Source organism: Brachybacterium muris, from assembly GCF_016907455.1.
Lineage (GTDB): Bacteria > Actinomycetota > Actinomycetes > Actinomycetales > Dermabacteraceae > Brachybacterium > Brachybacterium muris.
The window spans coordinates 2,285,963-2,343,633 of record NZ_JAFBCB010000001.1; the positions used below are offsets into that span (position 1 = coordinate 2,285,963).

Annotated in this window: 48 protein-coding genes and 1 pseudogene (2 of these 49 running past the window's edge); 16 read left to right on the forward strand and 33 right to left on the reverse strand. The window is 69.5% G+C overall.

Translation table 11 applies throughout. The features are described from left to right. The 3 genes from JOD52_RS10625 to JOD52_RS10635 form a co-directional block, all read right to left on the reverse strand. Positions 1–664, reverse strand: partial view of a DUF5719 family protein gene (locus tag JOD52_RS10625; protein ID WP_204409912.1) — the 5' portion only. 968 nt of this gene lie to the left of the window's left edge; only the first 664 of its 1,632 coding nucleotides appear in the window; the start codon lies at positions 662–664; the stop codon falls past the left edge of the window. Further along, positions 657–4,040 carry a glycosyltransferase family 2 protein gene (locus JOD52_RS10630; protein WP_204409914.1) on the reverse strand — a complete coding sequence of 1,128 codons (3,384 nt, stop codon included), beginning with the start codon at positions 4,038–4,040 and terminating at the stop codon, positions 657–659. Before JOD52_RS10630 ends, JOD52_RS10625 begins: the two co-directional genes overlap by 8 nt. A gap of 62 nt (positions 4,041–4,102) precedes the next feature. Further along, positions 4,103–4,399 carry a WhiB family transcriptional regulator gene (locus JOD52_RS10635; protein WP_017823752.1) on the reverse strand — a complete coding sequence of 99 codons (297 nt, stop codon included), beginning with the start codon at positions 4,397–4,399 and terminating at the stop codon, positions 4,103–4,105. A 132-nt stretch (positions 4,400–4,531) separates the two neighbouring features. On the opposite strand from JOD52_RS10635, the gene JOD52_RS10640 reads away from it, so the two are divergent. Both JOD52_RS10640 and JOD52_RS10645 read left to right on the forward strand, forming a co-directional pair. Then, positions 4,532–5,674 carry a coenzyme F420-0:L-glutamate ligase gene (locus JOD52_RS10640; protein ID WP_204409915.1) on the forward strand — a complete coding sequence of 381 codons (1,143 nt, stop codon included), beginning with the start codon at positions 4,532–4,534 and terminating at the stop codon, positions 5,672–5,674. After that, positions 5,671–6,141 carry a TIGR03089 family protein gene (locus JOD52_RS10645; protein WP_204409917.1) on the forward strand — a complete coding sequence of 157 codons (471 nt, stop codon included), beginning with the start codon at positions 5,671–5,673 and terminating at the stop codon, positions 6,139–6,141. Before JOD52_RS10640 ends, JOD52_RS10645 begins: the two co-directional genes overlap by 4 nt. Before the next feature lie 100 nt (positions 6,142–6,241). Here the strand turns inward: JOD52_RS10645 and JOD52_RS10650 are convergent, their stop codons facing one another. The 5 genes and pseudogenes from JOD52_RS10650 to JOD52_RS10670 all read right to left on the reverse strand — a co-directional run bounded on the left by JOD52_RS10650 (position 6,242) and on the right by JOD52_RS10670 (position 11,132). Then, positions 6,242–6,988 (reverse strand): ATP-binding protein, encoded by a 747-nt coding sequence (locus JOD52_RS10650; protein WP_338124028.1) that lies wholly within the window; start codon positions 6,986–6,988, stop codon positions 6,242–6,244. Further along, a pseudogene (istA, locus tag JOD52_RS10655) lies at positions 6,985–8,397 on the reverse strand (IS21 family transposase); the annotation flags it as partial. The gene JOD52_RS10650 and the pseudogene istA (JOD52_RS10655), both read right to left, overlap by 4 nt. Before the next feature lie 112 nt (positions 8,398–8,509). Further along, positions 8,510–9,256, reverse strand: a complete 747-nt coding sequence (locus JOD52_RS10660; RefSeq protein WP_338124028.1) for an ATP-binding protein — start codon at positions 9,254–9,256, stop codon at positions 8,510–8,512. After that, complete coding sequence (istA, locus tag JOD52_RS10665) at positions 9,253–10,815, reverse strand: IS21 family transposase (protein ID WP_204408388.1); 1,563 nt, start codon at positions 10,813–10,815, stop codon at positions 9,253–9,255. Before istA (JOD52_RS10665) ends, JOD52_RS10660 begins: the two co-directional genes overlap by 4 nt. A gap of 101 nt (positions 10,816–10,916) precedes the next feature. Further along, positions 10,917–11,132: a hypothetical protein gene (locus JOD52_RS10670; RefSeq protein ID WP_204411833.1), complete on the reverse strand. Its 216-nt coding sequence runs from the start codon at positions 11,130–11,132 to the stop codon at positions 10,917–10,919. 114 nt (positions 11,133–11,246) lie between these two features. Here JOD52_RS10670 and JOD52_RS10675 point away from each other — a divergent pair, with 114 nt between their 5' ends. Then, positions 11,247–11,552: a hypothetical protein gene (locus tag JOD52_RS10675; protein WP_204409919.1), complete on the forward strand. Its 306-nt coding sequence runs from the start codon at positions 11,247–11,249 to the stop codon at positions 11,550–11,552. 99 nt (positions 11,553–11,651) lie between these two features. Here the strand turns inward: JOD52_RS10675 and JOD52_RS10680 are convergent, their stop codons facing one another. The 6 genes from JOD52_RS10680 to JOD52_RS10705 all read right to left on the reverse strand — a co-directional run bounded on the left by JOD52_RS10680 (position 11,652) and on the right by JOD52_RS10705 (position 18,673). Next, positions 11,652–12,404, reverse strand: coding sequence for an ABC transporter ATP-binding protein (locus JOD52_RS10680; protein WP_017823755.1), 753 nt, complete (start codon positions 12,402–12,404; stop codon positions 11,652–11,654). Positions 12,405–12,431: 27 nt separating this feature from the next. Then, on the reverse strand, positions 12,432–13,358 hold the full coding sequence (locus JOD52_RS10685) for an ABC transporter permease (protein ID WP_204409921.1): 927 nt from the start codon (positions 13,356–13,358) through the stop codon (positions 12,432–12,434). Then, entirely contained in the window at positions 13,355–15,442 is a 2,088-nt protein-coding gene (locus JOD52_RS10690; RefSeq protein ID WP_204409922.1) for a glycosyltransferase, read from the reverse strand. Before JOD52_RS10690 ends, JOD52_RS10685 begins: the two co-directional genes overlap by 4 nt. Positions 15,443–15,495: 53 nt before the next feature. Next, positions 15,496–16,653 (reverse strand): UDP-galactopyranose mutase, encoded by a 1,158-nt coding sequence (gene glf, locus JOD52_RS10695; RefSeq protein ID WP_204409924.1) that lies wholly within the window; start codon positions 16,651–16,653, stop codon positions 15,496–15,498. 111 nt (positions 16,654–16,764) lie between these two features. Further along, positions 16,765–17,643, reverse strand: coding sequence for a glycosyltransferase (locus JOD52_RS10700; RefSeq protein WP_204409926.1), 879 nt, complete (start codon positions 17,641–17,643; stop codon positions 16,765–16,767). Positions 17,644–17,680: 37 nt separating this feature from the next. Continuing rightward, entirely contained in the window at positions 17,681–18,673 is a 993-nt protein-coding gene (locus JOD52_RS10705) for a glycosyltransferase (protein WP_017823760.1), read from the reverse strand. A 613-nt stretch (positions 18,674–19,286) separates the two neighbouring features. On the opposite strand from JOD52_RS10705, the gene JOD52_RS10710 reads away from it, so the two are divergent. Then, a complete protein-coding gene (locus JOD52_RS10710) occupies positions 19,287–20,270 on the forward strand; it encodes an LCP family protein (RefSeq protein WP_204409927.1) in 984 nt (327 codons plus the stop codon). A 12-nt stretch (positions 20,271–20,282) separates the two neighbouring features. On the opposite strand, the gene JOD52_RS10715 is transcribed toward JOD52_RS10710, so the two are convergent. Further along, positions 20,283–20,990 carry a glycosyltransferase family 2 protein gene (locus JOD52_RS10715; protein WP_204409929.1) on the reverse strand — a complete coding sequence of 236 codons (708 nt, stop codon included), beginning with the start codon at positions 20,988–20,990 and terminating at the stop codon, positions 20,283–20,285. A 107-nt stretch (positions 20,991–21,097) separates the two neighbouring features. On the opposite strand from JOD52_RS10715, the gene JOD52_RS10720 reads away from it, so the two are divergent. Together JOD52_RS10720 and JOD52_RS10725 are read left to right on the forward strand one after the other, a co-directional pair. Continuing rightward, complete coding sequence (locus JOD52_RS10720; protein ID WP_338124081.1) at positions 21,098–21,562, forward strand: DUF2304 domain-containing protein; 465 nt, start codon at positions 21,098–21,100, stop codon at positions 21,560–21,562. After that, on the forward strand, positions 21,559–23,532 hold the full coding sequence (locus tag JOD52_RS10725) for a DUF6541 family protein (protein WP_017823764.1): 1,974 nt from the start codon (positions 21,559–21,561) through the stop codon (positions 23,530–23,532). Before JOD52_RS10720 ends, JOD52_RS10725 begins: the two co-directional genes overlap by 4 nt. Before the next feature lie 14 nt (positions 23,533–23,546). On the opposite strand, the gene pseC is transcribed toward JOD52_RS10725, so the two are convergent. Both pseC and pseB read right to left on the reverse strand, forming a co-directional pair. Continuing rightward, positions 23,547–24,674 carry a UDP-4-amino-4,6-dideoxy-N-acetyl-beta-L-altrosamine transaminase gene (gene pseC / locus JOD52_RS10730; protein WP_204409930.1) on the reverse strand — a complete coding sequence of 376 codons (1,128 nt, stop codon included), beginning with the start codon at positions 24,672–24,674 and terminating at the stop codon, positions 23,547–23,549. Next, the gene (gene pseB, locus JOD52_RS10735; protein WP_017823766.1) at positions 24,675–25,664 is read right to left on the reverse strand and encodes a UDP-N-acetylglucosamine 4,6-dehydratase (inverting); all 990 of its coding nucleotides are present in this window, start codon (positions 25,662–25,664) and stop codon (positions 24,675–24,677) included. It lies immediately after the preceding gene. A gap of 71 nt (positions 25,665–25,735) precedes the next feature. Here pseB and JOD52_RS10740 point away from each other — a divergent pair, with 71 nt between their 5' ends. Beyond that, positions 25,736–26,473, forward strand: coding sequence for a glycosyltransferase family protein (locus tag JOD52_RS10740; protein WP_259783850.1), 738 nt, complete (start codon positions 25,736–25,738; stop codon positions 26,471–26,473). Then, complete coding sequence (locus JOD52_RS10745) at positions 26,470–27,969, forward strand: bifunctional UDP-2,4-diacetamido-2,4,6-trideoxy-beta-L-altropyranose hydrolase/GNAT family N-acetyltransferase (protein ID WP_204409932.1); 1,500 nt, start codon at positions 26,470–26,472, stop codon at positions 27,967–27,969. The genes JOD52_RS10740 and JOD52_RS10745 overlap by 4 nt, the downstream gene beginning before the upstream one ends. On the opposite strand, the gene pseI is transcribed toward JOD52_RS10745, so the two are convergent. The 9 genes from pseI to JOD52_RS10790 form a co-directional block, all read right to left on the reverse strand. Further along, a complete protein-coding gene (pseI, locus tag JOD52_RS10750) occupies positions 27,950–29,023 on the reverse strand; it encodes a pseudaminic acid synthase (RefSeq protein ID WP_204409934.1) in 1,074 nt (357 codons plus the stop codon). The two genes, JOD52_RS10745 and pseI, sit on opposite strands and share 20 nt — an antisense overlap. Positions 29,024–29,051: 28 nt before the next feature. Next, positions 29,052–31,193: a hypothetical protein gene (locus JOD52_RS10755; protein ID WP_204409936.1), complete on the reverse strand. Its 2,142-nt coding sequence runs from the start codon at positions 31,191–31,193 to the stop codon at positions 29,052–29,054. 189 nt (positions 31,194–31,382) lie between these two features. After that, positions 31,383–33,776, reverse strand: coding sequence for a hypothetical protein (locus tag JOD52_RS10760; protein WP_204409937.1), 2,394 nt, complete (start codon positions 33,774–33,776; stop codon positions 31,383–31,385). Between the two features lie 20 nt (positions 33,777–33,796). Then, positions 33,797–34,543 (reverse strand): ATP-binding protein, encoded by a 747-nt coding sequence (locus tag JOD52_RS10765; RefSeq protein WP_338124028.1) that lies wholly within the window; start codon positions 34,541–34,543, stop codon positions 33,797–33,799. Beyond that, the gene (gene istA / locus JOD52_RS10770) at positions 34,540–36,102 is read right to left on the reverse strand and encodes an IS21 family transposase (RefSeq protein WP_204408388.1); all 1,563 of its coding nucleotides are present in this window, start codon (positions 36,100–36,102) and stop codon (positions 34,540–34,542) included. Before istA (JOD52_RS10770) ends, JOD52_RS10765 begins: the two co-directional genes overlap by 4 nt. A 101-nt stretch (positions 36,103–36,203) precedes the next feature. Next, positions 36,204–37,388 carry a glycosyltransferase gene (locus tag JOD52_RS10775; RefSeq protein WP_239551869.1) on the reverse strand — a complete coding sequence of 395 codons (1,185 nt, stop codon included), beginning with the start codon at positions 37,386–37,388 and terminating at the stop codon, positions 36,204–36,206. 54 nt (positions 37,389–37,442) lie between these two features. Then, positions 37,443–38,453 (reverse strand): hypothetical protein, encoded by a 1,011-nt coding sequence (locus tag JOD52_RS10780; RefSeq protein WP_017823771.1) that lies wholly within the window; start codon positions 38,451–38,453, stop codon positions 37,443–37,445. Positions 38,454–38,459: 6 nt separating this feature from the next. Then, positions 38,460–41,852 (reverse strand): glycosyltransferase, encoded by a 3,393-nt coding sequence (locus tag JOD52_RS10785; RefSeq protein ID WP_204409939.1) that lies wholly within the window; start codon positions 41,850–41,852, stop codon positions 38,460–38,462. 180 nt (positions 41,853–42,032) lie between these two features. Further along, complete coding sequence (locus JOD52_RS10790; protein WP_259849520.1) at positions 42,033–42,827, reverse strand: glycosyltransferase; 795 nt, start codon at positions 42,825–42,827, stop codon at positions 42,033–42,035. A 160-nt stretch (positions 42,828–42,987) separates the two neighbouring features. Between JOD52_RS10790 and JOD52_RS10795 the strand changes: the two genes are divergently transcribed. Together JOD52_RS10795 and JOD52_RS10800 are read left to right on the forward strand one after the other, a co-directional pair. Next, a complete protein-coding gene (locus JOD52_RS10795) occupies positions 42,988–43,824 on the forward strand; it encodes an ABC transporter permease (RefSeq protein WP_017823774.1) in 837 nt (278 codons plus the stop codon). Beyond that, complete coding sequence (locus JOD52_RS10800; protein WP_017823775.1) at positions 43,817–44,677, forward strand: ABC transporter ATP-binding protein; 861 nt, start codon at positions 43,817–43,819, stop codon at positions 44,675–44,677. Before JOD52_RS10795 ends, JOD52_RS10800 begins: the two co-directional genes overlap by 8 nt. Positions 44,678–44,704: 27 nt before the next feature. On the opposite strand, the gene JOD52_RS10805 is transcribed toward JOD52_RS10800, so the two are convergent. Next, positions 44,705–45,316 (reverse strand): acyltransferase, encoded by a 612-nt coding sequence (locus JOD52_RS10805; RefSeq protein WP_338124133.1) that lies wholly within the window; start codon positions 45,314–45,316, stop codon positions 44,705–44,707. A 155-nt stretch (positions 45,317–45,471) separates the two neighbouring features. Here JOD52_RS10805 and istA (JOD52_RS10810) point away from each other — a divergent pair, with 155 nt between their 5' ends. After that, positions 45,472–47,034, forward strand: a complete 1,563-nt coding sequence (istA, locus tag JOD52_RS10810; RefSeq protein ID WP_204408388.1) for an IS21 family transposase — start codon at positions 45,472–45,474, stop codon at positions 47,032–47,034. Beyond that, positions 47,031–47,777 (forward strand): ATP-binding protein, encoded by a 747-nt coding sequence (locus JOD52_RS10815; protein ID WP_338124028.1) that lies wholly within the window; start codon positions 47,031–47,033, stop codon positions 47,775–47,777. Before istA (JOD52_RS10810) ends, JOD52_RS10815 begins: the two co-directional genes overlap by 4 nt. A gap of 233 nt (positions 47,778–48,010) precedes the next feature. Here the strand turns inward: JOD52_RS10815 and purE are convergent, their stop codons facing one another. The 6 genes from purE to JOD52_RS10850 form a co-directional block, all read right to left on the reverse strand. After that, positions 48,011–48,514, reverse strand: coding sequence for a 5-(carboxyamino)imidazole ribonucleotide mutase (gene purE / locus JOD52_RS10825; protein WP_204411657.1), 504 nt, complete (start codon positions 48,512–48,514; stop codon positions 48,011–48,013). A 50-nt stretch (positions 48,515–48,564) separates the two neighbouring features. Then, the gene (locus tag JOD52_RS10830; RefSeq protein WP_239552312.1) at positions 48,565–49,743 is read right to left on the reverse strand and encodes a 5-(carboxyamino)imidazole ribonucleotide synthase; all 1,179 of its coding nucleotides are present in this window, start codon (positions 49,741–49,743) and stop codon (positions 48,565–48,567) included. Between the two features lie 88 nt (positions 49,744–49,831). Next, a complete protein-coding gene (locus JOD52_RS10835; protein WP_338124082.1) occupies positions 49,832–51,295 on the reverse strand; it encodes an ATP-binding protein in 1,464 nt (487 codons plus the stop codon). Positions 51,296–51,298: 3 nt separating this feature from the next. Next, positions 51,299–51,994 (reverse strand): response regulator transcription factor, encoded by a 696-nt coding sequence (locus JOD52_RS10840; protein ID WP_202803942.1) that lies wholly within the window; start codon positions 51,992–51,994, stop codon positions 51,299–51,301. A 25-nt stretch (positions 51,995–52,019) separates the two neighbouring features. Then, on the reverse strand, positions 52,020–53,279 hold the full coding sequence (locus JOD52_RS10845) for an adenylate/guanylate cyclase domain-containing protein (RefSeq protein ID WP_204409941.1): 1,260 nt from the start codon (positions 53,277–53,279) through the stop codon (positions 52,020–52,022). Positions 53,280–53,349: 70 nt separating this feature from the next. Then, positions 53,350–54,225, reverse strand: a complete 876-nt coding sequence (locus tag JOD52_RS10850) for a biotin--[acetyl-CoA-carboxylase] ligase (protein WP_259879094.1) — start codon at positions 54,223–54,225, stop codon at positions 53,350–53,352. Between the two features lie 134 nt (positions 54,226–54,359). Here JOD52_RS10850 and JOD52_RS10855 point away from each other — a divergent pair, with 134 nt between their 5' ends. The 4 genes from JOD52_RS10855 to JOD52_RS10870 all read left to right on the forward strand — a co-directional run. Continuing rightward, positions 54,360–55,949: a carboxyl transferase domain-containing protein gene (locus tag JOD52_RS10855; protein ID WP_204409945.1), complete on the forward strand. Its 1,590-nt coding sequence runs from the start codon at positions 54,360–54,362 to the stop codon at positions 55,947–55,949. Next, positions 55,946–56,278, forward strand: coding sequence for an acyl-CoA carboxylase epsilon subunit (locus tag JOD52_RS10860; protein WP_239551870.1), 333 nt, complete (start codon positions 55,946–55,948; stop codon positions 56,276–56,278). The genes JOD52_RS10855 and JOD52_RS10860 overlap by 4 nt, the downstream gene beginning before the upstream one ends. Positions 56,279–56,611: 333 nt before the next feature. Continuing rightward, on the forward strand, positions 56,612–57,277 hold the full coding sequence (locus tag JOD52_RS10865) for a TenA family protein (RefSeq protein ID WP_017823785.1): 666 nt from the start codon (positions 56,612–56,614) through the stop codon (positions 57,275–57,277). Beyond that, a protein-coding gene (locus JOD52_RS10870) for a TenA family protein (RefSeq protein WP_204409946.1) crosses the window boundary here: on the forward strand, positions 57,277–57,671 show its 5' portion. The gene runs 262 nt beyond the window's last position; only the first 395 of its 657 coding nucleotides appear in the window; it begins with the start codon at positions 57,277–57,279; its stop codon lies beyond the right edge, outside the window. Before JOD52_RS10865 ends, JOD52_RS10870 begins: the two co-directional genes overlap by 1 nt.

Below are 57,671 nucleotides of genomic sequence, written 5' to 3' on the forward strand. Positions count from 1 at the left end.
AACTGGATCCGCGCTGGGTGGAGACCCCCAGGAACGAGGCCGAGGTGGCGGTCGGCAGGCAACGGCTCATGGACAGCGACCGGTAGTCGCCCTGGGTGGTCACGGTGGTCTGCACCGAGTCCGCGACGGGGCGGCCGCCCTCGGAGCCGGTGGCCTGGACCTGCAGGGTGTCCTCCGCGCCGGAGACGGTGTGCACGGAGGCTCCGAGGTCCCGGGAGACGGTGGGCACAACGAGCGGCTGCTCGTCCTCGCCGTAGGCGTTGACAGAGGGAGAGCGCACCGTCCCGTCCTCCTCGAGCCTGGTCTCGGACCCGCTGATGCGGCCGAACAGCAGCGATGAGGTGGGCTCGAGGGCGACAGTGCGCACGTCCACTGCAGGTGACGGGGGGACGACGGCGAGGTCGGCGTCCGAACCGGCGCCGAGTGCTTCCTGGGGTGGATCCAGCGGTCCGGGGCACCACAGTCTCGCTCCGCCGGCCTCAGCACTGGTCAGGGCCCTCTCGACGGTGGTCAGGGCGGGAGGGTCGATCGTCGCGAGAGCGCCTGCGCCCAGGGCCAGCGGCAGCAGCGAGGCGAGGGCCAGCAGGGGGCGCAGGCGCCCGGGATGACGGGAGGCTGCGGCGCTGCCTCCCGCAGGATCGACGGGACGATCAGGCTCAGACATGGGGCTCCTCCCCGAGACGGCTGCGCCCGCGCCAGGGGATCGCTATCAGGACGGTCAGGGCGGTCGCGGTGGCCAGCATCGCCTGCCACAGGGGCAGCCACGGCTGCTCCCGCTCGATCTCCAGGCGGCCCTCGCTGCCGGGGGGAACGGTGAACCCCTGGGCCCAGCCGTCCACCGTCACCGGCTCCAGGGCTTCCCCGCCCACGCTCGCCCTCCACTGGGAGTCCGCCCTCTCCGAGAGCACCACCGTGCGGGTCGAGTCCGCGGCCTCGATCGGGGCCGACGCCCCGATCACGTCGCTGGGAAGGGCCTGGGAGGTGTCCGGCCCGTCGATGCGGACCCGGGCGGTCGCGTCGATCACGCGCCACATGCCGCCCCCGGAGTTCTGGGTGACCTTCTCCACGGCGGTGGAGGCGTCCAGTGTCTCCACCAGTCCAGCACTCTCCTGCGGGTCACCCGGCACGATCACGTAGGCGAGGGCCAAGGAGTTCACGGCCCCTGCTTCCCCGGTCGGCGCGAGGATCCCGGTGACAGCCTGCCGCAGCGACTCGCTGCCGGGGTCGGCATCGACCGCCTCGCCGGCTCGCACCCGGTCCACATCGCGCAGCGAGGCGATCGCGGCGTGCTGGATCACCGAGTCCTCGCCGTGCACCACCACGTCGGCGCTCACCGCACCGTCCTGCTCGGGGCGCAGCACCAGGACGCGGGCCCGGGCATCGGTGCGCCCCTGATCCGCTGCGGCGGCGGGGACCTCTCCCCCCTCGACCCGCTCGATCCGCAGTGAGCCGGGCAGGACGACCGTCCATCCCGCCACGGCGACCAGGCAGATGGCGGCGACGACAGCCCCGGTGCCGGAGGTCAGGACCCTGCGGGTGCGGGACACTCCTCCTTCGCGGCGGGCCAGCGAGTCGAACACGGCAGAGGCCCCGATGCACAGGACCAGCAGCACCGCGCTGAGCAGGGCATGCAGCGGGGCGGTGGTGAGGGCGCCTCCCGCGACGGCGGTCATCGTGTGTGCTCCCAGCAGCACTGCGGCAGTCGCCGCAGCGGCCAGCAGTGCGGCGAACCGTCCCACGCGGCCGGCGTCGCCCGCCAGGAACGGGGCGATCACGGCGCCGACCAGTACCGGGATCAGCGGAAGCATCAGCAGCAGCTGGGCCCACCCCGGGCCTGTCAGCGTCTCGAGCGTCGAGCGCAGCCCCGGCGCCGTGGGCCACAGCGCGAGCAGGTCCCCCGTCGCAGCGGTGGGGGCCTGGGGGCGCACCCCGCCCACTCCCAGCAGCAGTCGTGGGTCGCCGATGTACACGGCCAGGTAGGGCACGTGGAGGGCCAGTGCTGGCACCATCACCCACAGCAGTCGCAGCCTCCGGCCCGGGACCGACGGCGCGATCAGCGCCAGTGCCACAGCGGCCAAGAGCACGAGGGCGGGTGTGACCGCACCGATCACCAGCAGCAGCAGCCCAGCGGCGGCTGCGGCGGGCACACTGGCCCAGCGCTCCTTGTGCGGCAGGCCGACGGCCCGGCCGATGCACAGGGCGACCAGCGGCAGCAGCATGTGCACCAGCAGCAGTGGCCAGGCCCCGTCGATGAGCGCGGCCAGCATCGGTGGAGCCACCGCCCAGGTGACGGCGAGCACGAGGCGGGCCCCGACGGCGCGGGTGATCGCACCGGCCGCCCACCAGGCGAGCAGTGCGGAGGCGGGCACCGCGATGAACACGATCGCCTCGACGAACATCGAGCCGTTCACGGGGAGATGACCGAGCAGGCGCACCAACGGGTCCGCCGGGCCACGCTCCCCCAGCCCACCGGGGATCCAGCTGGACCAGGCCGCCTCTCGCAGGGCTCCCCAGGACCCCGGCAGCGGGATCAGCGCGGGGCCGCTCAGCTCACCGCGCCCGAACAGACCCCGGAGCGTGACCATACCCAGTGCCGTGGCCAGCACGGCCACGGCGACCGTCCATGTGATGTGTCGGCCGTAGTCGGCGTCATCGATGCCGTGGCGGGTACCCGCGATCCCCCACGAGGTGAATCGCGCCCGTCGAGTGCGGTCGTCATCGGCGAACAGGTGGGTGAGGAAGCCCTCGAGGCCCTGGCGCACCCCCTCACCACGCGGGAGGTAGAGGGGCGCGAGGCGGCGCCCCGGGACACGAGAGCGTCGCCGCTCCTGGGCGCCCCGGCGCATCACGCGGGGCGCTCGGCGCAGGATCTCGATCGTGGCGCGCAGTTCACCGGGGATGCGCCGGGGCTGGGAGGCGGCTACCGCTACGGCCGTCCGCAGCAGCGTGGCCACCGGTGTGAAGAGCAGCGTCAGGATCGCGAGCAGAACGGGCCGGTGCTTGATCAGGAGCAGTACCTGTCCGGTGCGCCGGTCCTGGAGTCTCTGGGCCAGTGAGGCGTCGGGAGTGGGGGCCAGGGCCCGGGCGGCGGACTGCACCGCCACCCTCTCTCCACCGCGCCATACCCGGTGGCACAGGTCGATCTCCGCCCAGGGCGCCGGCAGGTCGGCGTCCAGGCCGCCCGCTTCCCTCAGGGTGCGTTCGCGGATCAGCATCCCCGGGAGCCCCACGGCGAGCACGTCCTGACGCCAGTCGGCCTGCCCCTGGTCGATCTCCCCGGGTTCCACTCCGGTCACGATCCGACCGCTGTGGGTGAGGGTCAGGCCCACGTCCACCAGAACGTCAGCATCGTCCGCCGTCCGAGCGTCAGGTTCGTCGGAATCGGCGGCGTCCTCCTGCAGCCGCAGGCGCTTGGGGCCGACGACGGCTGTGGTGGGTGAGGCGGTGACGGTGGCGAGCTGTTCGGCCAGCGCCTCGCGACCCGGCGCGGTCTGCTCGGTGAGGAACCACAGCCAGGAGTCGTCACCGCTGCTCATGCCGGCGCGACGACCGGTGCGTCGACGGGGGGTGCGCAACCGCTCCGGGACATGGGACAGGTTCGCGGCATCCTGGGTGCGGGAGCGCTCCAGGGCGGCCTGGTCGACCTTCCGGGCTCGGCGGCCGCCGGTGGACTCGTGCCCACCAGTGGACTCATGCCCTCCGGCGCGACCAGCCGTCCCCTCAGCCCCGCCGGGACCGGGGGATCCGCCCTCGTCCCGGGCGGGCGCGCTGCCCTCCGTGCTGTCCGTCGTACGGTCGATCCAGGTGAGGGCCTCGCGCACAGCCCCTGCCTGTCCGATGGAGTCGGAGAGTGATCGCACACCGTCGGCCCCGAAGCGATCAGCGAGGCGACGTGCGGCCTCCTGAAGCTCTGCAGGCAGGCCGGTCGGCACCAGGACCACTGTGCGGTCAGGGGTGCGGGTCTGTTCAGCGAGGGCGTGCGCGGTGGTCTCGAGGGATGCGAGCGTGGTCGACCTGCTGAGCAGGACGACTGCAGTCACCTGGCGTTGGCTCACCCGTTCAGGATGTCAGACGGCGAGGCGTATCGACGGGGTGCAGCACGTCAGACAGCGCGGCGCTTGAGCTTGCGACGCTCACGCTCGGAGAGGCCGCCCCAGATGCCGAAGCGCTCGTCGTTCTCCAGCGCATACTCGAGGCACTCCGCGCGGACCTCGCAGGAGACACACACCTTCTTCGCCTCGCGGGTGGAGCCCCCCTTCTCGGGGAAGAACGCTTCCGGATCCGTCTGCGCGCACAGGGCACGCTCCTGCCACGACAGCTCGGCCTCGTCCTGCTCCACAGTGAAGTCCAGCAGCGACAGCTCGGTACGCTGTGACTCCATGACGGCGTCCTCGTCCATCGGTGCGTCTCCTCCCTGTGCCGCGGCGATGCCGGTGCTCGATCCCCGGCCCCGGAGCCATCGGTGTGCTCCGGTCTGTTGCCCACCTAAACTACACCCGTGTAGTTCGTGGGCGTCAAGCGGGGAGGGACCATGATCGAGGCCACCAGCGAGATCCACGTCATCCCCGTCGCCGGAATCGGCGAGGTGCGGGAGGGCGATGACCTCGCCCAGCTCCTGGCCCCCGCCCTGATGGAGGCCGGGATCAGCGATGGCGACGTGCTGTGCGTGTCCACCAAGATCGTCTCCAAGGCCCTGGGCCTGGTGGTCGCGCCGGAGGACCGGGATGCGGCGGTGGAACGCAGCTCTGTGCGCATCGTCGCCCGCCGCCTGCACACCCACAGGGTGACCACCGTCGCGCAGATCCCCTCGGGGCCGGTGATGGCGGCGGCCGGGGTGGACTCCTCGAACGCCCCTGCCGGACCGCTGCTGCTGCCGGAGGACCCGGATGCGTGCGCCTCGTTCCTGCAGCGTGCGCTGCAGGAACGGCTGGGACTGCAGCTGGCGGTGGTGCTCACCGACACCTCCTCGCGCGTGTGGCGGGTGGGGGTGGGTGACATCGCCCTGGGGGCCGCGGGCCTGCGCTCCCTGGAGGACCTGCGGGGCAGCACCGACGGCTCCGGGAAGACGATGGCAGCGACGGTGCGCAACCTCGCCGATGAGATCGCTGCTGCTGCCGACCTGGTCAAGGGGAAGTCCACCCGGGTCCCCGCGGCCCTGGTGCGAGGTCTGGGACACCTGGTGATCGGGGAAGCGGAGCAGGTGCCGGCCTCCGCCCTCTCCCGTACGGGCCAGGACGACTGGTTCCGCCGTCCCAGCCTGGAGTCCGTGTGGCAGGCCCTGGGGCTGCCCATCAACCAGGAACCAGTGGCCCGGATGAGCCCCGAGCCCGACCCCGAGCGCATCGCGCGAGCCATCGCCATCGCCTCCCTCCCGCGCCGGCCCGATGACCGATCGACGGCACCGACCACATCCGGCGCTCGCGCCCACCTCATCGCCCCGGACCTGGTCGAGGTGGTGCCCGCCGGTACCGGCCCCCAGGAGTGGGCCCAGGCGGGGGCCCTCGCCGAGCGAATCCTCACCGCCCTCGGCGCCGAGTCCATCGCCTCGCCCCTGCCGCCCATCGAGGTGCGGATCGTCGCGCCGGGCAGCTCCCCCGGCTCCGCACCGCCCCGTCACCCGGGCCCCGACGCCGCTACGGCACCCGTCCAGTCCGACCAGGAGGACCTCCCGTGACCGATACCGCCCGCGACCTGCTCGCCGCACTCGAACGCACCGGTCCCCGGCCGGCCCTCGCCTGGTACGGGGAAGCCTCCCGGATCGAGCTGTCCGGGCACGTCCTGGCCAACTGGGTGATCAAGTCCGTGGGGCATCTTCACGACGAGATCGCCTTGACCCCCGGCGCAGCCGTGGTGATGGATGTGCCGCCGCACTGGAAGCGCCTGGTGCTGGCCCTGGCCGTGTGGTCGCTGGGCGGTGGGATCACCGCCGCGGAGGAGACCCGCAGCACCGCCTTCATCCCCCACCGGGATCAGGCGATGCCTGACCTGCTGATCACCGACCGTCCCGATGACAGCCCCGTCGAGAACGCGGACGAGGTGCTCGCGGTCGATGCCGTCTCCCTCGCCCCGCGATTCTCCGGCGCGCTCCCACCCCTGGTGCACGACTGGGCACAGGAGGTGCGGGCCAGTGAGTATTCGTAGTCGTGGGAGCCACCGAATCTTGCTCTTGGGGACCGCCGATCGTGCCGACGGGGGCCAGTAGCCGCCGCGGTGGGGACCACTGGCTCCCGCCGGCATCGGGTCACTGGGGCAGTGCGGTGTGTTCTCGCATGTTCCTGTCGCCGGTGTCGATCCAGATTGTGTTGTGCACGATGCGGTCCATGATCGCATCGGCGTGGACTGCTCCACCGAGCCGGGCGTGCCAGTCCTTCTTCGGGTACTGGGTGCAGAACACGGTCGAGCCGGTGTCATAGCGGCGCTCGAGCAGTTCCAGCAGCATCGAACGCATTCCCTCGTCAGGATGGTCCAGCAGCCACTCGTCGATCACCAGCAGCGAGAACGTGGAGTACTTCCGCAGGAACTTCGTCTGGCCCTGCGGCTTGTCCTTTGCCAGGGCCCAGGCCTCTTCGAGGTCGGGCATTCGGATGTAGTGGGCTCGGAGCCGGTGCTGGCAGGCCTGCTTCGCCAGCGCGCAGCCGAGGTAGGACTTCCCTGAGCCGGTGAAGCCCTGGAAGACCACGTTCTGTTGCCGCTGGATGAAGGAGCAGGTTGCCAGTTGCGCGATCACGTTCCGGTTCAGTCCCCGTTCCTCGACCAGATCCAGCCGCCGCAGGTCCGCTCCGGGATAACGCAGCCCCGCCCGGCGGATCAGACCCTCGACCTTTCCATGATTGAAGATGGAATGCGCCTCGTCCACGATCAGCTGGAGCCGTTCCTGGAACGACATCCCCAGCACGTGAGCCTCATCCTGGGCATCGATCGCGTCCAGCAGCGCGGTCGCGCCCATCTCGCGCAGCTTCCGCTTCGTGTCGTTATCGATCACGCTCACCGGACACCTCCGGCGTAGTAGTCGGCGCCACGGACGTATCCGCCGTCTTCCGCGGGTTCCTCGCGGGGTGGACGCAGGGCGGCGACCTTGTCCTGCCCGGTGGCCAAGATCGGGTGCAGATGCGCATAGCGCGGTGAACGGACCCGTCCCGTCAGCGCGAGTGCGCAGGCCGCCTCGACCCGATCTACGGAGAAGCGGCGAGAGAGCCGTAGCACCGCCAACGCGGGATCCAGGCCCTGTTCCACGATCGGCACGGACTCGAAGATCCGCTGGATCACGATCACCGTGGCCGGCCCGACCCGATCTGCCCACGCCCGCACCCTCTGCGCGTCCCAGGCCTGGAAACGCTCGCCCGCAGGTAGGTCCGCGTCGTTGGTGCGGTACTCATTGCTCGCGGTCTCCGGGAGCAGCAGGTGACTGGTCAGTCGCTGGCTGCCCTGATAGATCTCCAGCGTCCGGGCCGTGATGCGCAGATCGACCTTCGCGCCGATGTGCGCGAACGGCGCGGAGTAGAAGTTCCGCGCGAACGTGACGTGCCCGTTCCTGCCCACTCGTCGTCCGTAGTGCCATGTCGAGATCTCGTAGGGCACCGCCGGCAGCGGCGTCAGCAGCGGCCGCTCCTCCGCGTCGAACACGCTGGCGCGGGATCCGGGCCGCTTCTGGAACGGCTCCGCGTTATAGGCCTCCATCCGCTGCCCGATGGCGGCTGCAAGTTCGGGCAGGGACGTGAATCGCTGATCCCGCAGCCCGGCGATGACCCAGGTCGCGACGTGCGCGACGGTGTTCTCCACGCTCGCCTTGTCTTTCGGTTTCCGCACCCTCCCCGGGAGCACCGCCGCCGAGTAATGCGCTGCCATCTCGCGATACGCATCGTTCAGGACGATCTCGCCCTCGCGGGGGTGCTTCACCACACCGGTCTTGAGGTTGTCCGGAACGATCCTCGGGACCGTCCCGCCCAGCGCCTCGAACATCGCTACGTGCGCTCGCAGCCAGGACTCCTGGCGCATATCCAGCGCCGGGAAGCAGAACGCGTAACGAGAAAAAGGCAGGCAGGCAACGAACAAGAACACCTTCGAGACCTCGCCGGTGACCGGATCGGCCAGCTCCATCGTGGGGCCGGACCAGTCGACCTCCACGCTCTGGCCGGCCTTGTGACCGACTCTCGAAGCGGCACCGGTGACCATGACGTGGTGCTGGTAGGTGCGGCAAAACCGGTCATACCCCATCGCCGGATCCCCAGCCGCCGTGGTCGCGTCGAAGTACTCGCCGTGCAACAGCTTCAGCGTCACGCCGACCCTGGCCATCTCTCGATGGACCTGTTCCCAGTCCGGCTGTGCGAACACGCTCTCGTGCTCGCCCCGGCCCGGGAACAACCGGGCATACACCTGCTCATCGGCGACGTCCGCGATGAGTATTCGTAGTCGTGGGAGCCACCGAATCTTGCTCTTGGGGACCGCCGATCGTGCCGACGGGGGCCAGTAGCCGCCGCGGTGGGGACCACTGGCTCCCGCCGGCATCGGGTCACTGGGGCAGTGCGGTGTGTTCTCGCATGTTCCTGTCGCCGGTGTCGATCCAGATTGTGTTGTGCACGATGCGGTCCATGATCGCATCGGCGTGGACTGCTCCACCGAGCCGGGCGTGCCAGTCCTTCTTCGGGTACTGGGTGCAGAACACGGTCGAGCCGGTGTCATAGCGGCGCTCGAGCAGTTCCAGCAGCATCGAACGCATTCCCTCGTCAGGATGGTCCAGCAGCCACTCGTCGATCACCAGCAGCGAGAACGTGGAGTACTTCCGCAGGAACTTCGTCTGGCCCTGCGGCTTGTCCTTTGCCAGGGCCCAGGCCTCTTCGAGGTCGGGCATTCGGATGTAGTGGGCTCGGAGCCGGTGCTGGCAGGCCTGCTTCGCCAGCGCGCAGCCGAGGTAGGACTTCCCTGAGCCGGTGAAGCCCTGGAAGACCACGTTCTGTTGCCGCTGGATGAAGGAGCAGGTTGCCAGTTGCGCGATCACGTTCCGGTTCAGTCCCCGTTCCTCGACCAGATCCAGCCGCCGCAGGTCCGCTCCGGGATAACGCAGCCCCGCCCGGCGGATCAGACCCTCGACCTTTCCATGATTGAAGATGGAATGCGCCTCGTCCACGATCAGCTGGAGCCGTTCCTGGAACGACATCCCCAGCACGTGAGCCTCATCCTGGGCATCGATCGCGTCCAGCAGCGCGGTCGCGCCCATCTCGCGCAGCTTCCGCTTCGTGTCGTTATCGATCACGCTCACCGGACACCTCCGGCGTAGTAGTCGGCGCCACGGACGTATCCGCCGTCTTCCGCGGGTTCCTCGCGGGGTGGACGCAGGGCGGCGACCTTGTCCTGCCCGGTGGCCAAGATCGGGTGCAGATGCGCATAGCGCGGTGAACGGACCCGTCCCGTCAGCGCGAGTGCGCAGGCCGCCTCGACCCGATCTACGGAGAAGCGGCGAGAGAGCCGTAGCACCGCCAACGCGGGATCCAGGCCCTGTTCCACGATCGGCACGGACTCGAAGATCCGCTGGATCACGATCACCGTGGCCGGCCCGACCCGATCTGCCCACGCCCGCACCCTCTGCGCGTCCCAGGCCTGGAAACGCTCGCCCGCAGGTAGGTCCGCGTCGTTGGTGCGGTACTCATTGCTCGCGGTCTCCGGGAGCAGCAGGTGACTGGTCAGTCGCTGGCTGCCCTGATAGATCTCCAGCGTCCGGGCCGTGATGCGCAGATCGACCTTCGCGCCGATGTGCGCGAACGGCGCGGAGTAGAAGTTCCGCGCGAACGTGACGTGCCCGTTCCTGCCCACTCGTCGTCCGTAGTGCCATGTCGAGATCTCGTAGGGCACCGCCGGCAGCGGCGTCAGCAGCGGCCGCTCCTCCGCGTCGAACACGCTGGCGCGGGATCCGGGCCGCTTCTGGAACGGCTCCGCGTTATAGGCCTCCATCCGCTGCCCGATGGCGGCTGCAAGTTCGGGCAGGGACGTGAATCGCTGATCCCGCAGCCCGGCGATGACCCAGGTCGCGACGTGCGCGACGGTGTTCTCCACGCTCGCCTTGTCTTTCGGTTTCCGCACCCTCCCCGGGAGCACCGCCGCCGAGTAATGCGCTGCCATCTCGCGATACGCATCGTTCAGGACGATCTCGCCCTCGCGGGGGTGCTTCACCACACCGGTCTTGAGGTTGTCCGGAACGATCCTCGGGACCGTCCCGCCCAGCGCCTCGAACATCGCTACGTGCGCTCGCAGCCAGGACTCCTGGCGCATATCCAGCGCCGGGAAGCAGAACGCGTAACGAGAAAAAGGCAGGCAGGCAACGAACAAGAACACCTTCGAGACCTCGCCGGTGACCGGATCGGCCAGCTCCATCGTGGGGCCGGACCAGTCGACCTCCACGCTCTGGCCGGCCTTGTGACCGACTCTCGAAGCGGCACCGGTGACCATGACGTGGTGCTGGTAGGTGCGGCAAAACCGGTCATACCCCATCGCCGGATCCCCAGCCGCCGTGGTCGCGTCGAAGTACTCGCCGTGCAACAGCTTCAGCGTCACGCCGACCCTGGCCATCTCTCGATGGACCTGTTCCCAGTCCGGCTGTGCGAACACGCTCTCGTGCTCGCCCCGGCCCGGGAACAACCGGGCATACACCTGCTCATCGGCGACGTCCGCGATATCGCCCCACCCGATCCCTGCAGCGTCAGCGGCCTCGAACACCGCCCTCACGGACTTGCGGGACATGCCCTGCGAGGACGAAATCGCTCGCCCCGACAGACCTTCTGCGCGCAGCTGGAGCACCAGCTTCGCCCTGATCTTCCGTACCATTCCAGATTGCTCCTTCCGCCGCGTGCCCTATACACACGGCGGAAGGAGCGTAGACAGAGCGGCCCCAACGACACCACTGGTGGTCCCGAACGACGCCACCGCTACGGCAGCGACGTGGCACCCGAACCCTCGATCAGCGGACCCCAGCGAGGCGAATATTCAACGATATCGCCCCACCCGATCCCTGCAGCGTCAGCGGCCTCGAACACCGCCCTCACGGACTTGCGGGACATGCCCTGCGAGGACGAAATCGCTCGCCCCGACAGACCTTCTGCGCGCAGCTGGAGCACCAGCTTCGCCCTGATCTTCCGTACCATTCCAGATTGCTCCTTCCGCCGCGTGCCCTATACACACGGCGGAAGGAGCGTAGACAGAGCGGCCCCAACGACACCACTGGTGGTCCCGAACGACGCCACCGCTACGGCAGCGACGTGGCACCCGAACCCTCGATCAGCGGACCCCAGCGAGGCGAATATTCAGCCAGCCCCGACCATCTGAGCGTGCCACTGCCGCACTGGTCCGGGCCTGCGCCCGCAGCCGGCGGCGCGGCAGCCCACCGGCCGGATACCGTCGACCGGGCGGACGACGCACCGGTGAGGCTGCTGGTCGAGCAGGATGGGTTGGAGGAGCTGCCACACGTACTGGCTGCACTGCTCAGCGGCGGCGGCATCGTCGGGCCCGCTGGGAGCATGAGTGCCCGCCAGGTCGCCGACGAGCAAGTGACGGCCCGCCCATAGGGACCGCGCTGGGCAAGGGACCGCTCTGGGGCACGCGGACCGGTCCGCCGGCACCCGGCCGGTACTGAGCACGACAGTTCCGGTCGACCTCGGGACTCCTCAGCTGTCGCGGAGCACCCGCACGGCCTCGACCGGGTCCCCGTCGAACACCACCACGCCCTTGCGCAGCACCACGATGCGGCTGCACAGCTCGGAGAGCATGTCCAGCTCGTGCGAGACGACGACCATGGTGCGGCCGGCCTCCTGCAGCTCCCGGATGCGGGCCAGGCACTTGCGCTGGAACGGTTCGTCACCCACCGAGAGGATCTCGTCGACCAGGAAGATGTCGGGCTCGGTGTGCACGGCGACCGCGAAGGCCAGGCGCAGGAACATGCCCGAGCTGTAGTACTTCACGTCGGTGTCGATGAACTCCTCGATCTCGCTGAAGGCGACGATGTCGTCGAATTTCGCGTCGATCTGCTCGCGGCTCATCCCCAGGATCGCGCCGTTGAGGTACACGTTCTCGCGACCGGAGAGGTCGGGGTGGAAACCGGCGCCCACCTCGATCAGGCCCGCCACTCGGCCCCGCAGCAGCACCCGCCCCTGGTCGGGGAACAGCACGCCCGAGATGGTCTTCAGCAGGGTGGACTTGCCCGAGCCGTTGAAGCCGATCAGGCCCACCGTCTCCCCCGCCCGGATCGTGAGGTCCACGTCGTCCAGGGCCAGGAAGGTGTCGGCCAGCTTCTTCTTCTGCAGGGCGGAGAACACCAGTTCCTTGAGGGAATGGTCATGCCGCAGGGAGAAGTGCTTGGTGACGTTCTCGATGCGGATCATCTCGCGGTCGGAATCGGCCGGGGCGGTCCCGGCGCCCATGGGGTGTGTGGTCATCTCGCTGCTCCCTCACAGTTCCTGGGCGAAGCGACGCTTGGAGCGCTCGAACACGATGGTGCCGAGGGCGAAGGTCGCGCCGGCGATTAGCAGGCCTGCCCACCACAGCCCGTAGGGCTCTCCCGGCATGGTCAGGCTGGGATCCGAGGGGACGGCCTCGACCACGTCCGGTCCGTAGCGCCAGAAGGCCACGTGGAACAGCTCCACCACGATGGTCAGCGGGTTCAACTGGTATAGCCACCACCAGATGGTGCCGCCGATCGCCTGCTCCACCATCGAGATGCGGTACAGCACCGGGGACAGCCAGGTGGCGACCATGACGATCAGGTCCACGAAGTTCTCCACGTCGCGGAAGGCGGCGTTGAGCGCAGCGGTGAGCATGCCCAGCCCCATCGTGAACACCACCAGGATCACCATGCCCAGCACGAAGGCGATCGCCGAGGTCAACGAGGGAAGCCAACCGAACAGCAGAGCACCCACGATCAGCACCACCAGCTGCGGCAGGAAGTGCACCAGGGCCACGATCATGCTGGCCCAGGGGAACAGCTGGCTCGGCAGGTAGATCTTCGCCACCAGCGCACCGTTGCCGGTGATCGAGCGGGTGGCATTGCCGAACACCTCTCCGAACAGGTTGATCACCACGATGCCGCTGAACAGGTACACGGCGTAGGCCGGGGTGTCGCGGGAGAGCTGCAGGAAGATTCCCAGGGCGATGTAGAACACCACGAACTGCACGGCGGGCTTGACGTAGCTCCACACCATGCCCAGCACGCTGCCGCGGTAGCGGACCCGCAGCTCCTTCTTGACCAGCAGTCGCAGCAGGAACCGTTCGTGGATGGGGTTCAACCAGCCGGCGTCCTGGCCCGGGGCGCGCCAGCCCTGCGCCTGCTCCTCGCGTGAGGGCACGCGGGGGGCCGGCCGTTCGACGGCCTGGTTCACGCCGAGGGGCCCTCGGAGACGGGCCGATCGTTCTCGGCACGGTCCTCCTCCCGCCGCGGGGCAGGATTGGCGGCGAAGGTGCGCTCCCACTCCTCGAAGGAGGTGATGCGGCCGGCGGCCTCCCGGTACTCCTGCTGCAGCTCGGGCCAGCGGCGGTGCAGCTCGACGTGCGTGGCGACTGCATCGGCGAGCATGTCCCTCACCTGCTGGGGGCTGCGCTTGTACCAGGAGACCTGGGTTCCCTCGGCGTTGGAGACCAGGGCGCTGTCGTACGCCGCCAGGCGCCACCACTTGGCGTCCTGGTGGGCGATTGCTGCCTCGGGATGCTGGGCAGCCTTCTCCTTGGTGGGGGCCACCAGCTGCTTGACCAGGGTCTTCGCGGTCCACGCGGGCAGCATCAGCCGATGCGGCTGGGTGAAGGGCTTCCCCTTGCGCGGCGGCTTGTCCACGTGGATCGGCGGGTACAGATCAGGGTCCTTCTTCGCGGCGGCATCGTCGTACTCCCCCGCCATCTCCCGGATCTGCGGCAGCTTGGTGCCGATGACCGGGTGCAGCGCATCGGGCCCGGCCAGCACGTCGTGCTGGGCCAGCAGGCGCCCGGCCTCGGTGTAGTACTGCATAGAGATCAGATGCTTCACGTCCATGAACTGCGACTCCTTGACCACGCGGCCGCCGCGGGAGTACGGGGAGTGCAGCAGGGCGGTGATGATGCGGTTGCGCTCGTGGAAGTAGGCCTGCCAGCCCACCAGGTCGTCCTTGTCCGTCCAGCTCATGTGCCACACTCCGGCACCGGGCAGGGACACCGTCGGGTAGCCGGCCTTCTTGGCGCGCAGCCCGTACTCGGCGTCGTCCCACTTGATGAACACCGGCAGGCTCAGTCCGATCGCCCGCACCGTCTCGGTGGGGATCAGGCACATCCACCAGCCGTTGTAGTCCACGTCGGCACGGCGGTGCAGCCACGGGGTGGAGCGCAGGGGCTCGGAGGCCAGGTCGTGCCCGAGCACGGCGTCGGCACTGGCCAGTGCGGGCTGGATCCTCCAGGGGTCCACGACCTCGCCGAAGGTGTGCAGCACCGAGCGGTTGTTGAGGTCGAACATGTGGGCGCCCACGATGGTGGGCTTGGTGGCGAAGTCTGCGAAGGTTCGCAGGCGGATCAGCGACTCGGGTTCGATCACGATGTCGTCGTCGCAGTTGACCACGTAGGTGGCGCTGCCGGAGGTGGCGGCTTCGTACATGCCGCGGGAGAAGCCGCCGGAGCCCCCGATGTTGCCCTGCTCGATGATGTGCAGCTGGTCGCCCATCTGCTCCTGCAGGGGGTCCAGCTGGGCGGGGTGGTCGCGCAGGCGGTCCGAGCCCTGGTCGATCACGTACATCACGTCGAGCATCGAGCGCAGCTCGGGGTCCTCGGCGAGGGTGCGGATGTTGTCCAGGCAGTACTCCACCTTGTTCATGGTGGTCATGGAGATCGCGAAGGACCCCTCGGTGCGGGCGAGCTCCGCGTCCGCGGTCCACTCCGCCCCGAGGATGGTCAGGTCACCATCACCGGCGTAGGCGTCGAACCAGTACCAGCCACCGTCGCCGAATGCGGTCAGCGGCAGCTCGAACACCTGCTCACCAGCGTTGTCCACCGTGCGGGACTCGTGCCGCTGGATGGTTCCGCGGGCGCTGGAACGGTTGACGACGATCTGCCCCGCCCCGGAGGTTCGCACCACCAGGCGGATCTTCCGCACGGGGGTCCAGCGCCGCCAGTAGCCCGCGGGGAAGGCGTTGAAGTAGGTGCCGAAGGAGCGCATGGTCCGTGCCGGCACGGTGACGGCATGGCGCTGGTTCAGCTCACTCACGTCGACCTGCGCCTCGACCCGGGGGGCGGCCGTCTCATCGGACTTCTTCTTCCTGCTGCTGGCGCTGCCCAGCCCGAAGCTGCCGCCGGTGGCACCCGATCGGGCGTCCTCACGCTCGATGTACAGCGGCACGATGTCCGGGGACGCCTCCAGCGGGAGGATCAGCCGCTGCAGCACGCGCTGTGCGGGCAGCGTGTGCTCCCCGGTCTCGGGGGCGGCGGTATCGGCGGCAGGGGTGCTCATGTTGCTCCTCGGAGAGGGTCCGGACGGACGGTGCTGGCAGGGGTGGTGTGCCCTCAGGCCCGCAGCAGGTCGGGCAGGGCGTTGTCGGCCATGGTCAGGGCGGAGCCGATGGCCATGTGCATGTCGAGGTACTTGTAGGTGCCCAGGCGGCCACCGAACAGGGTGCGCTGCTCGGCGTCGGCCATCTCGCGGTAGGCCAGCAGTGTCTCGCGGTCCGCGGTGCCGTTGACGGGGTAGTACGGCTCGTCGTGGCGTTCGGCGAAACGGGAGTACTCCCGCTGGATCAGGGTGCGGTCCTTGGGGTAGTCGCGCTCAGGGTGGAAGTGGCGCGGCTCGATGATCCGGGTGAAGGGGACGTCCTCGTCGGCGTAGTTCATCACCGAGGTGCCCTGGAAGTCACCGGTGTCCAGGCGCTCGGTCTCCAGGTCGATGGTGCGCCACTTGAGGTCGCCGTGGGCGTAGTCGAAGTACCGGTCCACGGGGCCGGTGTACACGACCGGCAGCTGCCCGCGCACGGCGTCGCGGTTCAGCGGCTGGGAGGTGTCGAAGTAGTCGGTGGCCAGCTTCACCTCGATCTTCGGGTGGTCCGCCATCCGCTCCAGCCACGCGGTGTACCCGTTGGTGGGCAGCCCCTCGTGGGTGTCGTTGAAGTAGCGGTTGTCGTAGGTGTAGCGCACGGGGAGCCGGCTGATGATGGAGGCCGGCAGGTCCTTGGGGTCCGTCTGCCACTGCTTGCCGGTGTAGTGCTTGATGAATGCCTCGTACAGGGGCCGGCCGATCAGCGAGATGCCCTTGTCGTTGAGGTTCTCCGGATCGGTGCCCGCCAGCTCGCCGGCCTGCTCCGCGATCAGGGAGCGGGCCTCGTCGGGGCTCAGTGCGGCCTGGAAGAACTGGTTGATGGTGCCCAGGTTGATGGGCATCGGGTACACCACGCCGCGATGGTTCGTGTACACCTTGTGCTGGTACCCGGTGAAGGTGGTGAACCGGTTGACGTACTCCCATACCCGCTCGTTGGAGGTGTGGAAGAGGTGGGCGCCGTACTTGTGGACCTCGATGCCGGTCTCCGGATCCTTCTCGGAGTAGGCATTGCCGCCGAGGTGGTCGCGCCGGTCGATGATCGTCACGTTCAGCCCGTGCTCGTTCACGGCACGCTCGGCCATGGTGAGCCCGAACAGGCCGGATCCGACGATCAGCAGGTCACATGTCGCCACAGGAGGTCCTTTCACGTGGTCCAACGCCTCGGCGGAGGCTGCGTTCACAGTAGCCGAGCGGTCCGAGGTGCCCGGAACCGCGACACGGCGAGCCGTGCAGTGTGCGCACGGTCATCCCGCGTCCGCTCGACGCTCCGGTTCCTGATGTCGTGACTCCACGAAACGGCGGTAGCCGAGGCGTCGCACCCACCCCGGTGCCAGGCGGTACCCGGCGCGGAGCACCACGTTGCGCAGGAACTGCGTGGGGGTGGTGACACGGTCGACCAGCATCATGCGCTGCAGGCGCAGATCGCTGGCCAGCAACCGCACCCCGCCGCGCCGGGCGAACAGGGCCTCGTCCACCCGGTAGTCCACCAGCACCTCGGGCAGGTTCGCCATCCTGGCCCCGCCCAGCATCATCCGCTCCCACAGCCAGTAGTCCTCCAGCAGTGGGAGGTCGCGGTACCCACCCACAGCGAGCGTGGTGGAGCGACGCAGCACCACGGTGGGGTGGTGGAACGGCGCATGGCTGGGGAGGTACGCCTCGATGTCCTGCTGCGTCAGCGGCCGCTCGCGCAACGGTCCCTTCCCCGGGGGGACGCGGTCGGAGAACTCCCGCATCGCACTGCCCAGCAGGTCCAGGTCGTCGCGGGCCATCCGCGGGATCTGGAGTGCGAACCGTTCGGGCCGGCAGATGTCGTCGGCGTCGGCGCGTGCCACCAGCTCGGTGGGCGCCGCCCTCAGTCCGTCCTGCAGGGTGGGGGCGATGCCGCGATGCGCGTCGTGGCGCAGCACCAGGGCCTGCCCGAACTCCCCCGCCCCCACCCGGGCCACCAGTTCCTCGAGAGGGGCGGGCAGGGGGCCGTCGACGGTGAGCACCAGCAGATCGGGCCGCAGCTGCTGAGCGAGCGTGGCCGAGGCGATCGCCCGTGCGGCCCAGTCGGGGTCGTCCCCTCCCCACAGCGGCATCAGCACGCTGAAGGGTGCGTGGTGCTTCGTGTCCGTGGTCATCGACCGGCGCTCATCGGCTCGTGCTCACTGTCCTCGCTCAGCGCCCTGCGGCACGTTCGATGCGCCGGACGTCGGCAGCGGCCTCGCCGTCGAGCTCGAGCACCACCGCCGAGGGGCGGGGCCCCCGACGGACGGCGGCGAGCAAGCCCCGCATGCCGACGTCGAACAGGTCCCCACGGTGGCGCACCAGCCGCACGAGCCACCCCAGAGCAGTGCGACCGCCGTACAGCACCTTCTCCTTCGGGGTGAATGACGAGGTGCGCGCCAGTGCCCAGATCCGGTTGCGCACATCGAAGTAGAAGCGGGATCCGGGATTGGCCTGGGCGTCCCCGAATCGCGCGGTGCGATGCTCCACCACCGAGGCCGGCACGTGGATCCCGCGGCCGTGCCGCAGCAGTCGCCCCGTGTGCTCGAAGTCGTCGGACCAGATGAAGTAGTCGGCGTACGGCAGCCCGAGGCGGCGCACGTCCTCGGCGTTCAGCAGGGCGGAGACATAGCTGGCGGTGCGGATGGGGCGGCCGCCGGCGCGAGCGGCGTCGCGCTTGTCCTCGGTGGAGGAGCCCATGCGGGTGCGGGGCCGGTTCATCGGGTGGTCGCGCCCGTCGGTCCACACTGCACGCGAACTGAGCACGCTCAGCCGCACGGGCGAGAGCTCCAGTGCATCGAGCAGTGCCTTCAGTGCGCTGGGCCGCGGGATGGTGTCGTCGTCCATCACCCACACCCAGTCCGCCTCATGGCGCACCAGCGCACGGGCGATCCCGGCGGCGAAACCACCGGCTCCCCCCACGTTCCGGCGCAGATGCACCACGTCGGCACCCACCGCGTGCTGGTCGGCGACGCGCCCGGAGGCGTCGGTGGACGCGTTGTCGATCACCACCACGGCGTCGGGCCGCCGCTCCTGGGCGGCGAGGGCATCCAGGCACTCCGAGAGCAGCTGTTCGCGGTTGTAGGTGACGACCACCGCCACGACGCGCTGGGCGGACGCCTCCGCGTGCGCGGTCTCGCTGCTGGTGCTGGGGGGATGGGTCACTGCGCCTCCTGCGGTCGATGTGGCCGCCCGAGCGGCGCGTGACCAGTGTACGGATCAGGCTTGCCGCAGCCGGTCAGCCACGAGGACACGGTGTGAAGGTTCGTAGCAGGTGCCGGGGACGGCATGCGGGAGGGCCTCCCGGCAGCAGCCCGTTACGGCTCGGCACCCGGGTGGAGGGGCTACCCTGTCCACCGCGGCGGCCGCCGCGACTGCGCGTCCGGATCGGGCCCCTCACCGCACCGATCCGGGATCTCGCTCCATGTACGGCTCAGGGAAGGGGGCACCGGCAGTGTCCGAGGAGGATCCACCCCAGGCCCCTGGCCCCGACACCCCGCGTCCCTCGGGGCACCGAGCTCGGGCCGGAGGGAGCGCACGCCCGGTCCCCCGGGTTCCCCGCGGCACGCGCCGCACTGCCGGGCCACGCGCAGGCGGCGCCCCTACCCGTCCCCTGCCCCGACAGCCTCACGGGCCGGCCACCACCGCCCCGGTGCCCGTGCAGGGCCCTGGTTCCGATCCCACGGCAGGTGCTGGCACCGGTGAATCCCCCCGGGGCCGGAGCGCTGCGCCCGTCCGGGCTGCCCGTCCGGGCTCCCACGCGATCCCCGACACTCCGATGGAGCAGGGCCCACCGCCCCCCGGTCCGCGACGGCCCCGACGCCGTTCACGCGCACCGCGCCCTCTCCGGCCCGGCGCCACCCTGCTGGCACTGCTGCTGGTCATCGTCCTGGGCTGGGGCGCCGGACTCGTGCTGTGGGCCGACAGCCGCATCGAGCACGTCGACGCCCTCTCGGGTCGCGCTGACACCCCCGGCACCACCTACCTGATCGCCGGTTCGGACCGCCGCGACGGCGAGGCCGTCGCGGACGACGGCACCCAGGGGGTGCGTGCCGACACCATGATGCTGCTGCACAAGGCCCCCAACGGCTCCAGCTACCTGGTCTCCCTCCCCCGCGACACCCTGGTGGAGATCCCCGGCCACGGCCGGTACAAGCTCAACGCCGCCTTCGCCTTCGGCGGGGCACCGCTGCTGGTGGAGACCGTGGAGGACTTCACGGGACTGTCCGTGGACCACTACGTGGAGATCGGCTTCGACGGCGTGCAGAACGTGGTGGACGCCGTGGGGCACGTGAACCTGTGCATCGACCGGGACGTCGACGATGAGCGCTCCGGGCTGAGGATGACCGAGGGCTGTCACGATGTGGGCGGTGAGCAGGCCCTCGCCTTCGTGCGGGCCCGCTACTTCGACCCGACGGCCGACCTGGGCCGTCAGCAGCGTCAGCAGCAGTTCGTGGGGGCGCTGATGGACCGGATGTCCTCCCCCGGCGTGCTGCTGAACCCGGTCTCGCAGGTGCGCCTGGCGGGAGCCGGATCCGCTGCCCTCACCACCAGCGAGGGCACCGGGATCATCGATGTCGGCCGCATGGCGCTGTCGGCGCGTGGTGCGATGGCCGACGGGGCCATGCCCGTACTGCCCATCGAGGATCCTGCCTTCCAGACCCGCCACTCCGGGGTGGCGATCCTCACCGACGAGGACGATGTGGCCGCGTTCTTCGGCGCGATCGCCGACGGCAGCGCCGAGGTGCCAGCAGGCGGCTGAGCCGAGCCGAACTCAGCGGAAGAGCATGTCGATGACGATGTTCACCGAGTTGAGCACCGACTGGCCCTTGGACCGCGAGTAGTCGGTGTACAGGATGTGCACCGGGTGCTCCCGCACGGTGAGGCGGTGGCGGCCGATCTCCTCGACGATCTCGGAGGCGTGCGCCATCCGGTTCTGCTCGATGGTGATCTTCTCGCAGGCCTCGCGCCCGAGCACCCGCAGCCCGTTGTGGGCATCGGTGAGCTTCACACCGCTGGTGAGGTTCGAGTAGTGGACCGCGCCCCACAGCACGAGGCGTTTGATCAGTCCCGGCTTCGTGCGCCCGTCCAGGAACCGTGAGCCCAGCACCACATCCACTCCCTCCGCCTCACGCAGGGCGATCATGGCGGCGGCGTCCTCCACCTGGTGCTGGCCATCGGAATCGAAGGTGACGATCTGGCGCATGGCAGGATCGCGCAGCGCGTAGTCGATGCCCGTCTTCAGCGCGGCGCCCTGACCCATGTTGTACGGGTGACGCACCACGGCGGCGCCGGCCTCGGCTGCGATCCGGGCGGAGTCGTCGTGGCTTCCGTCGTCCACGCACACCACCAGGGGGTAGCGCGTGCGCAGGTCCCGGATCACGTCACCGACGACGGTGCCCTCGTTGAACAGCGGCACCACGAACCAGGTGGTGTCGGCCCCGGGCGCGGACAGTTCGCGCGAGGGGGCAGCGCTGTTCATGGGTTCTCCTCGTGCTCGGGGTGGTCGGCGGTCGATACCCGTACGCCCGAGGAGGATAACCTGTCGCCGTGGACAATCTCCTTCAGGCTCTCGGCCCGACGGTCGGGGTGAGCGGGCGCACATTCATCATCCAGTTGCTGCTGATGGCAGGGATCGTGGTGATCGTCGCCTGGCTCTTCATCAAGCGCGGCGCGAAGCAGCTGGCGGTCCGCCGGCTGCTGGTCATCGCATTCGCTGTGTTCGCTGTGCTCACGGTCCTGTTCCCCACCGTCCTCACCCGGGTGGCGAACCTGGTGGGCGTAGGACGAGGAGCCGACCTGCTGCTCTACACGACCGTCCTGGTCCTGCTGGGATTCCTGGCGCTCCAGGAGGCCCGGACGAAGTCCGCGGAGAAGCGCACCACCTATCTGGCCCGGCGCCTGGCGATCGACGAGGCCGAACCAGCCGTGCAGTACCGAGAGCGCTCGCTGAGCGCGCATCGGCCCGCGGTGCAGGGACCTGAGCGATCCCTGGACGTCCACCGAGACCTCCCCCACCACCCTGAGCGGACCCCTGACGAGCAGTACGGATGACCGACCTGTTCCATCTCGTCATCGCGGTCCTCCTCGTCCTGGTCGCTGCGTACCTGCCCGGCTTCTGGACGGTCAGGGCACTAGCAGGATCTCGACTCCTGGCACTGTCCCTGGCCCCGGCGATCAGCGCCGCGGTGGCCGGGATCGGAGCGATGGTCGCACCGGTGGTCGGACTCGACTGGTCATGGCTGTCGTTCGCAGGGTCCGGCGCGGTCCTCGTCCTGGCGGCGTGGATCCTCGCCCGCCGCGGCGTGCGACTTCCCGCCACACTGCTCGACGGGCCCCTGGTGGCCCGCCGCTCCCCCGCGGCCCTGGTGGCCTGGATCGGCGCCCTCACCGCAGCACTCGCGGTGACCATCGGCCCCATCGCCGCCCGTGCCGGCCGACCCGATGCCGTCCTGGAGCGCTACGACACGCTGTTCCACCTCACGGCACTGACATACATCCGCGAGACCGGCAACGCCTCGAGCCTGAACCTGAACGCGGTGGCGAACACCGCAGGCCGTCCGGCCTCCTACCCCGCTGCCTTCCATGACCTCGCCGCACTGGTTCCCCTCGTCGACATCCCGATCGTGCTCAACGGCACGGTGCTCGCCCTGGCGCTGGTGCCCTGGATCCTGGGGACGGCACTGCTGGCACGGGTGGTGTTCCCCCGAGTGACGTGGGCGCCGCCCGCCGTCGCCCTGGTCGCGACGCTGATCCCCGCGAGCCCCGTGAACCTGTGGATCCACCTCTCCCCGGTCCCGAACCTCGCCGGCTTCGCGGCCCTGTCCGGGGCACTGGCCGGCGCCGTGGCGCTGTGGACCGCTCTTGCGGCCCAGGCGGATCCTGCGCCGCAAGAGGCGGCATGTCCCCCTCGGGGCGGGATCGCACCGGCCCCTGCACGGCAGGCTGTCATCGCGGCGCTCCTCGCCATCGGCCTGGCAGGAGCAGGGCTCGCCCTCCTGCATCCGAACGTCGCTGTCACGGCCCTGATCCTGCTGGCAGTGCTGACGACGGTGACGGGGCTCCCCCAGTGGCGGAGGCGACCCTGGCTGATCGCCGTGCCGGTGCTGGCGATGCTCCCTGTGGCCGTCCTGGCCTACACCCCGCTCGGCGCGCGGGTGACGGGTTTCGCCGGTGGTCTCCAGGTGCCGTGGTGGAACGCCCTCGCCGAGGTCGGCCTGGGACTGCTGACCGTGTGGCCGATGGCCCTCGGCGTGGTCATGGCCGCCCTGTGGTGGCCGGGTCTGGTGACAGCACTGCGCACCCCGCAGCGGTGGCTCACCGTGGCTTGGCTCGTGCTTGCCGTCATGTACCTCGACGCAGCGGTGGACTCGCCCCTGAACTTGTCGGTGCTTTACTTCCGCGGTCAGGACCGGATAGCCATCCCGCTGGCGATGCTGTCGGCACTGCTCGTGGTCCCCGGGCTGCAGGCGTGGGCGGGCCTGCTGCGGCGGACCCTCGACGTGGATGCTGCGCGCGGACGCCGGCCTGTGATCGCTGTGCTAGTCGTCCTCGCGACGGTGGCGGCCCTCTCCTCGATCCCGACGCGTCTGGACAACGCCGCCAAGAACCTCGCGGAGCACTACCCGGGCAGAGGTCGCTTCCTGCAGGCCGACGAGCTCGCGCAGTTCGCACGCACCGCCCCGCAGCTGGACCGCGACCGGTCCATCCTCGCCAGCCCGTACTCCGGCGCGGCCCACATGTACGCACTGCACGGACTGCCCGCATACCTGCCCGTCGCCGGAGTCGCGCTGAACGACTCCGACCGGGCCGCGATCGAGGCGGTACCGCTGGCCGGCTCCTCCCCCGCGCACTGCCGCGCACTGCTCGACCAGGGCATCGGCTACGTGTACCAGGAAAGGCTGCTCTACCAGTTCGACCCCGCGTTCAGGTCCATCGGTGAACGCGGGGACGATCTGGGGACGGTCGTGTTCGAGACCGAGCACTCCCGGCTCATCCGGATCGAGTGCGATCCGGGGCAGTGACCCTCAGACAGGAGTCAGCCTGCCACGGCCACCCGGGTCGCCTCGATGACGCGTTCGACATCGGAGTCGGTGAGCGCCGGGAACATCGGCAGTGAGATCTCGCGCCGGTAGTATTCCTCCGCCACGGGGCACATCCCCCGCTGATAGCCGAGATCCTCGAAGACCGGATGCCAGTACGCCGGAATGTAGTTGACCTGCACCCCGATGCCCTGCTCACGCAGGGAGTCGAAGATCGAACGGCGACGCTCGGCCGGGACCCGCAAGGGGTAGAGGTGCCATGCGGGTGCCGCCCCCTGCGGGGCGACCGGGATGTCGACTCCCTCGAGGTCGCCCAGGGCCTCGTCGTACGCAGCCTTGATCTCCGCTCGCCGGGCCACGAACTGGTCCAGGCGCTCGAGCTGACTGGTGCCGAGAGCGCACAGCACGTCCGGGAGGCGGTAGTTCAGGCCGAACGCGTGGACCTCCTGATGCCAGGGTCCCTCGTCGGGGTAGCGCTGCATCGCACGGTCGCGGACCAGTCCGTGGTTCTTGAACGAGACCGCCCGAGCGGCGAGCTCGGCGTCGGCCGTCACCACAGCACCGCCCTCGGTGGTGGTCAGGTTCTTCGTGGGGAAGAACGAGTAGGTGGTGAGGTCGGCCAGCGAGCCCACCGGGGCACCGTCCAGGGTGGATCCGATCGAGTGCGCGGCGTCCTCGAGGAGTAGCAGATCATGGCGGGAGGTGATCCCACGCAGAGCCGGGGCGTCCACCGGCACGCCGGCGTAGTCGACACCTGCCACCACCCGGGTGCGCTCGGTGACTGCGGCCTCCACGGCGGACGGGTCCAGATTGCCGGTGGCGGGGTCGACGTCGGCGAACACGATCTTCGCGCCGAGCAGTGCTGCGGTGGCAGCGGTGGCCACGAAGGTCAGCGGCGTGGTGATGACCTCGTCGCCAGGTTCGATGCCCGCAGCGGCGTAGGCGACGTGGAGCGCGGCGGTCCCGGAGGTGACGGAGACCGCGTGGTCCACGCCGGCGCGCGCCGCGACGGCGGTCTCGAATCGCTCGACCTCAGGACCGGTGGTCAACCAGTCGCTGTTCAGGGCGTCGGTGACAGCAGCGATGTCGCTGGCGTCGATGGACTGACGACCGTAGGGAAGCACTCAGATCCCTCCCTCGATGATCTCGGCGATCTGCTCCTGGGTGTACCACTGGTCGTTGGAGTCCGAGCGGAAGAAGAACCCGGGCTCGACCGGCACGGCGCCCTCGGGGGCCTTGTAGCCCCAGGTCGCGAGGTCGGGCTGGATGATGAAGTACTTGCCGTCCTCGATGATGACCGCGCGGCGGCCCTCCTCGGGGCTGATCATCTCCTCGTGGAGCTTCTCGCCGGGACGCAGGCCCACGTCGACCATCTCGGCGCCGGGCACGACGGCCTGGGCGAGGTCGGTGACCTTCATGGAGGGGATGCGTGGCACGAGCAGCTCGCCGCCCTGCATGAGCTCGAAGGTGTCGATGACCATCTGCACGGCCTGCGGCAGGGTGATGAAGAAGCGGGTGCAGGTCATGTCCGTGATCGGCAGCGGCTTGCCCTCCTCGCCGAGGCGGCGGAAGAAGGGGATGACCGAGCCGCGCGAGCCCATCACGTTGCCGTAGCGCACCACGGCGAAGCGGGTGTCGTAGCTGGCGGCGTAGTGGTTGCCCGTGATGAAGAGCTTGTCGGCGGTGAGCTTGGTGGCGCCGTAGAGGTTGATCGGGCTGGAGGCCTTGTCGGTGGACAGGGCCACGACCTTCTTCACGCCGGCGTCGATGGACGCCTCGATGACGTTCTGGCTGCCGAGGATGTTGGTCTTGACGAACTCGAAGGGGTTGTACTCCGCGGTGTCGACCTGCTTGAGCGCGGCGGCGTGGACGACGTAGTCCACGTCCTTCAGCGCACGGGCGAGGCGGCGCTCGTCGCGGATGTCACCGATGAACCAGCGCAGTCGCGGATCATTGCCGAACTGGTTGCGCACCTCGTACTGCTTCAACTCGTCCCGGGAGAAGACGACGACCCGTCGCGGGTTGTGGTTGTCGAGCACTTCACGCAGGAAGGCCTTGCCGAAGGAGCCGGTCCCACCGGTGATGAGGATGGAGGCACCGTTGAGGAGCGACATGCGGATCTCTTTCGTCGACGGGGTTGGGGCGGCACCCGGGCGACCCGGGACGCGCGTGCCATTATGGCACGGTGACCGATACACGAACCGTCGCAGTGATCCAAGCTCGTACAGGCTCCTCCCGCCTCCCCGGGAAGGTGCTCCGGCCGCTCGGCGGCCGACCGGTCCTGGGGTGGATGGTGCGGGCCGCCCGCGCCGCCTCGGGCATCGAGGACGTCGTGGTGGCGACGTCCACCGCCCCCGGGGACGACGCCGTCGCCGAGCTCGGCGAGGAGCTGGGCGTGCAGGTGGTCCGCGGCAGCGAGGACGACGTCCTCTCCCGCTTCGTGCTCGCCCTGGAGGAGACCGGGGCCGATGCGGTGGTGCGCCTGACCGCGGACTGCCCGCTGGCGGACCCCTCGCTGATCTCCGCCGTGGTGGGGCTGTGGAAGGCCGATCCCTCGCTGGACTACACCGCGACCACGCTGGTGCGCACGCTGCCGCGCGGCCTGGACGTCGAGCTCGCCTCGCGGGAGGCGCTGCTGACGGCCGATGCGGAGGCCGAGAGCTTCCACCGCACGCACGTCACCTCCTATCTCTACGACTCCAAGCGCTACTTCCGCACCATGGGCCTGGTCGTCCAGCCGGCCGCGAACGACCTGCGGGTGACCCTGGACACCGTCGAGGACGGCGAGATGCTCGACGCCGTCGTCGCCGAGCTCGGGGACCGCGCGCCGGCGTGGCACGAGGTGGTGGACCTGCTGCGCTCGCGCCCCGACATCACGCGGATCAACGCGGGCGTGCGCCAGAAGAAGCTGGCCGACGGATGACCCACGTCGCGATCCGATGCGACGCGACCCCGTCGGGAGGCATCGGCCACCTGGTGCGGGCGCTCTCCGTCGCCGACGCCGCCCGCGCCGCCGGGCACACCGTGGTGGTCGCCGGCTCGATCGAGGCGCCTCTCGCCCGGCACCTGCTGGCCGAGTCCGGTCTCGAGGTGACCGCGGCGCCCGAGGACCTCGGGATCCTCGCCGCCGAGCAGGGCGCGAGCGTCGTCCACGTCGACGACTACACGATCGGGGCCGACGCCCGGGACCGGGTGCGCGCCGGCGGTGCGCTGCTGTCGTCGATGGAGGACGGCGCCTTCGGCCGCCGTCCGGCCGACGTCGTCGTCGACTCCACGATCCGCGCCGAGCGGGTCGGCCGCCCCGAGGACGGCAGCGGCGAGGTGCTCCTCGGCATCGCCTACGCCCCGATGCGCGCCGAGGTGCGCGCCGCGCGGGAGAAGCGTGTCGACGAGGACCACGACGTCAGCCGCGGCGCCCGGGTGCTGATCGTCATGGGCGGCACCGATGCGACCGGCGCCGCCGGGACCCTCGCCGCCGTCTGCGCCGCGGCAGAGGGTGTCGCGCACGTGAGCGTCATCGCGCCCGAGCACGGCTGGGACGCGGTCCGGGCCGAGGCCGGGGAGGATGTCGAGCTGCTCGCCCCCTCCCCCGCCTTCCTCGAGCGGGCGAGCGCGGCGGACCTCGTGGTCAGCGCCGCGGGCACCACCGCCTGGGAACTGGCCTGCATCGGCGTGCCGAGCCTGCTGGTCGCGGTGGTGGAGAACCAGCGCGCCGGCTACGAGGCCGCCCTCGCCGAGCGCATCGCCCGCGGGCTCGGCACCCTCGAGCAGGTGCGCGCCGACCGCTCCGCGGCGACCGCGGAGGTGGAGCGGGCGATCTCGGACCTGCGCGCGATGCGCAGCTGGACCCCGGTGGGCCGGGAGAAGGTCGACGGCCACGGCGCGGAGCGGATCGTCGCCGCCTGGGACGCGGCGCTCGCGCGACGGATCGGGACGGCGGAGGCGCCGGTCGCGGCGCGGCCCGCGACCCCGTCGGACTCGCCGCTGCTGCTGCGCTGGCGCAACGACCCGGAGACCCGGAAGGTCTCCCGCGACTCCGATCCGGTGCCGTGGGAGTCCCACTCCGGCTGGTACGCGCGGACGCTGGAGAACCCGTCCCGCGAGCTGTACGTCGTCGAGCGGGGCGGCGCGCCCGTCGGCACCGTGCGCTTCGACGCGCTGGAGGGCGCGTCGGCGGGCGAGGAGTGGGAGGTGTCCATCACCCTCGCCCCCGAGGCGCGCGGCCACGGGCTCTCCCGGCCGGTGCTCGCCGCCGGCGAGGCGGCCTTCGGGGCGCGTCACCCCGGCGCCGTCGTCGTCGCCGCGATCCTTCCCGACAACCTGCCGTCCCAGCGGCTGTTCGCCGGGGCCGGCTACGTGCTCGATCCGGATCGCGACGACGGCGAGTTCGACGTGCTGGTCAGACGAGATCCCAGCTGAGCGGCGTCCCGCGCTCGACGTCCTTCGCGAAGGTGCGGCCGAGGACCACGTCGAGATAGCGCGGCTCGAGCCCGCCCGCGGGGCGGATCGAGCGGACGTTCTCCGCGGTGATCTCCTCGCCGGCTCGCACGTCCTTCACGACGAACAGCGAGCGGCGCAGGCGCTGGGACTCGGCCTCGGACTTCGTCGGGCCGACGTGCACCTCGCCGAGCGCGAGCCAGGCGGCGTAGGACTCGTCGACCAGGGCCTTCAGCTCCTCGGGCTCGAGGGAGAAGTCGGAGTCGACGCCGCCGTCGGCGCGGCGCAGCGTGACGTGCTTCTCGAGGATCGCGGCGCCGAAGGCGACGGCCGCGACGCTCACGCCGATGCCCTTGGTGTGGTCGGAGAGGCCGCCGACGACCTTCCAGGTGTCGGCGAGCACCGGGATGGTGCGCAGGTTCGACGCCTCGGCGGTCGCCGGGTAGGAGGAGGTGCAGCCGAGCACGGCGATCTGGTCGTTGCCCTCGGCGCGCAGGGTCTTGACGGCGAGGTCCACGTCGCCGGCGTCGGCGGCGCCGGTGGAGAGGATCACCGGCTTGCCGGTGCGGGCCACCTTGCGCAGCAGCGGGATGTCGCCGATCTCGAGCGAGGCGATCTTGTAGACCTCGGCGCCGAGGTCCTCCAGCAGGTCGACGGCCGTGTCGTCGAAGGGGCTAGAGAACGGGATCATACCGTGCTCCCGGGCGCGGGCGAAGATCGCCTCGTGCCACTCCCAGGGGGTGTGTGCTTCCTGGTAGAGGCTGTAGAGATTGCGACCGCCCCACAGCCCGTGGCTGTCGGTGATGCGGAACGCGGGTCCGTCCGCGTCGATGGTGATGGTGTCCGCGGTGTACGTCTGCAGCTTGATCGCCGGCGCCCCGGTCTCCGCGATGGCATCGACGATGGCCAGAGCGCGGCCGAGGTCACCATTGTGGTTGCCGGACATCTCCGCTGCAACGAAGGGGCGGTGGCTCTCGCCGACCTGCAGGTCGCCGATCTGGAGTGATGTGGGGGTTCCGTTGTGGCTCAGAGGCATGGGCCGATCGTACCGGAGCGGCCCTGGATCACTCACCTCGCCCGGGGCGCGATGCGCGGACCAAGCGCACCAGGCGATCGCGGCAGTCCGCCATCACGAGGTCGACGCAGTCCTGGTAGGGAGCGGTGAAGTCGATCCATGGTGGCGCGACCACCGTCGAGTTCCGCGACAGCTGATCGATGGATGTCGCCCCTCCCCCGGTGCGGTAGTAGTAGTTCTCGGGGGAGAAGCCCAGCAGCCATGCGGGGGTCCCGACGGCCGCCGCCAGTTCCATGGGGACCGTGCTGATGCCGATGATCAGGTCCATGGACGCCAGATGCCCGGCCAGACCTTCGAAGTCGTCGAAGAGGTCCACGTCCTCGATCTGTCGGATCCCGTGCTCGACGCAGTACGCGGACTCGGCGGGGTCGATGGTGTGCTGCACCGACCAGAAGTCCACCCCGTCCACACCGAGCAGCGGCTCGAACTGCTCCACCCCCAGGTACATCATCCTCCTCGAGCCGCTGGAGAAGTGACTCTTCCAGACCAGGCCCACCTTCAGCCTGTCCCCGGGTGTCGCCACCTCCCGGGCGAGATCCGGGACCAGATAGGCGCCCGTGTCCTCGCGCGGGAGCACGCCGGCGAACCTGTTGAAGGTCAGGTTCTGGCCGAAGGTCACATGATCGGCGGCGGCCACGTACGGATCGCACTGCGCCGTCAGATGACTGGCGAGGAGGAAGTCGCTGTACCTGCCGTCGTAGACCGGGTTCAGGACCCCGCGGACGCGACGGGGGACGCCGATGAACTCGACGGACGGGAAGCTCCGCTCCAGGAGCGTGAGCAGCCGCGGGTCGCAGCTAGCCGTGACCCGGTAGCGCTCGGCGAGCTCACCGAGGTACTGCGCCGTCCGGATCTCGTCGCCGACGCCGTCATCGGCGATAAGGAACAGAGACGATCCGGGGTCCTCGGGCAGCGCCTCGTAGTTGAGGAACCTGCTGCCGAGATCTCGTTTCAGGGTTCGCCAGTGCGGACCCGTCCTGCGCACGCTCCAGCTCTTCAGGTAGTGGCCCTGCAGCAGCAGGGTGGTCGCCTGGTCGCGGTCGCCGAGTCGGATCCCCGGCCGGCCGGCGCTCGCGGAGCCGTATCCGATCTGGTTGCGCAGATCGATGACCGTGACGCCGTCGTCGAGCCGGGCTTGGACGAATCGGAGTCCGGTCGCCGCGATGGTGTAGTTCGGGTCCTCCACCAGCACAGATCGCAGCAGCTCGGCCGCATCACGGTTGCTCCCCTCCTCCATCGCGATCAGCCCGCGGCCGCAGCGCGCCCCGAGCATCGTGTCCGGCAGCCCGGAGAGATGCGGTACCAGCGTGTCCAGGTCGCTCAGGAGGTCCTTGACGGTGAGCACACGCAGCAGGGAGTCCTTGCTGTAGACGTCCATGGCCCCGTAGCCCTTTCTCGCCGCCGCCTGACAGGCATCGAAGAAGTCCTCGTGCGCGGGGCCGTGGAACCTGAGGTCGTGTGCGAGGGCGAGCACGCCGGGGATCCCGTGGAACGCCTCCGGGATCACCTGGAGGTCCTGGACCAAGGAGCCCGAGTCGAAGCGCAGCGAGGCCTCGACCACAGCGCGGTCCCGGAATCCGTGTCGAGCGATCTGCCGTTCCAGGAGGGTCCGCGCCGTCTCCGCGTGGCCGTGGGTCACCAGGTCGCCGACGTACCTCAGGTTGTCCTTCCACTGGAAGGGATCCTCTTCATCACCCTGGAAGTACTCGAGCACGTCGACCTTCTCCAGCGCACCCTGCCGCAGGCGGAACTCCCGGAAGCGCAGGCCCCTGATGGTCGAGCCGTTCGCCTGCGGGCCGCTGAGGGGGGCCATCAGCCGGCCGAGGGCATGCAGCTTGTCCGTGGTCCGCAACCCGGACAGCTGGATCCACTCCCCCAGCCGCGCCGCCTCCGCCCGGCCGTGGGCACGATCCTCGAGTGCCGCGAGACGCGGGGCCAGGAGCTGATCGGCCAGCAGCCCGTCCTGGGCGCTGAGCAGGGTGATGCCGGCGAAGCACTGGTCGATCAGTCCGAGCTCGTCGAGGTCCACCCGCGACAGGATCTGCGACGCGGTCCGGAAGTTCCGCAGTCTCGCCATGTGTCGGGCGATGGCCAGGGCGGCTCCGGGCTGCGCACTGGTTGCCTTGTCCACCAGGACAGCTCGTTGATCTGCGGGATCGAACGGCGGTCGAGAGACACGAGTGAATCTGCGGAGCACTGCACCCACCTAAGGAGTCTGTCCGAGCCCCCGGTGGCCCGTCGCTGTTCGGGAGTCTAGCTGGGCCTCCACCCCCTGGAGGACGGCGTCACCGGGTCGGCTCCGCGTGCTTCCCGGGATCGGTCAGCCTGCCCCGAAGATCTCCCGGCGGGAGTCCGGGACCGCAAAGGGGACGAGGTCGTGCGGGGAGTGCGCCAGGCGGAAGAGCCCGCCGGCGACGTCCTGGAGGGTCTCCTCGTGTCCGGGAACCGGGATCACGTACGTCGGCCGCCCGAGGGCCGCGGCCTCCCACATGGATGTGGAGAACGTGCCCACGCAGATCTCCGACTGCCTGATGGTCGCGAGGGTGTCGTCCCGGGCGACGGCGATGTGATCGCTCAGCCCGGCGGCGGCGAGCTCGTCATCGATGATCGTGCGCTGAGCGGGATGCGGCGCGATGACCACCCGCAGGTCAGGTCGTTCACCCACCAGGTCAGCGGCGAAGGCCAGGATCCGACGGAGCACCCGGGGCTGGGAGATGATGCAGACGTCCCAGGCGGGGACGACGCTCGGGTCCCCCTCACCTCCGATGCTCAGTTCGCTCTGCTGGCGCGGCACCACCACATGCTCCTGGTAGACGTTCGTGCGCTCGGCCCAGAAGTCCGACCATGCATAGAAGCGCGAGGCCCCGTGGTGAGGCGTGCCTCCGAACCAGAAACTCGGAGCGTACCTGCTGGTCAGCGCGTACTGGATGTCGGAGACCACGGCACCGGAGCGTGCTGCTGCCGCAGCGATCCCGGCCCACCAATGGCTGGAGGCGATGAGGACCTCCTGCGGCCCCACTCTCTCGAACACGGGGGTGAAGAACTCACGTTCGTCGAGGAACTTCACCAGGCGATTGCGGAGATGGTCCCCGAGGTCGACGCGGATGCCGAGAGCGTCGGAGATCGCCTCCTCGAAGGGGCGCGCATCGACATCGGGGATGCGCAGCTGTTCGAATCGTCGGCCCGGGCTCTGGCGCCAGAGGTAGTACTCGTGGAACGGGACGACGAGGTCGGTGTCGTTGACCTCGGGGTAGCCGTACGTGTCCGGCTGCACCACGAACAAGGTCTCCTCGTCACGGAAGGCAGCGGTGCGATATCCGCTCTGGCCGCGCCGGACGTAGTCGAAGACGACCCTCTTCGCGGCGGGAGCCGTGGTCAGCCGCTTCGACCCGTGGTAGATGTCCTTGACCGGGGTGCCGACGGCTCCGGCCGCGCCCCAGTACCCGAAGGCCTCGGCCAGCTGGATGATCAGCGCGGAGCGACCGAGCTCCCACACGTGCACGCCGTCGCGGGTGGTGATGTCGAACAACCCGTGGTCACGCTCGGCGGCGCAGATGCGGTCGAAGAACTCGCCGTAGGAGAAGGGAGGCTGGATGCGCCGCTGGCTGGCCCCGTCCCGCAGCAGCACCCAGTCGTACTCCCCTCGGATGGACACGGTGGGCCGCTCAGCCGAGCCCGAGTTCTGGACCTGGACACCGCCGACCTGGTTGATCGGGGTACCGAAGCTGTCGGTGCCTGCCGTGATCGGGAACCACGGGTGGCGGGGGATCTCGCGACGCGTGGGCGCTGCGGGTGCTTTGGCCATGGTGCCGAGGACCCGCACCGCCGAGGAGGCGGTGCTCGATCCGAGACGGGCCAGCGGAGAGGGGATCAGGCGCCTGGTCGGGACTGTGCCCACCGGCGCGGTGCCGGCGTCGGCCGGGCCGGAGGGCGGATCCTGTGCAGCCGAGGCCGAGGCCTGCGCCGCAGAGGAGGGTTCCTTGGGCGGGAGGGGTGCAGCGGGTTCTGTGGTGTCGGTGGGGTGTGCCGACGGGGTCAGCCGTGCGGCCCCGGTCGAGCCCGCCAGTTCCTTGCGCGCACGCCTTCGGGCCACCGCCGTCGAGCTGACCTGGCGCACTTTCCAGCTCACATCGCGCGGTGCGCGTCTGGCCAGCCGGGTCAGTGCGCTCACCCCTCCGAGCGAGCGCGTACCGCCGGCGGTGGCGAAGACGGTGTCCTGCACGGACGGCAGGCCGGCGCCGTACCGGGCGTCGCGGCGCAGATGAGCAGCAGCCTCGAGACCGTGCGCGGCGGTGATGCTCGCGAGGTAATGGCGGTCGGCGGAGCCCGGCGAGGTGGTGTAGGAGAGCACCAGCGGCCCGTCACCCTCGAACTGGATCAGGGTGGCGCCCCGGCGGACCTGCACCGTGGCGTTCACGGCGTGCTCCTCGCCGTCGACCTGGACGTCGTACAGCCTCACCGGTGAGTCCACGGTGACGCGGTGGGCCCGGCGTCCGCCGGTGTGCTTCACCTGGTGACTGATCTGGTCGACGCGGATCGGTTCGATGCCGTCGGTGGCGAACACCCGAGCCAGGTCGATCGGCTCGCCCAGCGGCCCGAGCAGTCGCCGGTACTGGCCGGTTGAGTATTCGTAGTCGTGGGAGCCACCGAATCTTGCTCTTGGGGACCGCCGATCGTGCCGACGGGGGCCAGTAGCCGCCGCGGTGGGGACCACTGGCTCCCGCCGGCATCGGGTCACTGGGGCAGTGCGGTGTGTTCTCGCATGTTCCTGTCGCCGGTGTCGATCCAGATTGTGTTGTGCACGATGCGGTCCATGATCGCATCGGCGTGGACTGCTCCACCGAGCCGGGCGTGCCAGTCCTTCTTCGGGTACTGGGTGCAGAACACGGTCGAGCCGGTGTCATAGCGGCGCTCGAGCAGTTCCAGCAGCATCGAACGCATTCCCTCGTCAGGATGGTCCAGCAGCCACTCGTCGATCACCAGCAGCGAGAACGTGGAGTACTTCCGCAGGAACTTCGTCTGGCCCTGCGGCTTGTCCTTTGCCAGGGCCCAGGCCTCTTCGAGGTCGGGCATTCGGATGTAGTGGGCTCGGAGCCGGTGCTGGCAGGCCTGCTTCGCCAGCGCGCAGCCGAGGTAGGACTTCCCTGAGCCGGTGAAGCCCTGGAAGACCACGTTCTGTTGCCGCTGGATGAAGGAGCAGGTTGCCAGTTGCGCGATCACGTTCCGGTTCAGTCCCCGTTCCTCGACCAGATCCAGCCGCCGCAGGTCCGCTCCGGGATAACGCAGCCCCGCCCGGCGGATCAGACCCTCGACCTTTCCATGATTGAAGATGGAATGCGCCTCGTCCACGATCAGCTGGAGCCGTTCCTGGAACGACATCCCCAGCACGTGAGCCTCATCCTGGGCATCGATCGCGTCCAGCAGCGCGGTCGCGCCCATCTCGCGCAGCTTCCGCTTCGTGTCGTTATCGATCACGCTCACCGGACACCTCCGGCGTAGTAGTCGGCGCCACGGACGTATCCGCCGTCTTCCGCGGGTTCCTCGCGGGGTGGACGCAGGGCGGCGACCTTGTCCTGCCCGGTGGCCAAGATCGGGTGCAGATGCGCATAGCGCGGTGAACGGACCCGTCCCGTCAGCGCGAGTGCGCAGGCCGCCTCGACCCGATCTACGGAGAAGCGGCGAGAGAGCCGTAGCACCGCCAACGCGGGATCCAGGCCCTGTTCCACGATCGGCACGGACTCGAAGATCCGCTGGATCACGATCACCGTGGCCGGCCCGACCCGATCTGCCCACGCCCGCACCCTCTGCGCGTCCCAGGCCTGGAAACGCTCGCCCGCAGGTAGGTCCGCGTCGTTGGTGCGGTACTCATTGCTCGCGGTCTCCGGGAGCAGCAGGTGACTGGTCAGTCGCTGGCTGCCCTGATAGATCTCCAGCGTCCGGGCCGTGATGCGCAGATCGACCTTCGCGCCGATGTGCGCGAACGGCGCGGAGTAGAAGTTCCGCGCGAACGTGACGTGCCCGTTCCTGCCCACTCGTCGTCCGTAGTGCCATGTCGAGATCTCGTAGGGCACCGCCGGCAGCGGCGTCAGCAGCGGCCGCTCCTCCGCGTCGAACACGCTGGCGCGGGATCCGGGCCGCTTCTGGAACGGCTCCGCGTTATAGGCCTCCATCCGCTGCCCGATGGCGGCTGCAAGTTCGGGCAGGGACGTGAATCGCTGATCCCGCAGCCCGGCGATGACCCAGGTCGCGACGTGCGCGACGGTGTTCTCCACGCTCGCCTTGTCTTTCGGTTTCCGCACCCTCCCCGGGAGCACCGCCGCCGAGTAATGCGCTGCCATCTCGCGATACGCATCGTTCAGGACGATCTCGCCCTCGCGGGGGTGCTTCACCACACCGGTCTTGAGGTTGTCCGGAACGATCCTCGGGACCGTCCCGCCCAGCGCCTCGAACATCGCTACGTGCGCTCGCAGCCAGGACTCCTGGCGCATATCCAGCGCCGGGAAGCAGAACGCGTAACGAGAAAAAGGCAGGCAGGCAACGAACAAGAACACCTTCGAGACCTCGCCGGTGACCGGATCGGCCAGCTCCATCGTGGGGCCGGACCAGTCGACCTCCACGCTCTGGCCGGCCTTGTGACCGACTCTCGAAGCGGCACCGGTGACCATGACGTGGTGCTGGTAGGTGCGGCAAAACCGGTCATACCCCATCGCCGGATCCCCAGCCGCCGTGGTCGCGTCGAAGTACTCGCCGTGCAACAGCTTCAGCGTCACGCCGACCCTGGCCATCTCTCGATGGACCTGTTCCCAGTCCGGCTGTGCGAACACGCTCTCGTGCTCGCCCCGGCCCGGGAACAACCGGGCATACACCTGCTCATCGGCGACGTCCGCGATATCGCCCCACCCGATCCCTGCAGCGTCAGCGGCCTCGAACACCGCCCTCACGGACTTGCGGGACATGCCCTGCGAGGACGAAATCGCTCGCCCCGACAGACCTTCTGCGCGCAGCTGGAGCACCAGCTTCGCCCTGATCTTCCGTACCATTCCAGATTGCTCCTTCCGCCGCGTGCCCTATACACACGGCGGAAGGAGCGTAGACAGAGCGGCCCCAACGACACCACTGGTGGTCCCGAACGACGCCACCGCTACGGCAGCGACGTGGCACCCGAACCCTCGATCAGCGGACCCCAGCGAGGCGAATATTCACCGGTGACCGCTGCCGGGGCGAAGTGCTGATCGAAGCGCTCCCTGGCCCGGTGCCCGAATCGATCGCGCAGCGAAGCGTCCGCCGCGAGCTCTGCAAGGCGTGCCGCGAGCTGTTCGACATTGCCGAGGGGGACGATGTATCCGCTGGCGCCGTCCTCGATCGCCTCCCGGGGACCGAAGTCGAAGTCGTAGGACACGGTGGGCCGGGCCTGGTACATGGCTTCCAGCAGTGGGTACGGGAACCCTTCTGAGAGCGAGGTCATCAGCACGATGTCCGCGCTGGCGTACACGTCCTGCTCGGTGCCGAAACCTGGCATGTGCACGCGCTCGGTGAGGTCCAGTGATTCGACCAGGTCCCTGACGGCGACGTAGTACGGGTTCCGGGGGTTGATGGATCCCCACAGGGTCAGATGCACCGTCTCGTCCTGGATCAGCGACAGTGCACGCACGGCGTCGAGCTGGTTCTTGCGGTGCTGGTACGAGGCCGGCAGGGCGATGTTCACGCCCTCGCGATCCGTCCGTTGGACCATCGCCGATCCCTCGCCGGGGAAGTTCGGGATGAAGACCACGTCGGACTCGTCGAAGAGGGGGATGAACTGCTTCCGCAGGCCATCAGCGACGGTCTGGAGCCGATCGATCATTCCCCGCGACGCCTGCAGCGGCTCCCAGAGCTCGTCGTGGTGGAGGTAATCGCCGTGGATCTGGAGCACGGTTCCGGGCCGCCGCTGATCGTCGCCCAGTGCGTGCTGGAACACCAGGGGCTGCAGAGGGGCGGTGAAGATGATCGTGTCCTCTGCGGACAGGGACTCGTTCAACTGGCGAAGGGCGGCCAGTTGGTTGGCCGTGAACGCGTACCTCAGGGCACCCAGGTTCCCCGACAGCTCCGCGTGGACATTGCGGTGCAGCAGCTTTCCACCGTCCGCCGGCAGCGACCGCAGGGTGAAGGCGGGCACCCCGTTGTCGAGGGGCCACAGGGGGAGCATCCGGTCCGCCACGCCCGGTCCGCCCAGGAATCCCAGGACTGCCACGGGGTACCCGGCCGCCTGCAGGCCGTTGGCCAGTTGGACGACCGACTTGTGATAGCCCGTGGGGCCGGCGACCTCGTGGGTGCAGATCAGGATCATTCCGGCAGCGGCCTTCCTCAGGGAACGTCGTTCGGCGCCAGGGCCTCAAGGACTCTACCGTGCCGGGACGAGCGGTTCCTGGAGGAGTGCGTCGCTGTCCGGAACTCGTGGGAGCGCGCCCGGCAAATGACTGATCGGATGGCGCAGGAAGGCCAACGGCGACAGCCCTGCCCCGGCATCCTGTGAGCCCTCTGGCCTCTTGACCACTCCCAGGACTGCCCCCGCCTTCCGCACCGGTGCCCCGGCCCAGTAGCTGAGGAAGGGCCCGGCTGCCCGGTGGTCCCATCCCAGGGCGTCACGCAGGGCCTGCGGGTCCAGCAGGTGCTCGTGGCCCAGCTCGAGCCGGGCGATGGCGCGCCGCACCTCCAGGTCAGCGTCCTCGTGAAACTCCGGCCACAGCTCCCGGGTGCGTCGTGACACCTCCGTCCCCAGTGCGCCGATGGTGACGTCGGGGCCGTAGATCGCGATCGGCGTGCCCTCGGCAGCGGCGTACATGACCGCGGTGGACAGCTGATTGGAGACCACTCGCCGTGCGCCGCGGACCAGGCGGAGGATACGGCCCAGGAACTGCGGGTCCCGCCGGTCCCCGGCGCTGACCACCCTGTGCCCGTTCTCGATCCAAACCCGACGCTTCTCGGGTCGATCGAGGTCCTCCGGATGCAGGCAGACCACGGCGGGGCCGTCGCGCTCGGCGAGCTCGCCGGCGAGAACGGCGTCATCGTGGGCGAGCTTCACCAGGCGGGTGTCGTGCACGGGGAAGGCCACGGCGGCCCCCACGGGGGCGACGGGCCGCCCGGCGGTCAACGCGCTCAGGTAGAGGAAGGGCGAACCGATGGGCGTCGTCTCGAACGGGTCCTCAGCTGGATCCCATCCACGGGCGGCGTGGCTCCACACCAGGCGCCGAGCTGTCCCCGGCAGTCGCGCGAAATCGGAGAAGTGGACGAGGCTGGGTGAGCGGACCGTCCACCCGTGCTGGAGGAGGCCGTCGATGTGCCGCACGGCGCGAAGACCCGCATGCAGGGCCAGCGCAGTGCTGTGGCCGTAGTAGTGGTTCTGGATGTCCACGGTCGCTCAGCCGAAGATGTCGTGCCGCGTCGTGGGCACCTCGTACGGGACCAGATCCTGGGGTGACCTCGCCAACCTGAACAGCCCGGACTCGATGTCCGGGAGGGTCTCCTCGTACCCCGGGACCTCGATCACGTAGGTGGGACGGCCCAGTGCGGCCGATTCCCACAGCGAGGTCGAGAAGGTCCCCACGCTCATCGCCGATCGCGTGATCGTGGTCAGGGTGTCCTCCTCGGCGATCGTCACCAGGCCATCCAGGCCTGCCGCCGCCAGCTCCTGCTGGATGAGGGCGCGCTGGGCCGGATGCGGAGCGATCACCACGCGCAGGTCCGGGCGCTCCCGGACCAGGTCCTGGACGAAGGCGAGGATCCGGCGCAGCACGCGCGGCTGGGAGATCACGCAGACGTCCCACGTGGGGTCCCCGCTGGGCGGATCCGCGATGGCCGCCGTCAGCTCGGGCTGCTCGCGGGGCACCACCACATGCTCCTGGTAGACGTTGGTGCGCTGCGCCCAGAAGTCGGACCAGGCGTAGAAGCGTGTGGCGCCGTAGTGCGGCTTCTGGCCGAACCAGAAGCTGGGTGCGTATCGGCTCGTCAGGGCGTACTGGATGTCCGACACCTGGGCGCCGGAGCGCGCTGCGGCGGCCGCGATCCCGGCCCACCAGTGGCTGGACGCGATCAGCACCTCCTCGGGCTGGACACGCTCGAAGACCGGGGTCCAGAACTCGCGTTCGGCCAGGAACTTCGCCAGCCGGTTGCGGAGATGGTCCCCGAGGTCGACACGGATGCCGAGCGCATCGGTGAGTGCCGCCTCGAAGGGTCGTGCATCCACCTCCGGCACTCGCAGATGGGCCCACCGACGCCGCCAGTCCTGCTTCCACTGCGTGAACTCGGCGAAGGGGTAGACCAGGTTCGTCTCGTCGACACCGGGGTACCCCTCAGCTTCGGGCTGGACGACGAAGAGCGTTCGATCATCCACGAACGGCGCCGTGCGATAGCCGCTCTGCCCACGTCGCGCGTAGTCGAAGACGACGGTCCGGGCCTTCGGAGCGGTCGCGAGGGTCTTGCTGCCTCCGTAGACGTCCTGGATCGGAGTCCCCACAGCGGATGCCGCGCCCCAGAGGCCTGCCGCCTCGGCGAGCTGGATGACGAGCGCCGAGCGCCCCAGCTCCCACACGTGGACCCCGTCGGCCGTGGTGATGTCGAAGAGCCCGTGTTCACGCTCCGCCGCGCAGATCCGTTCGAAGAACTCTCCGTAGGTCCACGGCGAGGTGACCTGCCTCTGGGAGACACCGTCGCGCAGGATCAGGGAATCGTACTCCCCGCGCACGGTCACCACCGGACGCTGCGCGGTGCCGCTGTTGGACACCTCGACCCCGCCGGCCTCGTTGACCGGGCAACCGAAGCTGTCCACACCCGTGGTGACCGGGAACCACGGGTGGCGAGCGATCTCACGGCGGGTCGGCGCCGGAGGATTCACCACGAGCGACTCGATCAGCAACCTCATGGCGGTCTCCAGATAGGTCACGGCCACACGACCGACAGAACCCATCGCCTGCGCCGGGAGCCCGATGGCCTTGCCGATGCCGCTGAGGGGGTCCGGTCGTGATGGTGGCGGCGGGACGGTGCCGGTGCTGGACGCTCCCTCGCCTTCGGCGCCACTAGTGAGGCCCGGCGACTCCGCGCGAGGGGCTGTGCTCGAGACATCCGGGAGCTCGCGCGTGGTGGATTCGCTGGGCGGCTTCGGGGTGGGCATGACCTGGCGCAGCTTCCACGTGACCGCTTCGGCGGCCTGAGCACCGAACTCTGCGAGCGCTCGGGGCGTGGTGCGCCACGAGACGTGTCTCGCCCCGCCGGAGGTCGCGAAGATGGTGTCAAGGACGGGCGGCGTCCCGTCACCGTACTGGGCGTCTCGGCGCAGCCGAGGCAGGACTGGAAGCTGATCGCCTGCAGCGGGACCGGCAAGGTAGTGACGGTCCGGCGAGCCAGGCTGGGTGCTGTAGGAGATGACGTCGTGGCCGCCCACGGGGAACATGATGGTGGTGGCGTCTGCCTCGCGCTTGACGCGCGGTCGTTCGATGCGTTCGCCGTCGTCCACCTGGACATCATGGATGACCATCGGGGAGTGCACGGCGACCCGGTGGAACCGGCGCCTGCCCACGCGCCTCACGCTGTGGGTGATCTCCTCGACGGAGATCGGATCGGGGCCCTTGGTGGAGAACACCTCCGCCAGATCGACCGTCGTGCCCAACGGGCCGAGGAACTGTCGGTACCGGTCTGCGACCGCTGCGGTGGAGAACAGTTCCTCGTAGCGCTCCCGGGCACGGCGCCCGAACCGTTCTCGCAGGGAGGCATCACCGGCGAGCTCCCGGAGCCGCTCGGCGAGCTGCTCGACGTCGCCGAGCGGGACGATGTACCCGCTGCCGCCGTGCTCGATCGCCTCCCGTGGCCCGAACTCGAAGTCGTAGGAAACGGTAGGACGGGCCTGGTACATCGCCTCCAGGAGCGGGTAAGGGAATCCTTCGGAGAGCGAGGTCATCAGGACGATGTCCGCATCGGCGTACACGTCGTGCTCCGTGCCGAAACCGGGGATCCGCACCCGATCCGACAGCCCGAGGTCTTCGATCAGCTCCTGTACTGCGATGAAGTACGGGTTGAGCGGACTGATGTTCCCCCACAGGTTCAGGTGCACCGACTCGTCCTCGATCAGTGACAATGCCCGCACCGCGTCGAGCTGGTTCTTGCGGTGCTGGAACGAGGCCGGCAGCGCTATGTTCACCCCTGAGTGCTTCGTGTTGGGGATGATGCCGGGACCCTCCCCCGGGAAGTTCGGTATGAAGACCACGTCGGACTCGTCGAAGAGGGGGATGAACTGCTCTCGCAGGCCATCCGCGACGGTCTGGACCCGGTCGATCACGGACCGCGACGCGATCAGCGGTTCTCGGAGTTCGGCGTGATGAAGGTAGTCGCCGTGGATCTGGAGGACGGTCCTCGGGCGCCGCTGGTCATCGCCCAGAGCATGCTGGAATGCCAGCGTCTGCACGGGTGCGGTGAAGATGATCGTGTCCTCTGCGGACAGGGACTCGTTCAACTGGCGAAGGGCGGCAAGTTGGTTGGCCGTGAACGCGTACCTCAGGGCACCCAGTGCGCCCACGAGCTCCGGATGCACGTCACGGTGGAGCAGTCTGCCGCCATACGCCGGCAGCGTCCGCAGGGTGAAAGCGGGGACCTCGATGTCCAGCGGCCACCGCGGCAGCATCCGGCTGGCTACGTCACCCGTGCCCAGGAAGCCGAGCAATGCGACCGGATACCCGCTCGCGCGCAGGCCGTTGGCCAGCTGGACGACGGACTTGTGATACCCGGTGGGTCCGGCGACCTCATTGGTGCAGATAACGATCATTCGGGCGACGGCCTTCCTCGTGCAGCGTTGATTCCGGGCGAGAAACCCTTCAGGTCTACCGGACGGGGTCATGCGGTTCTGCAGGTCTCGACCGAGGAGTCGAGCTGTCCTGCCCGTCCGGCACGCGTCATCGACGCCGACCACGGTGTGGGTGTCGGCCAGTCTAGCCGTGGGCCACTCTCAGATCTGGTTCTTGCGCAGGGCCGCGACCACACCGGTGAGCAGATGCACGGCGGCGCTCGGTACGGACAGCTTCTCCTGGCGGCGCAGTACGTGCCACACCGCACGCACCGCACGCCAACGGTCTGCAGAGTGCGAGCCCGGCTGCGAAGCCCGATAGAGCGCCAGCGGTTCGTCGATCCCGACTGCTGCACCGCTCTCCCGGACGATGCGCAGCCACAGCGCCCAGTCCTCGGCACCCGGGACGTCCGGCATGGAGACCGGTCGCGTGAGGTGCGTGTCGACCACGGCGGTCAGATTCCCGATCACATTGCGGCGTAGGAGCTCGGCGTAGGTGAGGGTCGTCGGGACGCGCACCACGCGACCTTCGGAGTGGAAATCCGTGGCGTTGCCCGCGTAATCCGCGTCGATGCGGTGGTAGCCGCAGTACACCAGCGGTGCGCCGTCGGTCATAGCCAGCTCCAACTGCCGCGCCAGCTTGTCGGGAAGCCACAGGTCATCGGCATCGCAGAATGCGAGGAACCTGCCCCGTGCCTCGGCGATCCCGGAGTTGCGCGCCGCTGCCGGGCCGCCGCTGCGTTCGCGACGGACGACTCGGACCCGTCGGTCGTACCGACGGATGTCATCGACGATGCCCACCGTCTCGTCGGTGGAACCATCGTCCACGACGATCAGCTCGAGGTCCCGGCATGTCTGATCGAGTACGCTAGCGATCGACTGACGCACGGTCCGCGCACCGTTGAACACCGGCATAACGACCGTCACCAGCGGCGATGGTTCCTTAGCGGCAGTCACAACGCACGATCATACCGATGCCGACCGACGGCGCTTCCCGCCGCACGAGTCCGGCTAGAGGAGAACGAATTTGGCTGACCACACGGCGCAGGTCCCCCTTGCTCCGCGCCTGTCCTCGGCAGAGGCCGAAGCAGTCGCGGCACGCGCGGGACTGGACGAGATGGGGATCCGGCCACCGCTCGGCCGGTACATCAAGCAGGTATGGCAGAGGCGTTCCTTCATATGGAACCTCTCCGCATCCCGTGCCTATTCACGCAACCAGGGTTCGTACCTGGGGCAGGCCTGGGCGGTCCTGCGTCCGATCCTTGACGCAGCGGTGTACGTCATCATCTTCGGCTTCCTCTTCCAATCCAGCGCGCCGGGGATCGACAACCGGGCAGCCTTCATCACCATCGGTACGTTCACCTACACGCTCTTCCAGACGTCCGTGATGTCGGGTCTGAACTCGATCCCGTCCAACCTCGTGCTGATCCGTTCCCACAAGTTCCCCCGCGCCGTCGTGCCCCTGGCCACGGTGATGACGGAGACCGTGCTGTTCGCCCCGATCCTGGTGGCGATGATCGTCGTGACCATGGTCACCGGACTTCTGCCGGGTATGGGGCCGGTGGTCCCCACCTGGTCCTGGCTCCTCCTTCCGTTCGCGGCCATCCTCCTGGCAGTCTTCTCGGCCGGAGTCGCTCTGTTCTTCGCACGGCTCGGGGCTCGCGCCCCTGACATCGCCAACGCCATGCCCTTCATCCTGACCCTTGGTCGATATGCTTCGGGGGCGATGTTCATGATCGAGGCAGTGGTCCCGGACGGACTCTGGCTCAAACCGATCCTGCTGCACCAGCCTGTCGCCATCTTCCTCGAGCTGTTCCGTGCCGTGTTCGGCAACGAGTCGCTGATCCCGATGACGCCCGGACTCTGGCTCGAGGCAACCGCCTGGGCGGTGGCGGTGTTCGCTATCGGATTCCTGTACTTCTGGCGCGCAGAGGAGACCTACGGTCGTGACTGAGGACACCGATTACGAAGTCGACCCCGAGAACCTCCCCAGACGCGCACCTCGCAAACCTCTTGGCCCCCCCTCCGTCGTGGTCGATGACCTGCACATCACCTATCGGGTGTTCGGCGCCCGCCGCGGCGGCACGGCCCAGGAGCGGAAGTCGTTGTGGGACAAGGCAGTGAGTCTGGGCCGTCCTGACACCGGGCCGATCACTCACGTCCCAGCCGTTCGGGGAGTGTCCTTCGTGGCCCACCACGGTGAGTCGATCGGCATCCTCGGGACCAACGGATCGGGCAAGTCCACGTTGCTACGCGCTGCGGCAGGACTGCTCCCCCCCACATCGGGACGGGTCTACACCTCTGCGGAGCCGGAGCTGCTCGGCGTCAATGCCGCATTGATGCCCCGGCTGACCGGCGAGCGCAACATCGTCGTGGGCGGTCTGGCCCTGGGCCTGAACGCCAAGGAGGTGCGCGAGAACGTCCCGGCCGTCGCAGATTTCGCAGAACTGGGCGACTTCCTCTACCTGCCCATGAGCTCCTACTCCTCCGGCATGGCGTCCCGTCTGCGCTTCGCGATCTCCACCATCCGCACCCCCGAGATCCTCATGATCGACGAGGCATTGGCAACCGGCGACGCCTCGTTCCGCAAGAAGAGCACCAGGCGGATCGAGGAGATCCGCGAGCAGGCCGGAACGGTCTTCTTCGTGTCGCACTCCTTGGCCTCCGTGCGGGCCATGTGCACACGTGCGCTCTGGATCGAGAAGGGCAAGCTCGTCGCCGACGGCGATGTCGACGAGGTCGCGGACGCGTACCACGCCTTCGTGGAGGGCCGTACCGATGCGTCATCTGGTGCGAAGCTGCGGTAGATGCGCTCTTCGCATTGAGTGTGACCCTCAACCTGCCCGTTCGTCGTCCTCGTCGGTGTCGTCGTCCAGCGGGGCCGGTGGCGGCGCATCGATCACGGGGGTGGAGGCGAGCTGGAGCCCGCCGGAGGTCTCATCGGGGATGTACCACTCACCGGTGGTGGGGCACACCCAGGCATCGGTGCCGTCGGAGGCAGGCAGCAGCTTCTCCCCCGAGCGGCCCACCCAGGCGAGGCGCTTGGCCGGCACCCCGGCCACCAGCGCATACGGTGGGACATCCTTGACCACGGTGGCACCGGCGGCCACCATCGCCCAGGCGCCGATCGTCACCGGTGCGACGCACACGGCCCGGGCACCGATGGAGGCACCCTCCTGGCAGGTCACGCCCACCGGCTCCCAGTCCGAGGCGGACTTGGGGGTCAGGTCGGGGTTGACCGCGCGCGGGAAGTGGTCGTTGGTGAACACGGCGGCCGGGCCCACGAACACGCCGTCGGCCAGCTTCGCCGGCTCGTACACCAGGGCGTAGTTCTGGATCTTGCAGCCGTTGCCCATCTGCACGCCGCTGCCGATGTAGGCTCCGCGGCCCACCACGCAGTCGCGACCCATGCGCACGCCTTCACGCACCTGAGCGAGATTGAATATTCGCCTCGCTGGGGTCCGCTGATCGAGGGTTCGGGTGCCACGTCGCTGCCGTAGCGGTGGCGTCGTTCGGGACCACCAGTGGTGTCGTTGGGGCCGCTCTGTCTACGCTCCTTCCGCCGTGTGTATAGGGCACGCGGCGGAAGGAGCAATCTGGAATGGTACGGAAGATCAGGGCGAAGCTGGTGCTCCAGCTGCGCGCAGAAGGTCTGTCGGGGCGAGCGATTTCGTCCTCGCAGGGCATGTCCCGCAAGTCCGTGAGGGCGGTGTTCGAGGCCGCTGACGCTGCAGGGATCGGGTGGGGCGATATCGCGGACGTCGCCGATGAGCAGGTGTATGCCCGGTTGTTCCCGGGCCGGGGCGAGCACGAGAGCGTGTTCGCACAGCCGGACTGGGAACAGGTCCATCGAGAGATGGCCAGGGTCGGCGTGACGCTGAAGCTGTTGCACGGCGAGTACTTCGACGCGACCACGGCGGCTGGGGATCCGGCGATGGGGTATGACCGGTTTTGCCGCACCTACCAGCACCACGTCATGGTCACCGGTGCCGCTTCGAGAGTCGGTCACAAGGCCGGCCAGAGCGTGGAGGTCGACTGGTCCGGCCCCACGATGGAGCTGGCCGATCCGGTCACCGGCGAGGTCTCGAAGGTGTTCTTGTTCGTTGCCTGCCTGCCTTTTTCTCGTTACGCGTTCTGCTTCCCGGCGCTGGATATGCGCCAGGAGTCCTGGCTGCGAGCGCACGTAGCGATGTTCGAGGCGCTGGGCGGGACGGTCCCGAGGATCGTTCCGGACAACCTCAAGACCGGTGTGGTGAAGCACCCCCGCGAGGGCGAGATCGTCCTGAACGATGCGTATCGCGAGATGGCAGCGCATTACTCGGCGGCGGTGCTCCCGGGGAGGGTGCGGAAACCGAAAGACAAGGCGAGCGTGGAGAACACCGTCGCGCACGTCGCGACCTGGGTCATCGCCGGGCTGCGGGATCAGCGATTCACGTCCCTGCCCGAACTTGCAGCCGCCATCGGGCAGCGGATGGAGGCCTATAACGCGGAGCCGTTCCAGAAGCGGCCCGGATCCCGCGCCAGCGTGTTCGACGCGGAGGAGCGGCCGCTGCTGACGCCGCTGCCGGCGGTGCCCTACGAGATCTCGACATGGCACTACGGACGACGAGTGGGCAGGAACGGGCACGTCACGTTCGCGCGGAACTTCTACTCCGCGCCGTTCGCGCACATCGGCGCGAAGGTCGATCTGCGCATCACGGCCCGGACGCTGGAGATCTATCAGGGCAGCCAGCGACTGACCAGTCACCTGCTGCTCCCGGAGACCGCGAGCAATGAGTACCGCACCAACGACGCGGACCTACCTGCGGGCGAGCGTTTCCAGGCCTGGGACGCGCAGAGGGTGCGGGCGTGGGCAGATCGGGTCGGGCCGGCCACGGTGATCGTGATCCAGCGGATCTTCGAGTCCGTGCCGATCGTGGAACAGGGCCTGGATCCCGCGTTGGCGGTGCTACGGCTCTCTCGCCGCTTCTCCGTAGATCGGGTCGAGGCGGCCTGCGCACTCGCGCTGACGGGACGGGTCCGTTCACCGCGCTATGCGCATCTGCACCCGATCTTGGCCACCGGGCAGGACAAGGTCGCCGCCCTGCGTCCACCCCGCGAGGAACCCGCGGAAGACGGCGGATACGTCCGTGGCGCCGACTACTACGCCGGAGGTGTCCGGTGAGCGTGATCGATAACGACACGAAGCGGAAGCTGCGCGAGATGGGCGCGACCGCGCTGCTGGACGCGATCGATGCCCAGGATGAGGCTCACGTGCTGGGGATGTCGTTCCAGGAACGGCTCCAGCTGATCGTGGACGAGGCGCATTCCATCTTCAATCATGGAAAGGTCGAGGGTCTGATCCGCCGGGCGGGGCTGCGTTATCCCGGAGCGGACCTGCGGCGGCTGGATCTGGTCGAGGAACGGGGACTGAACCGGAACGTGATCGCGCAACTGGCAACCTGCTCCTTCATCCAGCGGCAACAGAACGTGGTCTTCCAGGGCTTCACCGGCTCAGGGAAGTCCTACCTCGGCTGCGCGCTGGCGAAGCAGGCCTGCCAGCACCGGCTCCGAGCCCACTACATCCGAATGCCCGACCTCGAAGAGGCCTGGGCCCTGGCAAAGGACAAGCCGCAGGGCCAGACGAAGTTCCTGCGGAAGTACTCCACGTTCTCGCTGCTGGTGATCGACGAGTGGCTGCTGGACCATCCTGACGAGGGAATGCGTTCGATGCTGCTGGAACTGCTCGAGCGCCGCTATGACACCGGCTCGACCGTGTTCTGCACCCAGTACCCGAAGAAGGACTGGCACGCCCGGCTCGGTGGAGCAGTCCACGCCGATGCGATCATGGACCGCATCGTGCACAACACAATCTGGATCGACACCGGCGACAGGAACATGCGAGAACACACCGCACTGCCCCAGTGACCCGATGCCGGCGGGAGCCAGTGGTCCCCACCGCGGCGGCTACTGGCCCCCGTCGGCACGATCGGCGGTCCCCAAGAGCAAGATTCGGTGGCTCCCACGACTACGAATACTCAGAGATGCCAGATGGAGCTGCGGTCGCCGATGGTGGCGTCCTCGGAGATGTCCGCGCCGGGGGCGACCCGGTACGTGGGGGTGTCACTCATGCGGACGACTTTACCGCCCGCCTCCGGTGCTCAGCGGGACGACGGGCCGGTCATCCCAGCTTCTTCACGCAGCCTCTCCCCCTTGGCCAGCGCCGTCTCTCGCAGTTCCTGCTGGAAGGCGAGCATCCTCTCCCGCAGGGCGAGCGCATGATCGTCGACCCCGGAGGCGAGGATGCGGGCGGCGAGCAGCCCGGCGTTGCGGGCCCCGCCGATGGAGACGGTCGCCACCGGCACCCCGGCGGGCATCTGCACGATCGAGAGCAGGGAGTCCATGCCGTCCAGGTGCTTCAGCGGCACCGGCACCCCGATCACGGGCAGCGGGGTGAGGGAGGCGATCATGCCGGGCAGGTGCGCGGCCCCGCCGGCGCCGGCGATCACGACCCGCAGGCCGCACTCGGCGGCGGAGCGGCCCCAGGCCACCATGTCCTCGGGCATGCGGTGGGCGGAGACCACGTCGACCTCCACGGGGATGCCGAACTCGGCGAGCGCTTCCTGGGCGGCGCGCATCACGGGGTAGTCGGAGTCCGATCCCATTACGATGCCCACCAGCGGCTGTTCGGCGGCGGCGGGCGGCTGGGCCTGGTTCACAGGGTCTCCTCCGGTGCATCGGGACGGTCAGGGCTCGGGTGGCCGTTGCTGGTGTCGGCGCCCATGGGGCTGCCGGCGGCGTCGGGGCTCTCGGGTCCGTCGACGATGAGCTTCTCGGCGCGGTGGGCGCGGGCCAGCAGCTGCACAGGGTCCTCCCCCACCACCGTGACGTGGCCGAGCTTGCGGCCGGGCCGCACCGACTTGCCGTACAGGTGCACCTTGATCCCGGGGTCGGCCTCCATCGCGGCACGGGCGCCCGGGGCGAGCTCGGACGCATCCCCTCCGAGGAGGTTCACCATCACGGCGCAGGGTGCGAGCAGATCGGGGGCCCCGAGCGGGAGGTCGGCCACGGCGCGAAGGTGCTGCTCGAACTGGCCGGTGACCGCTGCGTCCATGGACCAGTGGCCGGTGTTGTGCGGCCGCATCGCGAGCTCGTTGACCAGCACGGTGCCGTCTGCGGTCTCGAACAGCTCCACGGCGAGCATCCCGGTCACCCCGAGGTCCTCCGCGATCGCGGCTGCGAGCCGTTGGATGCGGTGCTGGGCAGCCTCGTCGAGGTCGGGAGCTGGAGCCACCACCTCGTAGCACACGCCGTCGCGCTGGACGGACTGCACCACGGGGTAGGTGGTCGTCTGCCCGCCGGGCCGGCGGGCCACCTGGGCGGAGAGCTCCCGGGTGAAGGCGACCTTCTGCTCGGCGAGCAGCTCTCCGTGCTGCTCCAGCCAATCGGCGGCGTCCTCGGCGCGCTCGATGATGCGCACACCGTGGCCGTCGTACCCGCCGCGCGGGGTCTTCACCACCAGCGGGCCGTCGTTCTCGGCGAGCGCGCGGTCGAGATCCTCGATGCCGCGCACGTGCCACCAGCGGGGGCAAGGATGCCCCAGCTCGGTGAGGCGGCGGCGCATCACCAGCTTGTCCTGGGCGTGCACCAGGGCACCGGGACCAGGACGCACCTGCACGTCACCGTCGGTGACCAGTCGCTCCAGGAACGCCGTCGGGACGTGCTCGTGGTCGAAGGTGAGCACGTCCACCTCGGTGGCGAGAGCGCGCACGGCGCTCTCCTCGTCATGACGGCCCGTGCGCACGCTGCCGGCGACCACGGCGGCGCTCTCTGCGGGATCGGAGGCCAGCACGGTCAGCGGCAGGTCCAGTTCGATCGCGGGCCCCAGCATCATCCGGGCCAGCTGCCCAGCGCCCACCACCCCGATCCGGGGTGGCGCGGTCAGGGGCGAGCAAGGGGTATCATCAGGCACGTCCGACAGTCTAGGACCCGCTCCTGGCCCCGGTGCGGCGGCTGTCGTCCTCGGTGGGCTCCTCGGCGTCCGTGAAGACCACTCCCGAGGCCAGTGCGCTGCTGCCGTGGCCCCGGCGCCGTGCACCGTGGCGGTGACGCCTGCGCACCACGGACCCCTGGGGAAGCAGCGAGAGGTCATCGCTGGCCTCGGCCCGGGTGGTCTCCTCGGGACCGGTCTCCTCCCCGGGGGCGGAGATCAGGAACATGCCGAAGGAGGCGGGCACCTCGGTGAGCAGCTCGAGGCGGCCGCCGTCGTCCTCCACCAGGGTGCGGGCCAGGGCCAGTCCCACACCGGTGCCGGAGGAACGGGGCCCGGAGACGGAGCGCTCGAACACGCGCTTGCCGAGCTCGGGGTCGATGCCGGGGCCCTCGTCGGACACCTCGACCACGGTGGAGTGGTCGTTGCGACGGACCTTGACCAGGGTGCGACCCCCGCCGTGCACCAGCGAGTTCTCGATCAGGGTGGCGATCACCTGCGTGAAGGGGCCCACCGAGCCCCAGACGGCGGCGCTGCGCGGTACCTGGATCCGCAGCTCCCGGCCCGCCTTGCGGAAAGCCGGGGACCATTCCTCGCTCTGCTGGGTGAGCACCGACCGCAGCTCCACCACCCCGGGGCTGCGGCGCTGGGACGAACGGGGGGCATTGATCAGATCGTGCACCACCTCGGTGAGCCGGTCGATCTGCTCCAGAGCGATCCGGGCCTCCTCCCGCACCCATTCCTCCGAGCTGGTGGCCAGGATCTCGTCCACTCGCATCGACAGAGCGGTCAGTGGGGTGCGCAGCTGGTGGGAGGCGTCGGAGGCGAGACGGCTCTCCGCCTCCAGTCGCTCGGCGAGCATGGCACCGGAGTGGGTGAGCTCCTCGGCCACATCGTCGATCTCGGAGATGCCACTGGGCTCCCACCGTCCGCGGGCGCGCCCGGCCCCCATCTCCTCGGCTCGCCGGTTCAACCGGGCCAGGGGCATGGAGATCCGCTGCGCCTGCCACAGCGCCACGGACGCGCCGATGGAGAGGGCCGACAGGCCCGCCACCACGATCAGCACCCAGGCGCTCGCGGTGTGGGCGCGCACCTCGGACTCCGGGATGTAGACGGTGATGGACTGCCCCTGCGAACCGATGGTCGAGACGTAGGTGGTGGGGTTGGGATCCACAGGGTCCCCCGCCTGGATCGTCTCGCCCTGGTAGGTGACCGAGATGGTCACGTTCAAGTTCGGCTGGGCGTCCACGTACCGCTGCAGCAGGGCGGCGTCGAACGTCCGTCCCTGCGCCAGTCGCTGGTCGGTGTCGATCCGCACCACGTCGAGGATCCGGTTGGCGTCGGTGAGCAGCTCCTGCCGCTTCAGCTGCAACCACGACCAGCCCAGGGGGATCCCCAGCATCACCACGGCCAGCAGCACGGTGATGAGGGTGGCCTGCAGCACGCGCTGCCGCACCCGTCAGCTCCCTTGACCGGTCTCGAACCGGAAGCCGACACCGCGCACGGTGGTGATGCGGCGGGGGTTGGTGGCGTCGTCACCGAGCTTGCGACGCAGCCAGGAGATGTGCATGTCTAGGGTCTTGGTGGAGCCCCACCACTCCGCGCCCCACACCTCGCGCATGAGGTCGTCACGGGTGACCACGCTGCCGGCCTCGCGCACCAGCACCGTGAGCAGGTCGTACTCCTTGGCCGAGAGCGTGAGCTCCTCACCGTCGGCGTAGGCGCGACGCGCGGCGACGTCCAGGGACACCCCGTGCACGTTGAAGGCGTCACCGGCCTCCTCGGCGGCCTGGGCCCGCCGCAGCAGCGCCCGGATCCGGGCCTGCAGCTCACCGAGGCGGAAGGGCTTGGTGACGTAGTCATCGGCACCGGCGTCCAGGCCCACCACCGCGTCGACCTCGTCGGCCCGGGCGGTGAGGATCAGGATGGGCGACTCCAGACCACCCTTGCGCAGGCGGCGGGCCACCTCGAGGCCGTCCAGGTCGGGCAGACCGAGGTCCAGGATCACCACGTCGATCGGGTCAGGCCCCGCGGCGATGGCCAGGGCGTCCATCCCCCGGGAGGCACGCGTGACCGTGTACCCCTCGCGGTCGAGCGCGCGGGACAGGGGTTCGGCGATGGCGGAGTCGTCCTCGACGAGAAGTAGGCGTGTCACAGAGTGCATCCTACGCCGAGGCTCCTCAGAGCCCCAGGTTGAGGGGTGCGGAGCGGTCGCGGGTGAGCTCGTGCACGCTGACCGCGCCGATGCCGTGGAGGTCCACGTCCTCGCCCTCGGAGGCGGCGAAGCCTCCCGGCAGCGCCTGCGCGACGGCCTCGGCCGTGTCCTGGTCCACCAGCACGGTCCCCGGCCTGGCCACGGACTCCATGCGGGCGGCCAGGTTCACCGACGGCCCGAACACGTCGCCGTAGCGGGAGAACATCGATCCCCACACGAACGCCACCCGCACCGGCGGCAGGTCGGGGTCCGCGGAGATGGTCTCGGCCAGGGTCACGGCGATCTGGGCGCCGTCCTCGGGCGTGTCGGCCAAGAACATGATCTCGTCGCCCACGGTCTTGACCACGCGACCGCCGCCGACGGAGATGATGTCGCGTCCGGCGGCCTCGAATCGGCCCACCACGTCGGCGAGCTGGGCACCGGAGAGGTCCTGGGAGAGGCGGGTGAACTGCACCAGGTCGGCGAAGCCCACGGCGCGCTGCAGCGGGAACAGCTCATCGGTGTCGCGGTGCAGCACCTCGGATCCGGCGCGGGCCGCGAAGGCCGCGAGCTGCCTGCGGAAGGTGAACATGACCTGGGACTCCAGGGTCTCCAGCAGGTCCGGGACGGCATCGAGCATGGCCAGGCGGGCCTCGGCATCGCTGCGGCCGGCGTCCTTGGCCTCGTCCACGAGCGCCTCGGTGGCCCACATCGCGATCCGACCCATGTGGAAGCCGAGGCCGCGGGTGATGCTGGCGAAAGCGCGTTCGCTGAGGGTGCCGTCCTCGACCAGGCCTGCGAGCTCACCGATGGCGTAGGCGTCCTCCTCGGTGAACACCACGGTGTCCTCGTCCACCGGGGTGAAGCCCAGCGAACGCCAGTAGACAGCGGTGAGGCGTGCCGGGATGCCGCGCTGCTCGGTGAGATCTCGACGGGAGTACTTCCGAGGCCCCTGGAGCAGTTGCCGTTCCAGGGCACCGACGCTGCGGCGCACCTCGGCGAAGCGGCGGTTCAGGTCCAGGATCTCCTGGGAGTCGAGGTGCACCTGCGAGCCGGCCTCGTCGGAGTCGTCCGCGGTGGGATCGGGCAGTCCGCTGCGCCCGCCGCTGTTCCCGCCGGGGCCGTCCCCGAGCATCGTCGATCCGCCACCGGGCGGCAGGGTGTCGTCCAGTGGTGCGGGGGCGTGCCCGAGCGCGTGCTCGGGGCGGGGTCGCTGATCGTCAGCGTCGCTGATCCCACTGGTCACCGTGTCGGGCCCTGCTTCCGTTCGTCGTGTCGTGCTGTGTCGCGTGCTCTCTGATGCGGGACTCCCGAGGTCAACGGTCATCCCGCGGCCCGTGCCGCACATCGCCGACGTCCACCGGGAGGTCCGTGCCGGCGCTGGTGCGCAGTACGAGCCTCCCACTGCTGTCGATCCGACGGGCCGTGCCACGCAGGCAGCTGTGCGCCTCCTGCGCGGAGGGCTCGCCCAGGGGCTCGACCCTCACGGCACACCCCAATGTGAGGCAGGTAACAGTATATCGCTGATGGGTGCCGGATGCCCGGGCATCCCCGCCCGCGGACTCCAGGATGCCGACCTCGCGCTGCACGGCCCGGGCCAGATCGGCCGCAAGGCCCCGACGCGCCGACTCCGCCTGCGGCCCGGTCATGGACCGCCCGGTGACCGATCCCGGGCCGTACAGCCAGGCCGCCTGCGGCACCTCGTCACCATCGATGTCACGCACGGGCCCGGTCAGGTTCAGCCCGATCCCCACCATCACATGATCGAGACCGCGGCCCTCCACCAGGATCCCGCCGAGCTTGCGTCCGTCCACGGTGTGGATGTCGTTGGGCCATTTCAAGCCCACTGCTCCCCCGCCGCCCGGCCCCACCGGGACGATCCTGGCAGGGGGCGCCGCGAGCACGTCGATCACAGCGAGACCGGCGGCCAGGGGGATCCAGGTGCGCCCCTCCATGGGCAGGGTGGTGCGCAGCGAGACCGTCAGGGCCACGCCCACCCCTGCGGGGCTGGCGAAGCGCCGGCCGAGGCGCCCGCGGCCGGCGGTCTGCTCCCGGGCCAGCACGGCGAAGGGTGCGGCCTCTCCGGCGGCCAGGCGCCTGGCGGCCTCGTCCTGCGTGGAGGTGACGACGTCCAGGTCGTGCAGCACGACCCGCCGGACGTCCTGCCCGTGATCCACGTGCTCGTGCTCCACGGCGTCCTCCGTCCTGTCGATCCCGTCCCGTCGCGGCCGTGGGCTCCCGGCCCGTTCACGCGCAGGTAGCGTAGTATCCCGATGTTCCCAGCCCGGCCCACCGCGGCCTGTTCCCTGCCGCATCAGGAGGCCATGTGACCGACGCCGCCAGGCCGCAGAGCACCCGCCAGCGCATCGACGACCTGCGGGAGCGTGAGGCCCGCGCGGTCTCCGCCGCCGACGAGATCGCCGTCCAGAAGCAGCATGCCCGCGGGAAGAAGACCGCCCGCGAGCGCATCACCGACCTGCTGGACGACGGATCCTTCGTGGAGACCGACCGGTTCGTGCGCCACCAGACCCACTCCTTCGGGCTGGACTCCAAGCGCCCGGACGGGGACGGCATCGTCACCGGCTACGGCACCATCGACGGCCGTCAAGTGTGCGTGTACTCCCAGGACTTCACCGTCTTCGGCGGGTCCCTCGGCGAGGCGCACGGGCGCAAGATCCAGAAGGTCCAGGACCTGGCCCTGCGCACCGGGGTGCCGATCATCGGGATCCTCGATGGCGGCGGTGCCCGCATCCAGGAGGGCGTGGCTTCGCTGGCCATGTTCGCCGGGATCTTCCGCCGCAACACCCGTGCCTCCGGTGTGATCCCGCAGATCTCCCTGATCATGGGGCCGGCCGCAGGCGGCGCTGTGTACTCCCCGGCACTGACGGACTTCATCGTGATGGTCGAGAAGACCTCCCACATGTTCATCACCGGTCCGGACGTGATCCGCACGGTCACCGGTGAGGACGTGGGGTTCGAGGAACTCGGCGGCGCGCGCACCCACTCCACCCGCTCGGGCGTGGCCCACTACATGGCCCCCGACGAGGGCGAGGCCATCGAGTACGTGAAGGACCTGCTCAGCTACCTGCCCGCCAACACGCTGAGCCCTGCCCCGGTGTACCCGGTGCGCATCGAGGAGTCCCGCACCGCCGCGGACACCGCCCTGGACACCCTGATCCCGGACTCCCCCAACCAGCCGTACGACATGACCGCGGTCCTGCGGGCAGTGCTGGACGACGAGGAGTTCCTCGAGGTCCAGCCACTGTTCGCCCCCAACATCATGGTGGGCTTCGGCCGCGTCGAGGGCCACAGCGTGGGCATCATCGCCAACCAGCCCTCCCACCTGGCCGGCACCCTGGACATCGACGCCTCGGAGAAGGCGGCCCGCTTCGTGCGGCTGTGCGACGCCTACAACATCCCGGTGCTGACCTTCGTGGACGTGCCCGGTTTCCTGCCGGGCACCGGGCAGGAGTACGGCGGGATCATCCGTCGCGGCGCGAAGCTGCTGTACGCGTACGCCGAGGCCACCGTCCCGCTGATCACCGTGATCACCCGCAAGGCCTACGGCGGCGCCTACATCGTGATGGGCTCCAAGGAGCTCGGGGCCGACGTCAACCTGGCCTGGCCCACCTCCCAGATCGCGGTGATGGGCGCTCAGGGCGCGGTGAACATCCTGCACCGTCAGCACCTGCGCCGCACCCAGGAGGACGGCGGCGACGTGGCCGGCGAGCGCAGCCGGCTCGAGACGGAGTACGAGGACCAGTTCGCCACCCCGTACACCGCCGCCGAGCGCGGCTGGATCGACGGGGTCATCGAACCCTCCGAGACCCGCACCCAGATCGCCCACGCCCTGCGGGCACTGCGCACCAAGCGCGAGTCCCTGCCCACCAAGAAGCACGGGAACATCCCGCTGTGACCGCCCCCGGCGCGGATCCCTCCGCCGCCCTCACCGATCCCACCACCGGATCCGAGGGCGGCACCGAGCACGGCTCCACGGAGCAGGCGGTCGCCGCGGCCGGGGTGCGCGTGGTCACCGGGCACCTGGAGACCGAGGAGCTGGCGGCGATCGCCGTGGTCGTCTCAGCGATGAGCGTGACCAGCCGCCTGGAGGCCGAGGAGCGCACTCTCGCGGAGAGCCACTCGGCCGGCTCCGGGGTGTGGAACGACCCGGTGCACTGCCACCCCCACACCTTCGAGGCCCGCAACCACTGCTCGGAGGCGGCCTGGCGGTACTCGCACCGCTGAGCCCGCGCGGACCGGGCCGCACCGGTTCCGTGATAGCGTCGTCCCTGGACACGGGGTGCCCCCTGGGGGCTGAGATCACACCCGAGAACCTGCACGAGTTAGGACTCGCGAAGGGATGTCGCCATGACGAAGCGCGCCTGCAGCACCATCGCATCACGCCCCCACCCGGGAGGCCCCCGCACCCGACCGGTGCGCGTGGACACCGGGCCGGGCCGCGCTGATCTGCGACCGACGGGCCCTCAGCGCCCGCTGTTCCTACCCGCTGATCCTCACCCCCGCCTCGCACGCCGGAGTCCACGACCCCCGCACCCGCAGGAACGAGGATGATCACGGATGTCCCCCGCCTTCACCGACGAACTGAGACAGCAGAACCAGCCCACCTGGGACCGCGCCGTCACCCACCGCTTCGTCCATGAACTGTTCGACGGCAGCATCGACGACGCCGTGATGGCCGGCTACCTGGTGCAGGACTACCGGTTCCTGGACAGTTTCCTGGTCCTGCTCGGGTCGGCCGTGGCCACGGCCGACACCCTCGAGGCCCGCCTGCGCCTGTCGCGTTTCATCGGCGAGGTGGCAGGCGAGGAGAACACCTACTTCCTGCGGGCCTTCGAGGCCCTGGGAGTGAGCGCCCACCTGCGCGAGACCATCCCGGACACCCCTGCCACCGAGCAGTTCACCGGTCTTTTCCGGGAGGCCGCGCAGACCCGCCAGTACGCCGCCGCGCTGGCGGTGCTGGTGGTCACCGAATGGCTGTACCAGGACTGGGCCTCGCGCGCCCCCGCGAAGCGGCCCGAGAACGTCGTGCACGCCGAGTGGATCGACCTGCACGACTACCCCGGGTTCTCGCAGTTCGTGGCGTTCCTGCGTGCGGAACTGGATCGCGTCGGTCCAGCCCACCGTGACCTCGTGGAGGAGTTCTTCGGCCGGGCCGTCGACATCGAACTGGCGTTCTTCGACGCCGCCTACGAGCATCCGGTCACGGTGGACGGAGCGCGCTGATGTCCCTGTTCGACGATCTAAAAGCAGCCATCGGCCCCCAGTGGACGGCGTACACGGACCACGAGTTCGTGCGGCGCCTGGGCGAGGGCACCCTGCCCCTGGCGGTGTTCCAGGACTACCTGATCCAGGACTACCTCTTCCTGGTGCAGTTCGCCCGGGCCAACGCGCTGGCGGCCTACAAGAGCAGGAACCTGGCCGACATCGAACAGGCCGCGCGGGGCCTGTCGGCCATCCTGAACGAGACCCACCTGCACCGCCGGCTCATCTCCGAGTGGGGGATCGACACTCACCGGCTCAGCACGGCGCCCGAGAAGCAGGCGACGGTGGCCTACACCCGGTACGTGCTGGACTGCGGAATGGCCGGTGATCTGCTGGACCTGCAGGTGGCTCTGGC

Coding starts and splice junctions, on each gene's coding strand:
- purE (WP_204411657.1), bottom strand. CDS start 48,514: ATGGGATCGGACTCCGACTACCCCGTGATGCGCGCCGCCCAGGAAGCG.
- JOD52_RS10830 (WP_239552312.1), bottom strand. CDS start 49,743: ATGATGCTGGGGCCCGCGATCGAACTGGACCTGCCGCTGACCGTGCTG.
- JOD52_RS10690 (WP_204409922.1), bottom strand. CDS start 15,442: ATGAGCACCCCTGCCGCCGATACCGCCGCCCCCGAGACCGGGGAGCAC.
- pseI (WP_204409934.1), bottom strand. CDS start 29,023: ATGCCTCTGAGCCACAACGGAACCCCCACATCACTCCAGATCGGCGAC.
- istA (WP_204408388.1), top strand. CDS start 45,472: ATGGTACGGAAGATCAGGGCGAAGCTGGTGCTCCAGCTGCGCGCAGAA.
- istA (WP_204408388.1), bottom strand. CDS start 36,102: ATGGTACGGAAGATCAGGGCGAAGCTGGTGCTCCAGCTGCGCGCAGAA.
- JOD52_RS10865 (WP_017823785.1), top strand. CDS start 56,612: ATGTCCCCCGCCTTCACCGACGAACTGAGACAGCAGAACCAGCCCACC.
- JOD52_RS10680 (WP_017823755.1), bottom strand. CDS start 12,404: ATGGGCGCCGGGACCGCCCCGGCCGATTCCGACCGCGAGATGATCCGC.
- JOD52_RS10725 (WP_017823764.1), top strand. CDS start 21,559: ATGACCGACCTGTTCCATCTCGTCATCGCGGTCCTCCTCGTCCTGGTC.
- JOD52_RS10745 (WP_204409932.1), top strand. CDS start 26,470: ATGACCCACGTCGCGATCCGATGCGACGCGACCCCGTCGGGAGGCATC.
- JOD52_RS10775 (WP_239551869.1), bottom strand. CDS start 37,388: ATGATCCTGATCTGCACCCACGAGGTCGCCGGCCCCACGGGCTATCAC.
- JOD52_RS10640 (WP_204409915.1), top strand. CDS start 4,532: ATGATCGAGGCCACCAGCGAGATCCACGTCATCCCCGTCGCCGGAATC.
- JOD52_RS10635 (WP_017823752.1), bottom strand. CDS start 4,399: ATGGACGAGGACGCCGTCATGGAGTCACAGCGTACCGAGCTGTCGCTG.
- JOD52_RS10785 (WP_204409939.1), bottom strand. CDS start 41,852: ATGATCGTTATCTGCACCAATGAGGTCGCCGGACCCACCGGGTATCAC.
- pseB (WP_017823766.1), bottom strand. CDS start 25,664: ATGTCGCTCCTCAACGGTGCCTCCATCCTCATCACCGGTGGGACCGGC.
- JOD52_RS10710 (WP_204409927.1), top strand. CDS start 19,287: ATGGAGCAGGGCCCACCGCCCCCCGGTCCGCGACGGCCCCGACGCCGT.
- JOD52_RS10715 (WP_204409929.1), bottom strand. CDS start 20,990: ATGAACAGCGCTGCCCCCTCGCGCGAACTGTCCGCGCCCGGGGCCGAC.
- JOD52_RS10700 (WP_204409926.1), bottom strand. CDS start 17,643: ATGACCACGGACACGAAGCACCACGCACCCTTCAGCGTGCTGATGCCG.
- istA (WP_204408388.1), bottom strand. CDS start 10,815: ATGGTACGGAAGATCAGGGCGAAGCTGGTGCTCCAGCTGCGCGCAGAA.
- JOD52_RS10670 (WP_204411833.1), bottom strand. CDS start 11,132: ATGGTACGGAAGATCAGGGCGAAGCTGGTGCTCCAGCTGCGCGCAGAA.
- JOD52_RS10795 (WP_017823774.1), top strand. CDS start 42,988: ATGGGGATCCGGCCACCGCTCGGCCGGTACATCAAGCAGGTATGGCAG.